The organism is Noviherbaspirillum sp., from assembly GCF_035944575.1.
Classification (GTDB): domain Bacteria; phylum Pseudomonadota; class Gammaproteobacteria; order Burkholderiales; family Burkholderiaceae_D; genus Noviherbaspirillum.
This window is the reverse complement of the sequence record NZ_DASZBA010000180.1, coordinates 1-55,974: the sequence shown is the minus strand read 5'-3', so window position 1 is coordinate 55,974 and position 55,974 is coordinate 1. Positions and strand designations below refer to the sequence as shown.

The following is a 55,974-nucleotide window of genomic DNA, read 5'->3' as shown; positions in this document are numbered from 1 at the left end:
GATGCCGGTTTCGGATTTGATGGCTGCCGACATGGCATCGCTCAGGTTGCCGCGCGGCGTGAGGAAGGGCAGGCCGCCGACAGTCCATTTCAGCGAGTACTCCAGCCCATGCCTGTCGAGGATCGCATGAACCCGCTTCTGCAGGCCGTCAACCGTGCTGGCAGTGGAAAATCGGAAATTGAAGTCGATGACGACTTCGCCGGGAATCACGTTCGATGCGCCGGTGCCGCCATGGATATTCGACATCTGCCAGGAGGTCGGCAGATAGTAGTCGTTGCCTTCGTCCCATTTTTCCGCCGCCAGTGCAGTCAGTGCCGGTACCGCGAGATGGATCGGATTTTTAGCCAGTTGCGGATAGGCGATATGGCCCTGAATACCCTTGACAGTCAACCTGCCCGACATGGTGCCGCGGCGGCCGTTCTTGATCATGTCCCCCAGGGTCTCTGCAGAGGTCGGCTCGCCGACGATGCAATAGTCGAGCCGCTCGCCGCGTTCCTTGAGCTTGTTGCAGACCACTACCGTCCCGTCGGTTGCCGGTCCTTCCTCGTCACTGGTGATGAGGAAGCCGATCGAGCCCTTATGGTCGGGATGGGCAGCGACGAACTCCTCCGTGGCAACCACCATTGCCGCGATGGAGGTTTTCATGTCGGCGGCGCCGCGGCCGTAGAGTTTGCCATCGCGGTGGGTCGGCTGGAAGGGATCGGATTGCCATTGCTCGCGCGGGCCGGTCGGCACGACGTCGGTATGGCCGGCGAAAACAACCAGCGGCTGTGCATTGCCTCTGCGTGCCCACAGGTTGGTAACGTCGCCGGACGCGATGATTTCACAATGAAAGCCGAGCGGTGCAAGCAGTTCGGCAAGACGTTGCTGGCAGCCCTTGTCGTCGGGTGTGACGGACGACAGGGAGATCAATTCTTCGGTGAGCGCGAGGGTTTTGCTCATGGATCACTTCTTGAAAATCTGTTGATACAGCGGTTCCGAAAAACCGACATGGATTGTGCCGTCGATATCCAGCACAGGCCGTTTGATGACCGACGGCGATTCGAGCATCAGGGCAGCGGCGCTGCGCGCGTCGACAATGGTTGCCTTGCGCTCGTCAGCCAGTCCGCGCCAGGTGGTGCCTTTGCGGTTGACGAGAACTTCCCAAGACATATGATCGAGCCAGGCATCGACGCTGTCCACGTTCAGTCCGGCTTTTTTGAAATCGTGGAAGGCATGTTCGATTCCGTGAGCGTTCAGCCAGGTACGGGCCTTCTTTACCGTGTCGCAGTTGGGAATGCCATACAGCGTGATGGTCATCGGTTCAGACATTCAGTGTAAATTCGGTGAAGGTCGGGCCGTCGTCCTTCTTTTCCTCCGCCTCCGGCTGCGCCTGCTGGCCGGTCTGCGCATTATTGAGCAGCCAGTACAGATTGGTCGCCGAGTCGGCATTCGCAAGCGCTTCTTCCTGGCTGACGACGCCTTCCTGGATCAGGTTCATCAGCGCCTGTTCGAAGGTCTGCGACCCGGGCGACATGCTCTTTTCGATCGCTTCCTTGATCTGGCTGATCTCGCCTTGCTCAATCAGTTCGGCAATGTGCCGGGTGTTGAGCAGCACTTCCACCGCCGCGCGGCGCTTCTGGTCCTTGGTCAGCACCAGCCGCTGGGAAATCACGGCCTTGATGGTGACAGAGAGGTCCGACAGCAGCGACGGCCGGTTTTCGAGCGGATAGAAATTGATGATGCGGTTCAGGGCCTGGTAGCTGTTGTTGGCATGCAGTGTCGCCACGACCAGGTGGCCGGATTGCGCGTAGGCGAGGGCGGCGCCCATGGTCTCCTTGTCGCGGATCTCGCCGATCAGGATGCAGTCCGGCGCCTGCCGCAGCGCGTTCTTCAATGCGACCTTCAGGCTTTCGGCATCGGTGCCGATCTCGCGCTGATTGACGATGGATTTCTTGTTGGTGAACAGGAATTCGATCGGGTCTTCCAGGGTCAGGATGTGGCCGGTCTTCAGGATGTTGCGATGGTCGAGCATCGCGGCGATCGTGGTGGATTTGCCTGAGCCGGTTGCGCCGACCACCAGTACCAATCCACGCTTTTCCATCACGATGTCCGCAAGGACGGGCGGCACATGCAGGTCGGCGAGCTTCGGGATATTCCCGGGAATGAATCGGAACACTGCGGAGATGGTGCCGCGCTGGCGGAAGGCGGACAGGCGGAAGCTGCCGACGCCCGGCACTGGAATGCCGAGGTTGAGCTCGTTATTCTTTTCCAGTTCCTGCAACTGCTCGGCGGTCACGACTTCCGCCAGGAGCGACCGGATCGTCTGGTTGTCCATCTTCTGCTGGTTCACCGGCAGAAGATGGCCATTGAGCTTGATATGGATCGGCGAGTTGACCGCCATGAACATGTCGGAAGCGCTTTTTTCCTTCATTAGCTGGAACAGACGATCCATTGCCATCATGTACTCCTTGTGAATTGCGGAAGTTACGTTCCGGCCTGGATCAGGCTTCGCGCAGCAGCTCGTTGATGCCGGTCTTGGCACGGGTTTTTGCATCCACCCGCTTGACGATCACCGCGCAGTACAGGCTGTATTTGCCATCCGCGGACGGCAGGTTGCCGGACACCACCACGGAACCCGCGGGGATGCGGCCATAGCTGACTTCGCCGGTGGCCCGGTCGTAGATCTTGGTCGATTGGCCGATGTAGACACCCATCGAAATCACGGAGTTTTCTTCGACGATCACGCCTTCCACCACTTCCGAACGGGCGCCGATGAAGCAGTTGTCCTCGATGATCGTGGGATTGGCCTGCATCGGTTCCAGCACGCCGCCGATGCCGACGCCGCCCGACAGGTGGACGTTCTTGCCGATCTGCGCGCAGGAGCCGACCGTTGCCCATGTGTCGACCATCGTGCCTTCGTCCACATAGGCGCCGATATTGACGTAGGAGGGCATCAGCACGACATTCTTTCCAATGAAGCTGCCACGGCGGGCAACCGCCGGCGGCACCACGCGGAAGCCGCCCTTGGCGAAGTCTTCGGCGGTGTAGTTGGCGAACTTGGTCGGCACCTTGTCATAGAACTGCATCGAGTTCGCGCCGTTCATGCCGGCCTGCATCGGCAGGTTGTCTTCCAGACGGAAGGACAGCAGGACCGCTTTCTTCACCCACTGGTTGACGACCCAGCTGCCGCTGTCCTTCTGCGCGACCCGCAGGCTACCCTGGTCGAGCTCGCGCAGCACATGCGCGACGGCATCACGGACTTCGGCGGGTGCCGACTTGGGGGAGAAATTCGCGCGGTCTTCCCACGCCTGGTCAATGATCTGCTGAAGTTGTTGGCTCATCTGGAATGTGTAGTGAGTGATTGAATCGGGTTGAATCAGGATGCGGCGAGTTTTCTGGTGAATTCGACGATGCGGCCGGCGGCTTCGAGGCACTCATCGACTTCCGCCACCAGTGCCATGCGGACGCGGTTGCGGCCGGGGTTGACGCCATGCGCTTCCCGGGCAAGATAGCTTCCCGGCAACACGGTGACATTATATTCGGCATACAGGCGCCTGGCGAAGTCGATATCCGAGATTGCAGCCCGTTTGTCGACGCCAGCCCACAGGTAAAAGCCGGCGTCCGGCAGTTCCACGTCCAGCACTTCCCGCAGCATGGGCGTAATCTGGTTGAACTTGGCCATGTATTTTGCGCGGTTTTCCTGGACATGCGTCTCATCGTTCCAGGCCGCAATCGATGCGCTCTGGATGGATGGACTCATCGCGCTGCCGTGATATGTCCGGTACAGGAGGAATTTCTTCAGGATATCGGCATCGCCGGCGACGAATCCGGACCGCATGCCGGGGACGTTCGACCGCTTCGACAGGCTGGAAAAGCTGACCAGCCGCGGGAAGTCATGGCGGCCGAGCTTGTGGGCGGCTTCCAGTCCACCCAAAGGCGGCTCGGGCTTGAAATAGATTTCCGAATAACATTCGTCGGCGGCAATCACGAACCCGTAACGGTCCGACAGGTCGAACAACTCTTTCCAGTCTGACAGGGTCAGGACCGCGCCGGTCGGATTGCCAGGCGAGCACACATATAACAATTGAACATGGCGCCATACCTCCTCCGACACGCTGCGGTAGTCAGGAGCGAAATTGCGGGACGGGTCGGAGTTGGCGAAGTAAGGCTGGGCACCGGTCAGGTAGGCAGCGCCTTCATAGATCTGGTAGAACGGGTTCGGGCACATCACCAGCGCGCCCGGCACCGGGTCGATCACGGTATGCGCCAGGGCAAACAGTGCTTCCCGCGAACCATTGACCGGCAACACCTGGGTCGCCGGGTCGAGGGCAGGCAAGCCGTAGCGCCGTTCGATCCAGCCTGCGATCGCCTTGCGCAATTCATCGGAACCGGCGGTGGTCGGATAGCTTGCCAGGCCGGGCAAATGGTCGGCAAGCGCCTGGCAGATGAAAGCCGGAGTAGGATGCTTGGGTTCGCCGATGCCGAGACTGATTGCCTTATAGGCACTATTAGGCGTAACGCCGGCAAATAACTCGCGCAGCTTTTCGAATGGATAAGGTTGCAGTTTGTCGAGGAGCGGGTTCACGGCGCTGTATGCAATAGGATGGACAGGGTGGAAAGTGCTAAAGAACTGGAAAAAACTGGAAAAGGTCATCAGCCTCCATGATGCGCCGGGACCGGAGGCGGCATTATACCGCCGCGGGCAGCGCGCTGTGCCGGGATCGGCCCGCGGAAATAATGTCCGGCAAGCCTGGAATGATATGATTAGCGCCTTTCAAGGCGGCCTCTTTCCGCTCCGTTCTTTCCCTGGTCGAGCCGCACCTGCGAGGCTCACATCGAAGTACTTTCTGAATAGTCAATAACGTGCGTTTAACTTCCATCAAACTATCCGGATTCAAATCCTTCGTCGAACCGACCAATTTCCAGGTGCCAGGGCAATTGGTTGGCGTGGTTGGCCCCAACGGTTGCGGCAAGTCGAACATCATCGACGCGGTGCGCTGGGTGCTGGGTGAATCGAAAGCATCGGAGCTGCGCGGCGAGTCGATGCAGGACGTGATCTTCAACGGCTCCACCAATCGCAAGCCGTCCGGGCGGGCATCGGTCGAGCTGGTGTTCGACAATGCCGACGGCCGCGCGGCGGGGCAGTGGAGCCAGTACGCCGAAATCGCCGTCAAGCGCACGCTTACCCGCGACGGCACCTCCAGTTATTACATCAACAACCAGGCGGTGCGGCGGCGGGACATTCAGGACATCTTCCTCGGCACCGGCCTTGGACCGCGAGCTTACGCCATCATCGGGCAAGGCATGATTTCGCGCATTATCGAAGCGCGGCCGGAGGAACTGCGGATTTTCCTCGAAGAAGCGGCCGGCGTATCGAAATACAAGGAACGCCGACGGGAAACCGAAAACCGTCTGCAGGACACGCGCGAAAACCTGGTCCGGGTAGAAGACATCCTGCGCGAGCTGAATACCAATCTCGAAAAGCTCCAGGGGCAGGCAGCCGTCGCGCAGAAATTTCGTGAACTGCAGTCTGATCAGGAGGAAAAGCAGAGGCTGCTCTGGCTGTTGCGCAAGAACGAGGCGAAGGCCGAACAGGAAAAATACTTTCGCGACATCGAAAAGGCGCAGCTCGAACTCGAAGAAAACACCGCCAAGCTGCGGCATGTGGAAACCGAGTTGGAACATATGCGCCAGGCACATTACGCCGCAGGCGACAGGATGCATACCGCGCAAGGACATCTCTACCAGACCAATTCCGAAATCGGCAGCCTGGAAGCGCAGATTAAGTTCGTCATCGAATCGCGAAGCCGGCTGCAATCCCAATTAAATTCCCTCACGACCCAGCGCGACCAGTGGCAGCGCCAGGGACAGCAACAGCAGGAAGAGCTGGCCGAAGCGGAAATGCATCTCGAAGAGCGGGCGGCACGCGTCGAGCAGGCGCAGCATGCTGCCCAGCAGCAGCACGATGCGTTGCCGGCGATGGAGCAGGCATGGCGTGAAGCGCAGTTGAAGACGACCGAGTCGCGCGGCAAGATCATGCAGATTCAGCAGCAGATCGAACTGGAATCGGCGCACCAGCGCAATGCGTCGAACATCCTCTCAGGCCTGACGGTGCGGCGCGAGCGGTTGACGCAGGAGAAGAGCGGACTCAACCTGCCGGACACTGCCCACCTGTCGAATCTGAAAATACAGCTTGAAGAAAAGCAGGCATTGCTGGAGGAGGCGAAGGAGCAACTGGAGGCTGCGCAGGAACAGCAGCCGAAGCTGGATGCGGAACGGCGCACGGCGCAGGAACAGCTCAACGCGGAGACAGCCAGCAATGCGCAACTGGAAGCTCGCCTTGCTGCGTTGAAGCAACTGCAGGAACGCGTGCAGTCGCAAGGAAAGGTACAGCCGTGGCTGAACAAGCATGAGCTTGGCGAACTGCCGCGGTTATGGCAGAAGCTGCACGTTGATCAGGGCTGGGAGACCGCGCTCGAATCAGTATTGCGCGAGCGTACTTCCGCGCTGGAGGTGTCGAATCTCGACTGGGCCAAGGCTTTCTTCACCGATGCGCCGCCTGCCAAGCTGGCCTTGTTCTCGTCCGCCGCGGCAACGCCGGGCGCGATCGCCGATGCGCCCGCCGGACTCAAGCCGTTCATGCAATTGCTGCAGTTGAACGACCCTGGCCTGCGCGCACTGATGCAGGACTGGCTGCACAACGTGTTTGCCGCCGAGGACAGCAACGCCGCATTTGTCGATCGTGCCAAGCTGCCGGCGGGCGGCTGCTTTGTCACCAGGCAAGGGCATGTGATCGGCAAGTCCAGCGTGCGTTTTTACGCATCCGATTCCGAGCAGGACGGCATGCTGGCCCGCCAGCAGGAGATCGACAACATCACCAAGCAATTGCGCGCCCAGCAAATGCTGGCCGACGAGGCAAAAACACGTGCCGTCCGGGCCGAAGCGGCACTGTCACAGGCGACGCAACGTCTGCAGGAGCTGCGCCAGCGCGTTGGCACCCTGACCCAGGGAGTGCATGGTCTGCAGATCGATGTGATGAAACTGTCGGAAGTGCAGGAACGCTTCAACCAGCGCAGCACGCAAATCGAAGCGGATCTCGCGGAAATTGCCGCGCAGGAAGCCGAGCAGCAGCAGATCAAGGTGGAATCGGAAGCAAAATTCGAGCAGCTCGATGCAGAGCTGGCCGAGCTTCAGGAAGCACATGAAGACAGCCAGACCGACTATCTCGACAAGGAACAGAAACTGAACGACGCCCGCGCGAGGCTGCGCGAACTGGAACGGGCAGCGCAGGAAGCGGAGTTCGCGGAAAAATCCCATCGCAGCAAGATCGATGAACTCAAGCGCAATATCGCCACCGCGCAGGAACAGGCAGCGCAGCTGTTCGCCAGCATGCAGCAGGGCCATCTTGAGCTCGAAAGCCTGGACGACCAGGCTGCTCAGGCCGGCTTGCAATCGCTGCTGGACAAGCGCAGCGACCAGGAGCGCGCGCTGGCGGACGCGCGGCATGAGCTCGATCAGCTGACGCAAAAGCTGCGACACCACGAAGAAGCCCGCACGCAGGGGGAGCGAAGCCTGCAACCGCTGCGGGACCGCATCATGGAGCTGCAGCTGAAAGAACAGGCCGCCCGTCTCAACCAGGAACAATACGCGCAACAACTCGTGGAGGCCCAGGCCGACGAGGCGGCCCTGGCGGAAAAACTCGATCCGGATACCCGACCCTCCTATCTACAGGGTGAAGTAACGCGACTGACCAATGCGATTGCAGCCCTCGGCGCAGTCAACCTGGCGGCGCTGGAAGAGCTGGCGCAGGCGTCCGAGCGCAAGAATTTCCTTGATGCGCAGAATGCCGATTTGACCGAGGCAATCAACACCTTGCAGGACGCCATCAACAAGATCGACAAGGAAACCCGCGAACTGTTGCAGGATACCTTCGACAAGGTGAATCAGCAGTTCGGGGAGCTTTTTCCGATCCTGTTCGGTGGCGGCAACGCAAAGCTGGTGATGACGGGCGAGGAAATCCTCGATTCAGGCGTCCAGGTCATGGCGCAGCCGCCGGGCAAGAAAAATGCGACGATCCATCTGCTGTCCGGCGGAGAGAAGGCATTGACCGCGACCGCACTGGTGTTCTCGATGTTCCAGTTGAATCCCGCGCCATTCTGTTTGCTGGACGAGGTCGATGCGCCGCTGGACGACGCCAATACCGAGCGTTTCTGCAATATGGTCAAGCGGATGTCTTCGCAAACCCAGTTTCTGTTCATCTCGCATAACAAGATCGCGATGGAGATGGCGCAGCAATTGATCGGCGTCACCATGCAGGAGCAGGGGGTGTCGAGAATCGTTGCGGTGGATATGGAGTCGGCTACGAATTTTGCCTCGGAAGCGCAAGCTGCCTGAAGCAATCCGTTGAACTTGCCCGACGCCCTGGAGAATAAAGCCGGCGTCAGGCGATGAGGATGTGCATGGAGTCGGGCGTATCAGATACGCGCGGAACGGGCCATGGCGGCACGTTTTTGATAGTAGGCAACATTCATCTGTGCTTCACGTGCTCGCTGAAGTTCTACATCGGCGCAGATCAGGAAATGGCGTTCCGCCCGATGCAGCCACCAGCGCTGGACTGAACGGATGATCGGGTTGATCGACATCATCGCCAGTTCCTGCAATTTGAAGTCGCCTGAGCCCTGTGTTGATACGGCACCCACCCGGCGAAGCGAATCAGTTTTGGGCATCATGGTGGCGTTGGGGGTAGCCAGTTGTTCTTTAAATTTTCGTTGCATGCGAATCTCCAAATCAAAAAGAAATGTTGCGCACCAGAAAAATCATTGCATCTAAAAACCGAAATTTCTTGCCTTGTGGATCAGTGGAAACTTTTTCAGGCAGGCGTTGCATTGCCGATGAGTTGGAATTCTATTGGGCATTATTCAAAATGCATTGATGAAGCTCAACCGACGAACCGCAACCTTTCCGTTAGAGAATTTTTCGCAATTTACTTGCGAAAAATCATCTTTTTCAGGAACGAATCCACTGTTTTTGCTCATTTGGCGCGGCTTGACAAGTTTACGGGCGGACACTACCCTGACTGCCTTCATGCGCCAGCGGCGCGTATCCCAAAACGCCCATATTGATTGCTTATAACTTCGCTTTTATTGAAGCGGAAAATCTTGACTTACCGGACTTCGGCCATGAATCGATCTGAAATTTTGCTGGTTTCGAGCGCGCTGCGCGATGAACCTGAAGGCAATGCAGCGACCTGCCTGCACTCGAAGGAGTTGCCGCAATGACGGATCTTCAGACCAGCCTGATGGCGATCGGCGGCACCATTGTCATCGGCGTGATCAGCTATAACAAATGGCAGGAATACAAGGCCAGAAAGACGGTAGAACGGGCATTCTCCTCCGACCAGGATGATGTGCTGATGAAGTCCCCGGCATCCGCCGGCGAAACAATCGACCGTCACGAGCCCGTTCTCGTGGATGACGATGTATTGCAACCGGCCTCCACTGCGCCGGCCTCCACGCAACCCTTCGCCGAAGCGCCGTCCCAGACGGATACGGCGGCCGTTGCTCCCCCTGCTGCGCAACCTGCTGTCCAGAGGGATTTGCCTGTAGATGACCTGATCGATTGCGTCATACCGATTACGCCCGAAGGCCCGTTGCGCGGCGAAAAAATCCTGCCTACCCTGCAGACGTTGCGGCACGTCGGCGGCAAGCCGGTGCATTTCATCGGCCAACGAGACGATGGCCTGTGGGAAGCGATTGCCCACGGCGGTATTTACTATGCATTGCGAGCCGGAGTGCAGCTCGCGAACCGCAGCGGTCCTCTCAATGAGATCGAGTTTTCCGAACTCGTCACACGCCTGCTCCAGATTGCCGACGATCTCGATGCGGAGCCCGATATGCCGGACATGATTCATGTAATGCCGGGTGCCCGCGGCCTGCACCAGTTCGTTACCGAGTACGATGCACAGCTCAGCGTCAACGTGCAGTCGAACGGCTCGCCATGGGTCATCAACACACTCCTGGCAGCGCTTGAGAGGCAAGGATTCGATTTGCGTCCGGATGGCCGACTGGTCATGCCGGATGGGGACGGCGGCGTTCTTTTCTCGCTTTCCACCAATGTCACCCTGGCGGCCGAGAGCACCTCGCGCCTGACGCTGTTGCTGGACGTGCCGCGTGTCGCGCAGGCGCGCGACGGTTTCGGCGCGATGATTTCCTGCGCCCGCATGCTGGCGTCGCGCCTTGACGGCACAGTGGTCGATGATGGCAACCAGCCGCTGTCGAATGCCGCACTGGAGGAGATCGCCGGACAGGTCCGCGATTTCTACGGTCACATGGAAGCGGCCGATATTCCCGCCGGCTCCGTCCGCGCGCAACGGTTGTTCAGCTAATGCGGCAGGATACAGCGGCGGTACAGCCGAACAATGAACCGGATCCATCCAATTGGCAGGCGCGCGCCGCTTGGCTGAAAAGCGAGCTCAACCGTCACAGCCACGCCTATTACGTACTCGATAATCCCACCATCCCGGATGCGGAATACGACAAGCTGTTCCGTGAACTGGTTGAACTGGAAGTCGAGCATCCCGATCTGCTGACATCCGATTCCCCGACGCAGCGCGTGGGCGGCAAACCCTTGCCGCAGTTCGAGCAGGTACGGCACGCATTGCCGATGCTGTCGCTCAACAATGCCTTCGACGAAGACGACATCGCTTCCTTCGATCGCCGCGTGCAGGAAGGCTTGCAGACCGAGGCGGCGGTTGAATATTCGACGGAACTCAAATTCGACGGACTGGCGATCAGCCTGCGTTACGAGGACGGCATGCTGGTGCAGGCAGCCACTCGGGGAGACGGCGCCACCGGCGAGAATGTCACCGCGAATGTGCGCACCGTGAAGGCAATTCCCCTGCGCCTGCATACCGACACGCCGCCGAAGGTCCTCGAAGTGCGCGGCGAGATCCTGATGTACAAGAGCGACTTCGCCAAGCTCAACGCGCGGCAGCGCGATGCCGGACAAAAGGAATTTGCCAATCCCCGCAATGCGGCGGCCGGCAGCCTCCGCCAGCTCGATCCCCGCATCACCGCGCAGCGCACCCTGCGTTTCTTTGCCTACGGCATCGGCGTTCTGGAAGGCGCGGGCATGCCGCCGTCGCATGAAGCGGTGCTCGGCTGGTATGCATCGCTGGGATTGCCGGTATGCAGGGAACGGGCTGTTGTGCAGGGTGCGCGCGGCATGCTGGATTTTTTTCATGGCATCGCGGAGAAGCGCAAGAATCTTCCCTACGAAATCGACGGTGTCGTCTACAAGGTAAATCGGCTTGAGCAGCAGCAGAAGCTCGGGTTCGTGTCCCGCGCACCGCGTTTCGCCATTGCCCACAAATTCCCGGCGGAAGAGGCGATGACAGTGGTGCAGGACATCGGCATCCAGGTCGGCCGCACCGGCGCGATTACACCAGTCGCCCGTCTGGCGCCTGTTTCGGTGGGCGGCGTGACCGTCACCAACGCGACGTTGCATAACGAAGATGAAGTCAGGCGCAAGGACATACGGATCGGCGATACAGCCATCGTCCGGCGTGCGGGCGATGTGATACCGGAAGTGGTGGCCTTCGTGCCGGAACTGCGGCCCGACAATGCGCGCGAGTTCGTCATGCCGGCGACCTGCCCGATCTGCGGCTCGCCGATCGTCCGCCCGGAAGAAGAAGCAGTGGCCCGCTGCTCGGGAGGGTGGATCAAGTGCCCGGCCCAGCGCAAGGGCGGCCTGCTGCATTTCGTCTCGCGCCGCGCCATGGATATCGAGGGCCTTGGGGAGCAACTGGTCGACCAGCTGGTGGAGCGGCAGGTGATCACCACCGCGGCGGACCTTTACAAGCTCGGTTTGACGGCACTCTCCGAGCTCGACAGAATGGCCGACAAATCGGCGCGGAATGTGCTCGACGCATTGCAAAAATCAAAGTCGACCACCCTGGCGCGTTTCATCTATGCCCTCGGCATACGCCATGTCGGCGAGGCGACGGCCAAGGAGCTGGCGACCCATTTCGGCAATCTTGATGGACTGTTGCAGGCGACGGAGGAACAGTTGCTGGACGTACCGGACATCGGTCCGGTCGTGGCGCGTTCCATCCTGACTTTCCTCGGCGACCCGTTGAACCGGGAGCTGATCGAACAATTGCGCGCCGCCGGCATACACTGGACGGAGAGCGCCGGCGCCGAAAGGGCACCGAAACCGTTTCAAGGCAAGACTTTCGTGTTGACCGGCACGCTGCCAACATTGACCCGTGATGAAGCGGCCGCGCGGATCGAGACGGCGGGCGGCAAGGTCGCCGGATCGGTATCCAAGAAAACGACCTATGTGGTGGCGGGGGAAGAGGCCGGAAGCAAGCTTGCCAAGGCGCAGGAACTGGGTATCACCATCTTGGATGAAGCCGGATTGTTGCAACTACTGGAAAAGCCATGAAAAACAACAATAGCGTGGTCCGTAAAGCCGTTTTTCCGGTTGCCGGTCTCGGCAGCCGTTTCCTGCCGGCCACCAAGGCCCAGCCCAAGGAAATGCTGCCCATCGTCGATAAGCCGCTGATCCAGTATGCGGTCGAAGAAGCCGTCGCAGCCGGCATCACCGACATGGTGTTCATCACCGGTCGCAACAAACGGGCGATAGAAGATCATTTCGATACCGCTTACGAGCTCGAATCCGAGCTGGAGGCGGGCGGCAAGACCGCCTTGCTCGATCTGGTCCGCAATGCAATCCCGAAAAACGTCAACTGCATCTACATCCGCCAGTCGGCGCCGCTAGGGCTAGGACATGCGGTCCTGTGCGCGCGGCCGGTGATCGGCGACGAACCGTTCGCCGTACTGCTGGCGGACGACTTCATGGACGTCGACGGCGGCACGAAGCCTGTGCTGGCGCAGATGACGGACGTTTTCGCCCGCGAGGCCTGCAGCCTGCTGGCGGTGCAGGACGTGCCTCGCAGTCATACCCGGCAGTACGGCATCGTCAGCGTTGATCCGCATGAAAAGAACCTGGCGCGAGTCAACAGCATCGTCGAGAAGCCGGCGCCCGAGGTCGCGCCGTCGACACTGGCAGTGGTAGGGCGCTATGTGCTGACGCCGACCATCTTCAATTACCTTGAAGGCCTCGGCCAGGGAGCCGGCGGCGAAATCCAATTGACTGACGGCATTGCCGCCCTGATGCAGGCCGAGCAGGTGCTGGCGTACCGATATGCCGGTATGCGCTACGATTGCGGTTCCAAACTCGGCTACCTGAAAGCCACGGTGGCGATGGGGCTGAAGCATCCGGCCATGGGGCAGGACTTCGCGGAATACCTGGAACAGATCAGATGACAGTCAGAGAAATCCTGCGGATGGGCGATCCGCGCCTTCTGCGGACGGCCGAGCCGGTCACCGGTTTCGACACTGCTGAACTGCATGGATTGATCGCCGACATGTTCGATACCATGCACGCCGCGAACGGCGCCGGGCTCGCAGCACCGCAAATCGGCGTCAACCTGCAACTCGTGATCTTCGGCTTCAAGCAGAATGCGCGCTATCCCGACGCGCCCCCGGTGCCGGAAACCGTACTGATCAACCCTGTGCTGACGCCGTTGTCGGACGAAATCGAGGACGGCTGGGAAGGCTGCCTTTCCGTGCCAGGGCTCCGCGGCACCGTGCCGCGCTGGCGCAGGCTCCATTACGAAGGCTTCGACCAGTACGGCCAGCCGATCAGCCGCGACGCCGACGGTTTCCACGCCCGGGTCGTCCAGCATGAATGCGACCATCTGGCCGGCATCCTGTATCCGATGCGCATCAAGGATTTTTCCCGTTTCGGTTTCACCGACATCCTGTTTCCGGGGCTGGACGCGAGCGACGATGACTGAGCCGGGCCCTCGCATCGTGGTGGTGTATGCCCATCCGACGCATCGGCTTTCCCGGGTGAACCGGCGCCTGATCGAGGCGGCGATGACGGTGCCTCGTGTGCAGGTAAGCAACCTGTACGAAACCTATCCGGATTTCTATATAGACGTGGCCCACGAACAGGCCCTGCTGGCGCAAGCCGACCTGATCGTCTTCCAGCATCCGATACAGTGGTACAGCATGCCCTCGCTGATGAAGGAATGGATCGACCTCGTGCTGGAATACGGCTGGGCCTATGGCCGGGGCGGCAATGCCTTGCAGGGCAAGGATTGCTGGCTGGTCGCGACGACTGGCAGCCGGGAGGATTCGTACCGGGCGGGGGGCGTTCATGGCCACGCCTTCGATGCATTTCTTCCACCGTTCCGTCAGACGGCTGCCTTATGCGGGATGCGCTGGCTGCCTCCTTTGATTTTGCATGGCGCGCACAAGGTCGACGACCCCGTCATCGACGCGCACATCGAGACCTACCGAAACCGGCTCGTTTCCTATCCCGACATCGAACCGGACTGAACCCAACCGAAACCGACTGACAGGATCGCCATGGAAAACAGCCTGCTCGCCAACGCGATGGTCTATCTGGCCGCTGCCGTGATCGCGGTGCCGATCGCGAAACGGCTGGGACTCGGCTCGGTGCTCGGCTATCTGATGGCCGGAATAGCCATCGGACCGTGGGGATTGGGCCTGATTTCGGAAGTCGAGCATATCCTCCACTTCTCCGAATTCGGCGTGGTGCTGCTGTTATTCATCATCGGGCTGGAACTGGATCCGAAACGGCTCTGGTCGTTGCGCCGGTCGATTTTCGGCTGGGGTGGAGCGCAGGTCGGCTTCGTCGCCGCCGGTCTCTTTGCTGCGGCTCTTGTTTTCGGCGCCGACTGGAAAGTCTGTCTCGTTGCCGCACTGGGACTGTCGTTGTCGTCGACCGCTATTGCCCTGGCAACACTGCAGGAACGCAACCTAATGGCCACACCCGCCGGTTCCGCGGGATTCTCGATCCTGCTGTTCCAGGACATCGCGGCCATTCCCATGATTGCCATCGTTCCCCTGATGGGGGCTGCCGCCGTTGAAGGCGCCGGCGGCGGTTGGACCGACGCGTTGAAGGTCGTCGGGGTAATCGCCACCCTGGTGGTGGCGGGGCGCTACCTGATGCGGCCCGTCATGCGCATCATCGCCAAGACCGACATGCGCGAGATTTTTACGGCATTTGCGCTGCTGCTGGTGATTTCGATCGGACTGCTGATGCAGTCGGTCGGTATGTCGATGGCGCTCGGCACCTTCCTCGCGGGCGTATTGCTGGCCGACTCCGAATACCGGCATGCGCTGGAAAGTGACCTGGAGCCGTTCAAGGGCCTGCTGCTTGGATTGTTCTTCATTGCTGTCGGCATGTCGGTGGACTTTGGCGTGTTTGTCACGCAACCGGGTGTGGTCATCGGCCTGCTGGCCGCGTTTCTGTCCATCAAGATCGGCGTATTGTATTTGTTGAGCAAGCCATTCGACATCCCGCCAAGCCAGCGGCTTTATTTTGCTTTCCTGCTCTCGCAGGGAGGCGAGTTCGCATTCGTGGTCTTCGGTGCCGCGGCGACCGCCGGCATCTTTTCCGCGCCGGTGTCGTCGCTGCTGGTCGCGGTGGTCGCCCTCTCCATGGTCACGACCCCGTTATTGCTGGTGCTGCACGACAAATTCATCGCGCCGCGTTTCATCGCGATGCAACAGCGGCCGGACGATGAGATCGAGGCACAGGATAACCCGGTCATCATCGCCGGGTTCGGCCGCTTCGGACAGATCATCGGCCGTCTGCTGCGTGCGAACCAGATCGGGATCACGGTGCTGGATCATGACCCCGACCAGATCGACCTGCTGCGCAAATTCGGCTTTAAGGTGTTCTATGGCAATGCAACCCGGATCGACCTGATGCATGCCGCCGGCGCGGCGAAAGCGAAGGCGCTGGTGGTCGCGATCGACGACATCGAGGACAGCATCGCCCTGGTGGACGCAGTGCGGCGCGAGTTTCCCGATCTGCCTATCCTGGCGCGGGCGAGGAACATTACGCATTACTACGACCTGATGGATCGCGGAGTGACGGTGATCGAGCGGGAAACCTTCGAAGGAGCGCTGCAACTGGGCAGAAGCGTGTTACGCCAGCTCGGCTTCGGCGCCTTCCGCGCCCGCCAGGCAGCGATGAAGTTCCGCGCGCACAACATCAAGACCGTCCACGCGGTCTACCCGTATTACAAGGACCAGCAACAGATGATTTCGCTGGCCGCACAGGCGAGGGAAGAGCTGGAGGCCATGTTTGCGCGCGATGCGGAAGCCATGCGGACAAATCGCCGTGGCGGCTGGGACTGACGCTCCCTGCGGCAAAGCCGTCGTCAGAATCGTTCATCCGGTCCCAGATATCGCCACTGGCCCGGCGGAAGATCGCCCAGCATCACCCGGCCGATGCGCACCCGCTTCAGTCCCAGCACCGTCAAGCCGACGGCCTCGCACATGCGACGGATCTGCCGTTTCTTGCCTTCGCGCAGGACGAAGGTCAACTGGTCCTCGTTCTGCCAGCGTACCTTGGCGGGCAGGAGCTTTTTCCCGTCAAGCGACAGGCCGTGATTGAGGCGCTTGAGCTCGCTATCCGGCAACCGCCCCGGTTTCGAGTATTGCACCCGCACCAGGTATTCCTTTTCGATCGACGTGTCTTCCCCGATCAGTTGCTTCGCGATCCGGCCATCCTGCGTCAGGACAAGCAGACCGACCGAATCGATGTCCAGCCGTCCGGCAGGAACCAGGCTGCGCAGCTGGCTCGGATGAAACTCCAGCGGTGCGCGGTCTTCCTTCCATCGAGTGTCGGCGGTAATGAGCGTGACCGCGGGACGATATCCATCCTCCGCCTGGCCGCTTACGAATCCGACCGGCTTGTTCAACAGCACGGTTACCCGGCGGGCCTGCTGCGCCGCAGCCTGGCGTTCCACCGTGATGCGCTGGTGCGGCAACACCTTGCTGCCGAGTTCGGACACCACCTTGCCGTCGACACGCACCCATCCGCGTTCTATCCATTCATCGGCTTCGCGGCGTGAACACAGGCCAAGTTCGGACATGCGTTTGGATAGGCGGACGAGTTCTGTCATGGAGGCGGAGCAGGTAGATGAATGAAATTGAATTGGCAAAAGTCTTAGATACGCAGTGCTTCGAGCAGATCGGTTTCCAGCTGGATCTGGCTGCGGGCATTGTTCAGCGTCGGCCCGTCGACCAGAAAAACGTCTTCCACCCGCTCGCCCAGCGTCATGATCTTGGCGGTATGCAGATTGACCCGGTATTTGGCCAGCACATTCGCGATCGAGTACAGCAAACCGTTGCGGTCATTGGCGGAGACGGAAAGCAGGTAATACTGGCCGCGCTCGTCCGGACGCAAATCGACAGTCGGCGTAATCGGAAACGTGCGCGACAGGCGTGATAGCCGGCCCTTGCTGGGCGCGGACAGCGGCTCCTGCAATTTCAGCAGTTCCGTCAATTGATGCTCGATCAGGCTGATGATGTCCCGGTAGTTGTTGGCAAACGCCGGCTCGGTGACCAGGAATGTGTCGAGCGCGTAGCCATGCCGGGTGGTATGGATTTTCGCGTCGAGAATGCTGAAGTTCTTCTTGTCGAAATAACCGCAGATGCGGGCAAACAGATCGGGCTGGTCCTTTACGTAGACTGCTACCTGCACGCCTTCGCCGATCGGCGCGAGCCGGCACCGGACCACCGGCGTCGGACTGTCGATCCTGTTGTACAGGGAGCGCGTCTGCCAAGCGATATCCGATGCCTCATGGCGGAGGAAGTAGGCAACGTCCAGTTGCTGCCACAGCCGCTGGTGGGCGTTTTCCGGCAAACCGTACAGGCGCAACGTCTTCAATGCCTGTTCTTGCCGGTTCTTCAGCTCGTGTTCCGCCGACGGATCCTCTCCGCCCAGGACGCGAAGCGTTATCCGGTACAGGTCTTCCAGCAGCTTGCCTTTCCAGGCGTTCCACACCTTGGGGCTGGTGCCCCGAATATCGGCCACCGTCAAAAGATACAAGGCGGTCAGATGGCGTTCATCCTTCATTACCGCGGCAAAATTGCGGATAACATCCGGATCCGATAAATCCTGCTTCTGCGCGACCTGCGACATGGTCAAGTGGTGTTCGACCAGGAACACCACCAGTTCCGTATCTTCCTTCGACAGTGAATGGTCGCGGCAGAAGCGGCGCGCATCTTCCATGCCGAGCAGCGAATGGTCGCCGCCGCGTCCCTTGGCGATGTCGTGGAAGAGGGCGGCGATGTAGAGCAGCCAGGGCCGGGAAAAATTGGCCATCAGCTGGCTGCAGAACGGATACTCATGCGCATGCTCGGACATCGTGAAGCGGCGCACATTGCGCACTACCATCAGGATATGCTGATCCACCGTGTAGACATGAAACAGGTCATGTTGCATCTGGCCGATGATGCGGCGGAAATTGGGCAGATACCTGCCGAGGATGCTCGTCTGGTTCATGCCGCGCAGCGCATGCGTGATGCCCTGCGGGGCCTGGATGATTTCGAGGAACAGCGCACGATTCTCGGGTGCGCTGCGGAATTTGCCGTTGATCTTGAACCGCGCGTGCCACAAGGCCCGCAGTGTGCGGGCGGTCATGCCTTTCAATTCCGCATGCCGGGCGATCAGCAGGAAGACCTCCAGCATCGTCGATGGCGTGGTTTCGAAGGTATCGTCGTCGACAATGTCGACCAGACCATTGATCTGGTTGAATCGCTTGTTGATCGGCTGCGGCGAGCCCTGCTGCGGGAACAGCTGCGCTTCGATGTTCTGCAGCAGGATGGTATTGAGCTGGGTAACCGCCTTGGCCGCCCAGTAATAGCGTTGCATCAGATATTCGCTCGCGCGCCGGGTATCGGTGGTCTTGAAGCCGAAGGACTCAGCGATCGGCGTTTGCACGTCGAAGACCAGCCTGTCCTCGCGCCGCCCGGTATGGATGTGCAGGCGAATGCGGATATCCTTGAATGCCCGTTCCTTCTGGGTCAATTGGCGGGCTTCCTGCGACGTCAGCAGACCGCGTTCGGCCAGTTTTCGCCATGAGTCGCCCAGGCCGGCCGCCTTTGCCACCCACAGAATGACCTGCAAATCCCGCAGGCCGCCGGGACTTTCCTTGCAATTGGGTTCCAGGCTGTAGGGTGTGTCTTCATACTTGGCGTGGCGTTGGCGCATCTCCAAGGTTTTGGCCTGAAAAAATGCCTGCGGATCCATTGCCGCCTTGCAGCGATCCTGCAGGAAGACAAAGAGTTTCCGGTTGCCGGTGACCAGCCGTGCTTCCAGTAGGCTTGTCTGCACCGTGATGTCCGCAGCCGATTCAGTCAAGCACTCATCGATGGTGCGGATGCTGTGGCCGATTTCCAGGCCGATGTCCCAGAATAACTGGACAAGTTCTTCCAGCTTTCCCTTCAACGCGGCATCGGGCTGGGATTCAAGGAGAATCAGCACATCGACGTCGGAATGCGGAAATAATTCACCACGGCCATACCCGCCCACTGCGACAAGTGCGGCGCTGGAAGGAAAGCCGAGAGCTCGCCAGGCGTCGATCAGAGCCGCGTCGACGCCTGCGCATAGCTTGCTCAGAAGTCGCTCGGGTTTGCCGTCTGCCCGGAACGCCTCGATAACAGCCTGGCGCTCCGACTTGATGCGCTCCTTGAGTGTCAGCGCAAGCGAGGCCATGGCTGTCAGGCGGTGATCGACTGGGGAGCCGTGTTCTGGATGATTGCCGGCGGGGGCGGCATGCCGGCGGAAACGGTCAGCACTTCATAACCGGTCTCGGTCACCAGCACCGTGTGTTCCCATTGGGCCGACAAGCTGCGGTCCTTCGTCTTGATGGTCCATCCATCGCCCATTTCCCGGATATCGCGCTTGCCGGCGTTGATCATCGGCTCGACCGTAAAAATCATGCCGGCCTGCAGCTTTTCCAGTGTGCCGGGACGGCCGTAATGAAGGACTTGGGGCTCTTCATGGAAAACCTTGCCGATGCCATGGCCGCAGAACTCCCTGACCACGCTATAACCGGCTTTCTCGGCGTGCTGCTGAATCACGAAGCCAATATCGCCCAAATGGGCGCCCGGCCTGATTCTCGAAATGCCAAGCCACATGCACTCGAAAGTAATATCGGTCAGGCGCCTTGCCAAGATGGACGGTTCGCCGACAAAGAACATCCGGCTGGTGTCGCCGTGATAGCCATCCTTGATCACCGTGATGTCGATATTGACGACATCGCCGTTTTTCAGCACCTTATCGCCCGGGATGCCGTGGCAGACTACATCATTGACGGACGTGCAGATCGCCTTCGGGAAAGGCGTATAGCCCGGAGGGCAGTAATTAAGCGGTGCCGGAATGGTGCCCTGCACGTTCTTCATGTAGTCATGGCAGAGACGATCCAGTTCGGCAGTCGTAACGCCCGGCTTAACATGCGGTTGAATGAAATCGAGCACCTCGGCGGCAAGCCTTCCGGCTATCCGCATGCCCTTGATGTCGTCTTCGGTTTTAATGGAAATGGAAGCCATAGCACGCCAGAATGCGCAAAAGCGCAGGAGTAAATCAATATGAAATTATAGTCGAGCCGGCGGTGCAACACCGGTGATTCGGAAAACCGGGCGCCTTCGCGCCTAGGCGGATGAGCCAGGGATGACCAGGTGCCCTGCACTGGTGCATAAGTGAGGGCGGATTCTATTTGCCTCCTGCAAACGGAGCCCGAGCTTGATGCTGTTGGCGGTCTTCGAGTACAATCTCGGGTTAGCTTGAAGCGCTTTCAAGTGAATCCCGTAGTTGCTAAATTGTAAATCGCGAATCTGCCCGACAAGGGTGCCTCAGGCTAGACACGCCGGGGTGACTGGGTGGATTCAAGACCTAACCCTGGAGAATGCAATGTCCGTTACCATGCGTGAAATGCTGGAAGCCGGTATCCATTTTGGACACCAAACCCGCTTCTGGAACCCAAAGATGGCCCCTTATATCTTCGGTCATCGCAACAAAATTCACATCGTCAACCTGGAAAAGACCCTGAGCATGTATCAGGAGGCGATGAAATACATCCGTCAACTCGCATCCAACCGCGGCACTATCCTGTTTGTCGGCACCAAGCGCCAGGCACGCGACATCATTTCTGCCGAAGCGCAACGCGCCGGCATGCCATATGTTGACCAGCGCTGGCTCGGCGGCATGCTCACCAATTTCAAAACCATCAAGACATCGATCAAGCGCCTGAAGGACATGGAAGCTTCGCTGGAAGACGGCTCGGTCGAGAAGCTGTCGAAGAAGGAAGTGCTGATGTTCCGTCGCGAGATCGAGAAGCTCCAAAAATCGATCGGCGGCATCAAGGACATGGGCGGTATTCCTGACGCGATCTTCGTCATCGACGTCGGCTACCACAAGGGCGCCATCACCGAAGCAGCCAAGCTGGGTATCCCGGTCATCGGCGTTGTCGATACCAACCATTCTCCGGAAGGCGTGACTTACGTCATTCCCGGCAATGACGATTCCTCCAAGGCAATCATGCTGTACGCCCGTGGCGTCGCCGATGCAATCTTGGAAGGCCGTGCAAATGCCACCAACGACCTGGTCGAAGCCGTCAAAGGCGATGCCGACGAGTTCGTCGAGGTCAACGAGCAAGCTTAAGTCCGGCGCCTGACGGGTTCAAGGAAGGGGCAACAGTGGTTAGCCCCTTTTTTACGGGCAGGCACGAATATATTGTGATTGGGGCGCCGATTGGCGCCTATTGATTTAGGAGAATGACATGGCGGCAATTACCGCAGCGATGGTAGGCGAACTCCGCGCGAAAACCGACGCGCCGATGATGGAATGCAAAAAGGCATTGACCGAAGCCGAAGGCGATCTGGCAAGGGCGGAAGAGATTCTGCGTGTAAAACTGGGCAGCAAGGCATCGAAGGCCGCTTCCCGGATCACCGCTGAAGGCGTGGTGGCGGCATACATTTCCGGCAACGTGGGTGCTCTGGTCGAAGTCAACTGCGAAACCGACTTCGTTACCAAGAACGACGACTTTCTTACTCTGGCAAGCACGGCTGCCAGACTGGTGGCGGAAAACAATCCGGTTGATGTCGCGGCATTGTCGGCTTTGCCGCTCGACGGAAAGACAGTCGAGGAAGTGCGCGCGGCGCTGGTCGGTAAAATCGGTGAAAACATGTCGATTCGCCGTTTCAAGCGCTACGAAACAAATGCCAAGCTGACTTCTTACCTGCACGGCACGCGCATCGGCGTCATCGTCGAGTTCGACGGCGCCGACGAGCAGGTCGGCAAGGATGTGGCAATGCACGTTGCGGCAATGAAGCCGGTGGCACTGTCCTCCAGCGACGTGCCGGCCGAGCTGATCGAAAAGGAGCGCTCGGTTGCATCGCTGAAGGCAGCTGAAGACGCTGCCAAGGCCCAGGCCGAAGGCAAGGCGCCACAGTCGGCCGAAATCGTCGCCAAGCGCGTTGACGGTGCGGTGCAGAAGTATCTGAAGGAAGTTTCCTTGCTCAATCAATCCTTCGTCAAGAATGACAAGCAGACTGTTGAACAGATGCTGAAGGCGACCAACACCACGGTGAAGTCGTTCACCATGTTTGTTGTCGGCGAAGGCATTGAAAAGAAGCAGGATGACTTTGCTGCCGAAGTTGCGGCGCAAGTCGCCGCCGCCAAGCAGGCGTAAGCAGGACAAAGCGGGCCGGAAGGCCCGTTTTTATAGGCGAGGAGTATTTGTCGCCATTAAAGGCATGAGAGTCTGTAACATGTTTTCGGCGGGTGGCCTGGCAATACGGCCGCTCGTCATTGCGACTGTAAAGTTGCAAAAGAGATATTGCAAACAGACATCGTTTTACGTTTCATCAATACCATTCAATACCACGCAAACCGGAATTCCACTAATCTTTAGCCTCGAGATGGCCTATCGATAGCGGACCGGGAATGCAGACATCATTTAAACCGGATACCAAGGAGCCCAGCCCGATGACAACACCAGCCTACAAGCGCGTTCTCCTCAAGCTTTCAGGCGAAGCATTGATGGGCGACGATTCGTATGGGATCAACCGTGCGACCATCGAACGAATGGTGGCAGACGTAGCGGAAGTGGCAAAGTTGGGCGTGGAGCTGGCAATCGTGATCGGCGGCGGCAATATTTTCCGCGGCGTGGCGCCTGGTGCGCAAGGCATGGATCGTGCAACCGCCGACTACATGGGAATGCTTGCCACGGTGATGAATTCGCTCGCGCTGGCTGATGCAATGCGCCAGATCGGACTCACCGCACGTGTCATGTCCGCTATCGCCATAGAACAGGTCGTCGAGCCGTATGTTCGTCCCAAAGCGCTGCAGTATCTTGAAGAGGGAAAAGTCGTGGTCTTCGCCGCTGGTACTGGTAATCCGTTTTTTACGACTGATACCGCCGCAGCGCTTCGCGGATCGGAGATCGGCGCGGAGATCGTACTGAAAGCGACCAAGGTCGACGGCGTCTACAGTGCCGACCCTAATAAGGACCGGAATGCAACCCGCTATTCGACGATCACGTTCGACGAGGCGATTTCGAAGCACCTGCAAGTGATGGATGCAACCGCGTTCGCGTTGTGCCGGGATCAGAAGCTGCCGATCAAGGTGTTTTCGATCGTCAAGCCGGGAGCGCTCAAGCGCCTTATCCTCGGCGAGGACGAGGGTACGCTGGTTCACGTATAAACTTCAGGCTTAGTGCCGCTGCAACAGAGGAGAAGAACATGACTGTCGCTGACGTCAGAAAAAACGCCGAACAGAAGATGCAAAAGTCGATCGAGACATTAAAAACCGGATTGGCCAAGGTGCGTACCGGTCGTGCGCATCCCGGCATCCTCGACCATATCCAGGTCGATTATTACGGCTCGCCGACCCAGATCTCGCAGGTCGCCAACGTCACCCTGATTGATGCCCGAACCATCGGCGTGCAGCCATGGGAAAAAAAGATGGTGTCGGTGATCGAGAAGGCAATCAGGGAGTCGGATCTCGGTTTGAACCCTTCCACGCAGGGTGACATGATCCGCGTTCCGACGCCGCCTCTGACGGAGGAGCGGCGCAAGGAAATCGTCAAGCTCGTCAAAGGCGAGGGCGAGGATTCCAAAGTCGCGATTCGCAATATTCGCCGTGATTCCAACGAGGCGCTGAAGAAGCTGCTCAAGGACAAGGCATGCTCTGAAGACGACGAGCGTCGTGCACAGGATGATGTGCAAAAGTTGACCGATAAGTTCGTTGCCGAGGTCGACAAGCTGATCGCCGAAAAAGAAAAAGAATTGCTCACCGTCTGATCGCCGCACTCCGCAATTTCCTTACGCCTTTGGCCTTCAAATGACCCATTCAAGCTCAACGCAAGCGGTACCGAACATTTCACCGGTGCCGCGTCACATTGCCATCATCATGGACGGCAACGGCCGCTGGGCGACCAAGCGTTTCCTGCCACGGGTTGCTGGCCACGGCAAGGGCGTTGAAGCGGTGCGGACGGTGATCGAGACCTGCGTAGAGCGTGGTGTCGAATACCTTACCCTGTTCGCTTTCAGTTCCGAAAACTGGCGCCGGCCGGCAGAGGAGGTGTCCTTGCTGATGCGTCTTTTCGTCACGGCGCTGGAGCGCGAGGTGGCGAAGATGCATGCCAACGGCATTCGGCTCAAGGTAGTGGGCGATCTCAGCCGGTTCGACGCCAGACTGCAGGAGCTGATCGCCGCAGCGGAACGCCGCACCGCGAACAATCAGCGCCTTACAGTCACCATCTGCGCCAACTACGGCGGTCGATGGGACATCATGCAGGCTGTCGGCAAGATGATCGCCGCCTCGCCCGGCGCGACCGAATTCGGCGAGGAGCAACTCTCGCCATATCTCGCCATGGCATACGCTCCCGAACCCGATCTGTTCATTCGTACCGGCGGCGAAGAGCGGATCTCGAATTTCCTGCTGTGGCAACTCGCCTACACCGAACTGTATTTCACCGATACGTTCTGGCCGGACTTCGATGCAAATGCGTTGGATACCGCAATCGAATCGTACCGCCAGCGTGAACGCCGTTTCGGGCGCACGAGCGAGCAATTGGTCGAAAAGAAAAAGGCATCCTGAGATGCTTAAAACACGTGTGGCTACTGCGGTGGTACTGCTTGCAGTGCTCGTTGCGGTGGCGTATTCGCAGTCCTTTCTCTTCTTTGCCCTGGTAGCCGGCGCGTTTTTCGCGGCGGCGGCATGGGAGAGCTTCCGCATCTTCAAAAGCCCGTACCCGCTGGCAGGCGCGCTGATATGGACGGGAGTATTCGCTTTCATGTTGTGGCGCGGCGATTTTCAAGCTGCGACCTTGTTGTTCGGATTATGTACGGCCATTTGGGCGATCCGGCTTGCGCCCGCACTTGCGCTAGGCCTGCCGTCGCTAGACGGAATCGGAAACCGACTGCTTAGCGGTATCTACGGCATCACGCTGCTTGGCTGTTTTGTTGCAATCATCGTGCTGTTCCGCCAATCCCCGCTCTACCTGCTGTCGGTCATGGCGATCGTATGGGTGGCGGATATTGGGGCCTACTTTGCAGGGAAGACATTCGGAAAGCGGAAGCTGGCGCCCTCGATTTCACCCGGCAAGTCATGGGAAGGGGCGATCGGCGGCTGGATTGCGGTGCTTTTCTTTGCCGCGGCAGTGACCGCGACGCCCGCGCTGGCCGACACATTCATGCCGCGCGTCCACGAGCGTTCCGGCTGGATCGGTCTGCTGCTGGTGATGACCGTACTGACCATTGCCAGCGTTATCGGCGATTTGTTCGAATCACAACTCAAGCGCCGCGCCGGAATCAAGGACAGCAGCAACCTGCTGCCAGGACACGGCGGGGTGCTGGACAGGATAGACGCATTGATACCGACATTGCCGCTGGCTGTCCTGATCGATGCGTGGCTTTAAGACAGAAACAGGCAGGGGCAGCATGCAAACCATCACGATACTCGGCGCCACCGGTTCAATCGGCGCTTCCACGCTGGATGTGCTGGCGCGCCACCCCGACCGGTATCGTGTCTACGCACTCACCGCGCACAGCAGAGTGGAAGAGCTGGCATTGCAGTGCGAACGCTTTCGGCCAGAGGTGGCAGTCGTTGGCACTGCTTCGTCAGCCAAGGTGCTTGTCGGGCTGCTCCGGGAAAAAGGTCTCAACATTCAGGTCGAGTACGGCGAGGCCGCCTTGTGCGCGGTTGCCAGTGCGCCGGGCTGCGATGCGGTCATGGCAGCCATTGTCGGCGCCGCTGGCCTGGCGCCGACAATGGCTGCGGCACGTGCGGGCAAGAAGGTGATGCTGGCAAATAAGGAAGCGCTTGTCATGTCCGGACGCCTGTTCATGAACGCGATTGCCGAAAGCAACGCGACCTTATTGCCGATCGACAGCGAGCACAATGCGATATTTCAATGCCTGCCGCGCAACTACGGCCGGTCGATGGCGGAGCACGGGATTGCTAAAGTCTTGCTGACCGCATCCGGCGGCCCGTTCCGTAACCGTGCAATCGAAACGCTGGACGCTGTGACGCCGGAGGAAGCGGTCGCCCATCCGAACTGGGTAATGGGGCGGAAGATTTCGGTGGACTCGGCGACCATGATGAACAAGGGGTTGGAAGTCATCGAAGCGCATTGGCTGTTCGGCGCGCCGGCAGCCGATATCGAGGTCGTCATCCATCCCCAAAGCGTGATTCATTCCATGGTGTCGTATGTCGACGGGTCCGTGCTGGCCCAACTGGGTAATCCGGACATGCGCACGCCGATTGCGCATGCGCTGGCCTTCCCGGAAAGAATCGCGTCCGGCGTGGCGCCGGTGGATCTGGCGCTCATCGGCCAGCTTGCCTTCGAGCGCCCCGATCTGACCCGTTTCCCGTGCCTGAAACTCGCGTATGACGCATTATTGGCGGGTGGCAGCGCCCCGGCTATACTGAATGCGGCGAACGAAGTGGCGGTGGAGGCCTTCCTCGACCGCCGGATCGGCTTCCGCATGATTGATCAGCTTATTGCGCGGGTGATGGACCGGCTTCCAGGCACTGAAGTTGCCGGTATCGAAGATCTTCTGGTACAGGACCGTCGTGCGCGGGACATGGCACACTCCTTCATTCAACAAGGAACATCATGACCTTTATTCAGACATTGATCGCGTTTTTCGTTGCGCTGGGTGTACTGATAGTGGTGCACGAACTTGGACATTACTGGGTGGCGCGCTGGTGCGGCGTCAAAGTACTGCGTTTTTCGGTCGGCATGGGGAAGGTCGTGTTTTCCCGTCGCATCGGACCGGACCAGACCGAATGGGCGTTGTCCGCATTGCCGTTCGGCGGTTATGTGAAGATGCTCGACGCCCGGGAGCAGGATTTGAAGGGTTTGCCTCCCGAAGATCTAAAGCGGGAATTTACCCGTCAATCGGTGTGGAAGCGGTTTGCCATCGTCGCCGCCGGGCCGCTGGCCAATTTTCTGTTGGCGATTATCGTTTTTGCGGGTCTTTACAGCTATGGTATTCCGGAGCCAAGCTCCCGCTTGCGCACCGTGGCCGAAAATACGGCTGCTTACCAGGTCGGTCTGCGCGGCGGCGAACTCGTCACTGCAGTCAATGGGGAATCCGTTCGCCTGTGGACCGATCTTCGGTGGAAGTTGCTCGAGCTGGCAATCGAAAGGCAGCCGGCCAGTCTCGAAGTGGAACGTCCGAATCCGTCGCAGCCGGGCTCCACCGTGCGGGACACGGTAACGCTACGACTGGACGGTTTGAATACCTCCGATCTGGAAAGCGACTTCCTCGGCAAGCTCGGCATCGATCTGGCACGGCCGCGGGCTGTGCTGGGAAAAATCGTCGACGACGGACCGGCAATGCGCGCGGGGCTGAAGGAAGGCGACGAAATCCTGCAGGTGAACGGTAAACCGGTCATCGACGGCCTGGCGTTCGTCGAGACGGTACGCTCGTCGCCGGGCAAACCACTGGAAATTGCCGGTCTGCGCAGCGGACGAGAATTCGTCCTGACCGTCACACCCGAAGTGCAAACCAAGAATGATCGCAATTTCGGCATGATCAAGGCCGAAGTCCCGATGACGCCCGAAATGATCACCGCGAGCGAAGCGCCATTGGCTGCGGTCGGCAAGGCAGTGAAGAAGACTTGGGACAGCAGTGTCCTGACGGTCAAGATGCTTGGTAAAATGCTCATCGGCGAAGTTTCCTGGAAGAACATCACGGGGCCGATTACCATTGCGGATTATGCAGGCCAGACTGCCCGCATTGGCATCATCAGCTACCTGACGTTCATCGCATTCATCAGCATCAGTCTCGGTGTCATGAACCTTCTCCCCATCCCTGTTTTGGATGGTGGCCATTTACTGTATTATTCGCTGGAAGTTTTGACTGGACGGCCCGTATCTGAGCGGGTCGGCGAGATCGCCCAGCGTGCGGGCGTGGGCATCCTGATGACGTTGATGGCGGTCGCCGTCTTTAACGACATCATGCGGCTCATGACTTGAGTTTTTGCGGCCGGTCTGACGGCCGCAAAAACATTGAAAACAAAATAACCGATGAAATTCTATTCCGAGCGTATTTCCCCGCCTTTTTCTCCCCGCCGTCTCATCGCCATCGCCGTATTTGCCATGTGTGCCGGGCATGCTCTGGCGGTGGATCCGTTTACCGTAAAGGACATTCGCGTCGAAGGCATTCAACGGACGGAGGCCGGAACGGTATTCAGCTATTTGCCGGTGCGCGTAGGTGAGACTTACACCGATGAAAAAGGCGCAGCCGCCATCAAGGCGCTGTACGCGACGGGTTTCTTCAAGGACGTTCGCATTGAAGTCGAAGGCGATGTACTGGTGGTGATGGTCGAAGAACGTCCGGCGATCGCATCAGTTGATTTTTCCGGTGTTAAGGAATTCGAGAAAGACCAGTTGACCAAGTCCCTGAAGGATATCGGACTCGGCGAGTCCCGGATCTTCGATCGCGCTCTGGTTGACCGCGCCGAACAGGAACTCAAGCGCCAGTACCTGTCACGTGGCTTGTACGGCGTGGAAGTCACGACCACCGTGACGCCGATCGAACGCAATCGTGTGGCAATCAGTTTTGCGGTTGATGAAGGCGAAGTGTCCCGTATCAGGCAGATTACCTTCGTCGGCAACAAGTCGTTCAGCGATAGCGAATTGCGTGGTTTGCTCAGTTTGCGCACGCCGGGCTGGTTTACCTGGTACACCAAGGCCGACCAGTATTCGAAGCAGAAATTGACCGGCGACATCGAGGCGCTGCGATCCTACTACCTGAACCGTGGCTACCTGGAGATGCAGGTCGAATCCACTCAGGTTTCGATCACGCCGGACAAAAAGGATATCTACATCACCATCAACATCAATGAGGGTGATAAATACACGGTGTCCGGCGTACAGCTGGAAGGGGAAATGTTCGGCCGTCAGGAAGAATTGCGTTCACTCGTGCAGCTCAAGCCCGGGGATGTGTATTCGGGCGAGAAACTGGCTGAAAGCATCAAGAGCATTTCCGAGCGCATGGGCAATTTCGGTTACGCATTCGCGAACATCAATGCCAATCCCGAGATCGACCGGGAAAAGAAGCAGGTGAATTTCACGGTGCTGATCGATCCGGGCAAACGGGTCTACGTCCGGCGCGTCAATATCGGCGGCAATACCAGGACGCGGGATGAAGTCATCCGCCGAGAATTCAGGCAATTCGAAGACTCTTGGTATGACGGGCAGAAGATTCGCCTGTCACGTGATCGGGTCGACCGCCTTGGCTACTTCACGGAAGTCGGCATCGAAACCCCGGAAGTGCCGGGGACAACTGACCAAGTCGATGTCAACATGACGGTTGTCGAAAAACCCACCGGGAATATCCTGCTCGGCGCTGGTTTCTCCAGCAGCGAGAAGCTGACCCTGACCGGCTCGATCCAGCAGGCGAATGCATTCGGCAGCGGGAACACGCTGGGTATCGACGTCAATACCAGCAAGCGCAACCGCACCATCGCCCTATCGCAGACGAACCCCTATTTCACCGACGACGGCATCAGCCGCAGCTATGAATTGTTCCTGCGTACGACGCGTCCGCCGGAAGTCAATACCGGCGATTACGTCATCAAGACGACAGGCGGCAATGTCAAATTCGGTGTGCCTTTCTCGGAAGTCGACACGGTATTCTTTGGTCTGGGCATCGAACGTACCGAAGTCGAAACCTATACCGGCGTGCCGGGCTATAACGATAGCCCCGAGCTGTACAAGCGGTATGTGACCGACTTCGGAAATGGCGTCACGGCCACCACCACCAGCTTCCCGCTGACCGCCGCTTGGCAACGGGATAGCCGGGACAGCGCCCTGGTGCCGACGACGGGCCGCTACCAGCGCGTCAACTTCGAAGTGGCGCCGGCGGGTTCGCTTAAATACTATCGCGCGGTTTATCAGGATCAATATTTCCAGCCCCTGTTCCGGAACGTTACCTTGGCGCTGAACGGGGAAATCGGCTATGGCCGGGGCCTTGGCGACAAACGCTTTCCAATCTTCAAGAATTTTTACGCGGGCGGTATTGGCTCGGTCCGGGGCTATGAGGGCTCGTCGCTCGGTCCACGTGCTGCGAACGGCGATCCGCTTGGTGGCGCATCACGTATCGTGGCAAACGCGGAACTGCAGTTTCCATTCCCCGGTTCGGGAAATGACCGGACGTTGCGGTGGTTTACTTTCTTCGACGCAGGTAATGTATTCGCAGAAGGCGATCGGTTCCGGACTTCCGAACTGCGCTACGGCGCCGGTATCGGCATAAGCTGGGTCTCCCCGATCGGCCCGTTGAAGCTGAGCTACGGTCAGCCGTTGAATGCAAAAGAAGGCGATCGGAAGCAAACCTTCCAGTTCCAGCTCGGTACCGGATTCTAAGCGCCGGAACATTGGAATTCGACCCCCGTGATTGACCGCAAATGCGTTCCGGAAAATAGCGCACGGCACACGATGGCATAATAGGGCGGATTGGGGTGGATTCCTGGGGCGGCATCATCTGGTAATGCCGCAACGAGCCCGGATAATTTGAATTGCGGAGAATGATCTTGAAGTATTTAACCAATGCCTTGACAAGCTCTAAGCGTGCGGTCTTGCTCGCTGCAATCCTGCTGCCGATGATGAATGTTCACGCGCAGGAATCCAGGATAGGTTTTGTCAATACCGAGCGGATTTTCCGCGAGGCCGCGCCGGCAAAGACCGCGCAGGCAAAAATAGAGCAGGAATTTTCCAAGCGTGACAAGGATCTCCAGGAGATGGCCGCTCGCCTGAAAACCATGTCGGACAGGCTCGACAAGGATGCTTCGATATTGTCGGAATCGGATCGCGTGAAACGGCAGCGTGAACTCGCCGATCTGGACAAGGATTTCCAGCGCAAGCAGCGCGAGTTTCGCGAAGACCTGAACCAGCGCCGCAATGAAGAATTGGCCATCGTGCTGGAGCGCACAAACAAAGTCATCAAGCAGATCGCGGAAACCGAGAAGTACGATATCGTGTTTCAGGAAGCCGTCTATGCCAGTCCGCGTATCGACATCACCGACAAAGTGTTGAAGGCACTGAACGGCAACAATAGTAAATAAACCCATATGTAGGCCAACATGAGCACTCGACTGCAGACATTGGTCGAACGCTTGGGGGGCCATCTGATCGGCGATCCGGACATCGAGGTTACCGGCATCGCCCCGTTGGACGGCGCCGACGCGTCCCAAATCACGTTTCTTTCCAATCCCAAGCTGCGCCAGCAGGCGACGCAAACCCGTGCTGCGGCACTGATCCTGTCGGAGGCGGACGACCCGTTCATAAGCGGTGCCTATGCCGGCGCGCGCATCGTTACTCCCAATCCTTACGCATACTTCGCGCGTGCAGCCCAATACTTTGTGGACTTGCATGCGGTTCCCGTTCCCGCCGGCGTACATCCCAGCGCCAGCGTCGACCCGTCTGCGCATATCGCGCCGACCGCGGTCGTGGGGGCGCATGTCACGGTGGAGGCGGGTGCAATAATTGGGGATGGCGCCGTCATCGACCCGGGATGCTTCATTGGCCGCAACGCAAAGATAGGCGCGTCAACCCATCTGTTTGCCAACGTCGTATTCCAGGCCGGATGTGAAATCGGCGCCCACGGCATTGTCCATTCCGGCGCAGTGATCGGCTCCGACGGTTTCGGCTTTGCGAAGGACCAGGGCAAATGGATCAAAATTCCGCAAACCGGGCGTGTCGTCATCGGTGATGAGGTCGAAATAGGCGCGAATACATCGATAGACCGTGGAGCGCTGTCGGACACCGTCATCGAAGACGGCGTCAAGCTCGACAACCAGATCCAGATCGGCCATAACTGCCATATCGGTGCCCACACGGCGATGGCCGGATGCGTTGGTGTGGCGGGCAGCGCCAGGATCGGCAAGTACTGTACGTTTGGCGGCGCGGCGATGGTGCTCGGGCACCTGACCATTGCGGACAATGTACATATTTCATCCGGCAGTCTGGTGTCGCGTTCAATACACGAGCCCGGGCAGTACACCGGTTTCTATCCGCTGGCAAAGAACGCCGATTGGGAAAAATCCGCAGTGATCGTACGCAATTTGAACGCGATGCGTGAGAAAATCCGCGAGCTCGAAAAAACAATTAAATCGCTTACCGGAAATAGCAATGAATAGTCTCGACATCACCCAGATCAAACAATATCTCCCGCACCGCTATCCACTCCTGCTGGTCGACCGTGTGCTCGACTGGGAATCCGGCAAGTCCATTACCGCCATCAAGAACGTGACCGTCAACGAAGAGTTTTTCAATGGGCACTTTCCGCACAAACCGGTAATGCCGGGTGTTTTGATGATCGAGGCACTGGCGCAGACAGCCGCATTGTTGTCGTTTTTAACCATGAATCAGAAACCTGACGACAACAGCGTGGTCTATTTCGTGGGAATCGATGGCGCACGCTTCAAGCGGCCGGTGGAGCCGGGTGATCAACTCAAGATGCAGGTGGATATCTTGCGGGTTGCGCGCGGCATCTGGAAATACAAGGCGCAAGGCAGTGTCGACGGGCAAACCGCCGTGGAGGCGGAGCTCATGTGCACCATGCGCAGCGCCGTCGACGCCAGCCAGCCTGCGGGGCAGTAATGACAAGAATCCATCCGACAGCGATTGTCGATCCGAAAGCCGACCTCGACAGTTCCGTCGAGATCGGCGCCTATTCGATCATTGGTCCCAATGTGAAGATTGGTGCGCGCACCAGGGTCGGCCCGCATGTCGTGATCGATGGACATACGACGATCGGCTGCGATAACACCTTCTTTCAGTTTTCATCGATCGGAGGGCCGCCCCAGGACAAGAAGTATGCCGGTGAACCCACGCAGCTCCGGATCGGCGACCGTAACACGGTCCGCGAGTTCTGCACGTTCAACCTCGGCACCGCACAGGACGAGGGCATCACAAGCCTGGGCAACGACAATCTGATGCTTGCCTATGTTCACCTTGCACATGACTGCCGGGTAGGAAACAACACCATTTTTTCGAACAATGCTGCGCTTGCCGGGCATGTTCATGTCGGCGACTGGGTCATTCTCAGCGGTTTCGCGGCGGTGCACCAGTTCTGCAAGATCGGCGACCATGCGTTTGTCGGCATGAATACCAGCCTGACGCAGGACGTGCCTCCTTTCGTTCTGGTGTCCGGCAATCCGGCTGCCGCTCATGGCGTAAACCTGGAAGGAATCAAGCGCCGCGGTTTCACCCGCGAACAGATGAATGCGATCCGTAACGCCTACAAGCTCATCTACAAATCCGGCCTGACTCTGGAAGAAGCGAAAAGCGCGCTCGCCGCTGCAGAAGCGGACACGCCCGATACGGCGGCGCAGGTTAAGCTGATGCGTGATTTTCTTGATGTGACCAGCCGTGGCATTGTCCGATAAACCGTCGATCGCGATGGTTGCCGGCGAACCGTCCGGTGATTTGCTTGCCAGCCGCCTGCTGGCCGGGCTGCGTCCCCATCTGCCGGAAGCGCGTTTTCATGGGATCGGCGGCCCAAGGATGGCCGAACACGGATTCGTCAGCGATTTCCCGATGGAGAAGCTTTCGGTGCGTGGGTTGTTCGAAGTTCTCGCGCATTACCGCGAAATCAAGGGCATCCAGAATCGCCTGCGAGATCAACTGCTCGAAGAACGTCCCGCTGTCTTCATCGGGGTTGATGCGCCGGACTTCAACTTCGGGCTTGAAATGCAGTTGAAACAAGCCGGTATTCCCACCATGCACTTCATCAGTCCGTCGATCTGGGCGTGGCGCGGTGGCCGCATCAAAAAAATCGCACGTGCCGTGTCCCACATGCTGGTGGTATTTCCCTTCGAGGAAGAAATCTATCGCAAGGCCGGCATTCCGGTTTCGTATGTCGGCTATCCGCTGGCGGAAGTCATTCCGCTGGAACCCGATGTCGCCGCCGCACGTGCCGCGCTTGACTTGCCTGCGAGCGTCCCGGTGGTTGCCGTTCTGCCGGGCAGTCGCATGTCGGAGCTGAAGTACAATTCCGTCGCTTTCATCCAGGCGGCCAGACGCCTGTCGCAACGGGATCCGGCAATACGGTTCATCGTTCCCATGGCAGGGGAGCGGCAATCTGCGTATTTTCATCAGTTGCTCGCTGCGGCAGGTCTAAGTGACGTGCCTCTGCAGATTCTCGATGGCCGCTCACATACCGCGATTGCCGCGGCCGATGCGGTGCTGGTTGCGTCCGGCACAGCGACGCTGGAGGTTGCGCTGTTCAAGAAGCCGATGGTGATTGCATACAAAATGATGCGAGCGTCCTGGGAGATCATGCGGCACATGGGTTACCAGCCCTGGATCGGACTGCCGAATATCCTGGCTCGTGAATTTGTCGTGCCCGAACTCCTCCAGGACGCGGCGACACCGGAGGCGCTTTCGGATGCGTTGTGGGAGCAGCTCAGTAATCAGCAGCATCGCGCCCGGTTGAAGCAACGCTTCGTCGACATGCATCACACCTTGCTGCGGGATAGCGCAAACGAGAGCGCGCAGGCGGTAATGCGTTTGATTGGCCGGATGCCTGTCGAGGCTGGCGCATGAACCACAACCTGACTTTATTCGGACACACCGGCGATGTCGTCTGCGGCGTGGACGAGGCTGGTCGCGGGCCACTTGCAGGACCGGTGTTCGCCGCCGCCGTAATTCTCGATCCAGCCAAGCCGATCACCGGATTGCGCGATTCCAAGAAACTGAGCGAAGCCCGGCGCGATGCGCTCGCGATCCTGATCAAGCGAGATGCGCTTGCCTGGTCGATTGCGGAATGCTCCGAACAGGAAATCGATACGTTGAATATTCTGCAGGCGACCATGCTGGCCATGCGCCGCGCGGTGGAAGGACTGAAGATCGTCCCTAGTCTGGCGCTGATCGACGGCAATCGCTGCCCGGTGATGGCAGTCCGGTCCGAAGCCATCATCAAAGGCGACGACAAGGTGGCAGAGATCTCCGCGGCCTCGATTCTGGCGAAGACGGCGCGTGACAGCGCGCTGATGACCCTGCATGAGCAATATCCGCATTACGCATTCGATCGCCATAAAGGCTATCCCACCGCGTTGCACCTGGAACGCTTGCGTTTGCATGGCGTTTCGCCGGCACATCGGAAATCCTATCAGCCGGTGCGCGCCTTGCTGGGGGGAGCTGATACCGATGGCGTTACGAAGGAATCAGCGAATCCGATGACCGCGCAGGGAAGGGTGCCGGCATGAAATTGATCTCCTCGCGCGACAACCCTCTCTTCAAGGAACTAAAGCATCTTGCGACAAGTTCGCAGGCACGCCGAAAGGCCGGACGAACCTTGCTCGATGGTGTGCACTTGTGCGAGACCTTTCTGCATCATGCCGGAATGCCTGCCTATTGCGTCGTCAGCGAGGAGTCTGCGTCGCACCCGGAAGTGGCGGACATCGTCGCCCGTTGCCAGGCTGGGCGCGCGCAATGCATCATGCTGCCAAATTCGTTGTACGCCACATTAAGCCAGGTCGAAAACGGAATCGGGTTGCTCTTCGTCGTGGCGACGCCGCACACTGTTTTGCCGGACCGGCTTTCGGGTTCGGCAGTCCTGCTCGACAATCTTCAGGACCCCGGCAATCTCGGATCCATCCTGAGAAGTGCCGCTGCCGCGGGCATCAAGCGGGTGTTTTGCAGTATCGGCACCTGTTTCGCGTGGTCGCCGAAAGTGTTGCGTGCCGGCATGGGGGCGCACTTCATCCTGGAAATCTACGAAAACTGTGATCTCGCCCAGTTGCTTGCGGCAGCCGATGTTCCGGTATTTGCGACAAGTTCACATGCACAGCAATCCGTTTTCGATGCGGACCTCACCCGACCCTGTGCTTGGCTGTTCGGGCACGAAGGGCAGGGCGTATCGGATGAATTAATGAACCTCGCCACGCATCGCGTGATGATTCCGCATCTGGGTGCCGTCGAATCGCTGAACGTCGCCGCCAGCGCAGCGGTATGTATCTTCGAGCAATTGCGCCAGAGCAGCCGGTCGTTCAACCTCAGGTAGCCATTTCCGTTTCCTGGCCAAGCTCCACGCAACAGGGTATGTACACCAATCCCGGCGCAAGGCAGCGCTCTTCGCTTTCAAAATGCACCTTTTTCGGATCAGGGCAGACCCTGTCGAACTGGTAGGGTTGACCATCGATTACTGCGTAACGATGAATGGGTGTCCCGCCGTAGCTGCCGATCGGCTCCCGCAATGATTCCGCCTGGGCGAAAGTTTCCCGGATTCCGGTTTCTCGTGCCGCACCTCTTGCATTCAGCAACCCGGCCGATTCAATTTCGGATTCCACGCTCCCCAATCCGTCTTTGAGCGCCCAGAAAAAGAACAGCAATCCGCCCCACAGCACCAGTTCAATCAATATGATATCCATCGCACGCCTCCGCATTATTTCGTACTGAATAAGCGGTTTGTAAGGAATCTGTAAGCTTAGTTCACCGGTTTTTTGCGGGCGCTTCAATCCAGATCAATAGCGGCAATCATCATGTGTTTTGGGGCGGCAGTTCAATACCCTCGCTTGTCGGCCTTGATTTCCTGGAGAATCATGGCGGCGATTTCTTCGATGGATTTTACGGTCGAGGACATCCAGCGGATGCCTTCCCGCCGCATCATTTTTTCCGCTTCATTGACCTCGTAGCGACAATTTTCCAATGCCGCATACTTGCTGCCGGGCCGGCGTTCGTTACGCACTTCCGAGAGGCGATCCGGTGCAATGGACAGGCCGAAGATCTTTTTCTTGTACGGCAAAAGTCCGCTTGGGAGTTTGCCGCGTTCAAAATCTTCCGGGATCAGCGGATAGTTGGCGGATTTGATGCCGTATTGCATCGCCAGATAAAGACTGGTCGGCGTCTTGCCGGAGCGGGAAACGCCGACCAGGATGATGTCGGCCGAGTCCAGGTTCTGGTGCGACTGGCCGTCGTCATGGGCAAGCGAGAAATTGATCGCTTCGATACGGTTTTTATAGTCGTCCGAATCAGCGATATTGTGACTGCGTCCGATCGTATGGGTAGACTTAACCCCGAGTTCCTGCTCTAGCGGTTCGACAAAGGTTTGAATCAAATCCATATGCATTCCCTTGGAATGCCGTATAACCGTAGACAGTTCGGATTTCACCAAAGTCGAGAAAACGATAGGCCGCTTCCCGTCCATGTCGAACGCCTCGTTGATTTCCTTGACCGCTTCATGCGCCTTGTCCAGCGTATCAACGAAAGGAAGGCGTACCTGCTTGAAACGCAGTTCAAATTGCGTCAGGACAGAGTGACCGAAGGTTTCGGCGGTAATGCCGGTGCCATCGGAAACAAAGAACACTGTACGGTCGGCGGGAGGAAGGAGATGCGAAGGAAGGTCTGGCATAATTTTGATTATATGTAAAGCAATAAAAATGGCGTTGTAAGGGGCAAAATGCCATTGCGCACTGTAAAATGCAGCTAACAGAGAACGGGAGCGTTATCGATGTTGATACTTCTGCAATCCACCGTCAGCGAACCCGCCACGATTCTGCCCCTGCCCTGGGCGACGCATTTTCAAGCACCAACAAGACACGCACCAAGAAGAGACGCATCTCGATACGCGTATGTTTGCATGCCAACCTCCAAGAAGAATAACAAAAAAGCATAGCACCGCGAGAGCGCTCATGAAGATTTCTTATCATCAAACCAGAGGTTGTTATGTCCAACGCAGCATTAGCAGGGGTTACCCCGGGGGCCACTTACGTCGCTTCCTTTGAGCAATTGAGAATGACGGACGTCGAGTCCGTGGGTGGAAAGAATGCGTCACTCGGCGAAATGATCAGTCAACTCGCCAATGCCGGCGTGCGTGTGCCCGGCGGATTCGCGACCACGGCGCAGGCGTTTCGCGATTTTCTTGCGTATAGCGCTGACGGCGGTCCGACGCTGGCCCAGCGCATCGCCGACCGCCTGAGTTCGCTGAACATCGACGATGTCCGCGCCCTGGCCGAAGCCGGTAGCGAAATTCGCCGGTGGATCGTCGAGACACCGTTCCAGCCAAGGTTGCAGGCGGAGATTCAGGAGTTCTATCAGAAGCTGGTTGCCGGGTCTGCCAGCGAAATGTCTTTCGCGGTGCGTTCGTCGGCCACCGCCGAGGACCTTCCGGATGCATCCTTCGCGGGACAGCAGGAAACCTTCCTGAACGTGGTTGGCATCGAAAACGTACTCGAGGCGATCAAGCATGTGTTTGCCTCGCTGTACAACGACCGAGCCATTTCCTATCGCGTCCACAAAGGCTTCGCCCACGCGGACGTGGCCCTGTCGGCCGGCGTGCAGCGCATGGTGCGCTCCGACGTCGGATCGGCCGGCGTCATGTTCACGCTGGATACCGAATCCGGATTCCAGGACGTGGTGTTCATTACTTCCAGCTACGGTCTCGGTGAAACAGTGGTGCAGGGTGCGGTCAATCCGGACGAGTTCTATGTTCACAAACCGATGCTGGAAAAAGGCATGATGCCCATCATCCGCCGCAATATCGGTTCGAAGCTGATCAAAATGGAATTCACCGAGGAGGCGAAGGCCGGCAAGTCCGTAAAAACGGTGGATGTTCCGATCGAACTGCGCAACCGCTATTCGCTGAACGACAAAGAGATTGTCGAACTGGCGAAATACGCGATCATCATCGAAAAGCATTACGGTCGCCCGATGGACATCGAATGGGGCAAGGATGGCCGCGACGGCAAGCTGTATATCCTGCAGGCCCGTCCTGAAACCGTGAAATCCCAGCAGAAACCGACCGATGCCCAGCAGCGCTTCAAATTGAAAGGCAGCGGCACGACGCTTGCATCCGGTCGCGCAATCGGGCAAAAGATCGGCGCCGGTCCGGTGCGCGTAATCCGCGACCCGTCGGAAATGGAGCGGGTTCAGCCCGGCGACGTGCTGGTGGCCGACATGACCGACCCCAACTGGGAGCCGGTGATGAAACGTGCAGCGGCAATCGTCACCAACCGGGGCGGTCGTACCTGCCACGCGGCGATCATTGCGCGCGAACTGGGTGTTCCGGCAGTGGTTGGTTGCGGCAACGCCACCGACATGTTGAAGGACGGTACGCTGGTCACTGTCTCCTGTGCGGAAGGTGATGAAGGCAAGATTTACGACGGCCTGCTGGAAACGGAAGTGACGGAAGTATTGCGAGGTGAACTGCCAACCATTCCTCTGAAAATCATGATGAATGTCGGCAATCCCCAGCTCGCATTCGATTTCCAGTCGATTCCTAATGCCGGCGTCGGATTGGCACGATTGGAGTTCATCATCAACAACAACATCGGTGTTCACCCGAAGGCCATTCTCGAATACCCGAATATCGACTCCGACCTGAAAAAGGCAGTCGAATCGGTGGCTCGCGGGCATGCTTCGCCGAAAGCCTTTTATGTCGACAAGCTGGCCGAGGGGGTTGCGACCATCGCGGCCGCGTTCTGGCCGAAGCCTGTGATTGTGCGTCTGTCCGACTTCAAGTCGAATGAGTACAAGAAACTGATCGGTGGGTCCCGTTACGAGCCCGATGAAGAGAATCCGATGCTCGGTTTCCGAGGCGCAGCACGTTACCTTGCGCCCGATTTCGCGGAATCCTTCGAAATGGAATGCCTGGCGATGAAGCGGGTGCGCAACGATATGGGACTGACGAATGTCGAAATCATGGTGCCATTCGTACGGACTCTGGGACAGGCTGAGAAAGTGGTCGAGCTTCTCGCGAAAAACGGCCTCAAGCGTGGTGACAACGGGCTGCGCCTGATCATGATGTGCGAAGTGCCGTCCAATGCGATTCTGGCCGACCGGTTCCTCGAATATTTCGACGGCTTCTCGATTGGTTCCAACGACCTGACACAGCTTACGCTCGGCCTGGACCGCGACTCCGGCATGGAATTGCTGGCCGCAGATTTCGACGAAAGGGATCCTGCAGTGCAGGCCTTGCTTTCTCAGGCGATCGCCGCGTGCCGCGCCAAGGGAAAATATATCGGTATCTGCGGACAAGGGCCGTCGGATCATCCGGATTTTGCCGAATGGTTGATGAAGGAAGGAATTGGTTCGATCTCGCTAAATCCTGACACCGTAATCGACACCTGGCAGCAGCTGGCATTAATAAAATAAAGCCCGTATTGCCGAAAAACGCGAGCCAAGTGCTCGCGTTTTCGTTTCTTTGGCAACTGTTGCAACTTCGCCCAATCAGCGATAAAAGCGTTTGAACCACTGGGATTTTCGATTAGACTAGGCGCACTTGATGACGGACAACAACCAACAAAAACAGCTTCACATTGTTGCATTAAACCCTCGCTGCATAACGCCGCGGGGGTTTTTCTTTTGGTCGGCGGATCCGTGTGTACGAGCGTTCGGAGAACGGAATGAGTAACTGGATAGCCTGGATGATTGCCGCAGGTTTGCTGGTGGTGGTGGAAATGTTCGTCGGTACCTTCTACCTGCTCATGATCGGCGTCGGTCTTGCTGCAGCAGGGCTGGTAGCGCTTGCCGGCGCGAGCGGCTCCATTCAGATTCTCACCGCCGCAGTCGTGGGTGTAATCGCAACGTATTTATTGCGCCGAAGCCGGTTCGGCAGGAAGTCGCGTACCGACGCGGCGCGCGATCCCAATGTGATCATGGATATCGGAGAATCTGTCCGGATCGATGTATGGGATGAAGCTGGCGATGGAACATATACAACTCGGGCAAAATATCGCGGGACCGATTGGGATGTCCAATTGTTGCAGGGCGTGGAGCCCCATCCGGGCACATTTGTCATTCGCGAAGTAAGGGGCAACCGGCTGATCGTTTCAGATCACAGGCAGTAGAACAAACTTCGGGAGGAAGGGCATCATGGAAATTACATTTGGCAGCCTCAGTCTGATTCTTTTCATCGTCGCCGCAGTTTTCATTTTCAAAACCATCAATGTCGTTCCCCAGCAGCATGCATGGGTAGTGGAGCGGCTGGGCAAGTACCATGCAACACTTGGTCCCGGTCTTAACATCGTTCTGCCCTTTATCGACCGGGTCGCTTACAAGCATTCGCTGAAGGAAATTCCGCTCGATGTGCCCAGCCAGGTGTGCATCACCAAGGACAATACGCAGCTGCAAGTGGACGGCATACTCTATTTCCAGGTTACCGATGCGATGAGAGCGTCCTACGGCTCGTCGAATTACATCGCCGCGATTACTCAACTGGCCCAGACCACCCTGCGCTCGGTCATTGGCAAAATGGAGCTCGACAAGACCTTCGAAGAGCGTGACCACATTAACAAAAGCATCGTCAATGCAATCGACGAATCGGCCGCCAACTGGGGTGTGAAAGTCTTGCGCTATGAAATCAAGGATCTGACGCCGCCGAAAGAAATTCTGCATGCAATGCAGGCCCAGATTACCGCCGAGCGGGAGAAGCGGGCACTGATCGCCGCGTCGGAAGGACGCCGCCAGGAGCAGATCAACATCGCGAGCGGCGAGCGGGAAGCGGCGATCGCCAGATCCGAGGGGGAGAAGCAGGCAGCGATCAACCGCGCGCAAGGCGAGGCTGCTGCGATCATGTCGATAGCCGAAGCGAGTGCCGAGGCTATACGCAAGACGGCTGCCGCCATTCGGGAGCCTGGCGGCTCCGATGCGGTGAACCTGAAAGTGGCCGAGCAGTATGTCGATGCGTTCGCGAACCTGGCAAAGACCAATAACTCGATCATCGTCCCGGCGAACATGAGCGATATCAGCGGTTTGATCGCCGGCGCGATGCACGTGGTGAAGTCGCAGCAGAAGATGTGACGGACTGCGGCGTGTGCTGAACGTGGATCCGGTCCCGGTCGTCCGGTCGGATCTCAGCGATAGTTCTGTTTCAGAATCGTTTGTTTTTCCCGCTGCCAGTCACGCTGCTTTTCGCTCTCCCGCTTGTCATGCTGCTTCTTGCCCTTCGCCAGCCCGATCTCGCATTTGATGCGGCCTTTGGTGTAATGCATGTTCAGCGGCACCAACGTGTAACCGGCCCGCTCCACCTTGCCGATCAATCGCTTGATTTCATCGGCATTGAGAAGAAGCTTGCGTGTGCGGACAGGATCCGGCGTCACATGGGTCGAGGCGGTTGGCAACGGGCTGATATGGGAGCCGAACAGGAAAACCTCGCCGTTACGGATAATCACATACGCTTCTTTCAATTGCACGCGCGCAGCCCGTATCGACTTGACTTCCCACCCATGTAGCACCATGCCTGCCTCATAGCGTTCCTCGATGAAGTAATCATGGAAAGCTTTTTTATTGTCAACAATGGTCATGGATAAGGCAACTTGGGACGGGTCGGTTAGAATTTCAGCTTCGCATTTTATCAAACGGTTCACATTCGATGGCAGTCGTCCATAAATCGGTCCTCCTGCATTACAGCGCGGAGCAAATGTTTTCGCTGGTGGATCGGGTGGAGGACTACCCGAAGTTTCTCCCTTGGTGTGGCGGCGTGGACGTACGGCAACGTGAAGAAAACAAGCTTGTCGCTACCTTGCAGATCAATTACCACGGCATCAAGCAGACCTTTACTACCGAAAATCGCAATAATCCGCCGACCCGCATGGAAATGGTGCTGGTTGAAGGGCCATTCAAGCATCTGCATGGGACCTGGAACTTCAAGCCCTTGCGGGAAGATGCATGCAAGATCGAATTTGATCTGCACTACGAGTTTTCCAGCCGAGTGCTGGAACAGATCATCGGGCCGGTATTCAACATGATCGCCAACAGTTTCGTGGATTCATTCTGCAAGCGGGCGGAAGCGGTGTATGGCTGACGTGCGGGAAATTTCGGTGCAAGTCTGTTACGCGACGCCGGACCGGCAATTCCTGCGTGGATTGACGGTCGCCGATGGCACGACGCTGCATGAGGTCATACGACAGAGCGGCGTTCTCGACGAGATTCCCGAGATTGATCTATCCGTGCTGCAGGTTGGGGTTTTCGGCAAACGCAGGAGCCTGGAAGATGTGGCGCGGAATGGTGATCGGGTGGAAATCTACCGGCCGCTGATCGCCGATCCGAAAGATTCCAGGCGCAGACGGGCGGACAAGAAGGCTGCCCGCTGACGTTGTGGTTGATGTCGCCAGGCTACGATTTACATTCCTGCAAAATCGTCCTAGTGTCGCGCAGTTCACGCGCACGTTCCTCGTCGCTTACGAATGTGCGTTCTCCATCCCTGTCGCTGCGCGTGATGCGCACGCCGGACTCCAGCGTGCGCTGATACTCGCGTGCACGCTCGCAGCTCTTCGCCTTGTCCGCTGCCAGCTTTTCCTGTTCGGCCGCCTTCTTTTCCTTTTCAGCCTGTTCGGCGCGCCGCTTCTGAAATTCGACATTCTTTTCCGCGGTCGTCATCGGTTGCTTGTCTGCGTTGATCGCCGGCGTTTTTTCCTTGTTGTCCGAAGCGGACGCATCCGCCGGGGCTGCGGCCCGTGCTTCTTTGCTTAAGCCTTTAAGGATGCGCGATTTCGGCACGGAGGCGGGGGGAGGCATGTCGGAATACTGTTTTACGCCTTTCTCGTCCAGCCAGACAAACTGGGCCGATGCGGCGCCTGCGGCAAAAAGGGTGACGAATGCGGCGGAAATGAAGCCGATTTTTTTCATTGTGATTCCTGACAATAAGGCATAACTTGATTTCGCCACGCTTTAATGGGGATGTCAATCTGCAAGCATCGCAAATCGAGGATTTTCATTGACGGATCATGCCGGAAAGCGACGTATTGAACGGATTTCTGTATAATTCCGTTTTGCGCCTATAGGAATCACTATGCGTCTCCTTCAAAAAGCACTCACATTCGATGACGTGCTGCTCGTGCCGGCTCACTCGGACATTCTTCCCAAAGATACTTCCCTGAAAACGCGTCTTACGCGCAATATCAGCCTCAATATTCCACTGCTTTCGGCAGCGATGGATACGGTCACGGAAGCCCGCCTTGCGATTGCAATGGCTCAGGAGGGAGGTATCGGCATTATCCACAAGAACCTGACGCCGAAAGAACAGGCTCGCGAAGTCGCTAAGGTAAAGCGCTTCGAGTCCGGCGTCGTGCGGGATCCGATCACGATCCCGCCGACCATGCGGATCCGCGATGTCATGGCGTTGTCGCAACAGCATGGGATCAGCGGTTTTCCGGTTGTCGAAGGCCGTCAGGTAGTCGGCATCATCACCAACCGTGACTTGCGTTTCGAAGAGGAACTGGACGCGGAAGTGCGCGCGAAGATGACACCGCGCGAGAAATTGGTGTACGTGAAGGACGGCGCGGATCTCACCGAGGCCAAGCGCCTGATGAACAAACACAGGCTGGAGCGGGTGATCGTGGTGAACGATACGTTCGAGCTTCGCGGCCTCATCACCGTCAAGGATATCCAGAAAGCGACCGAGCATCCGAACGCATCCAAGGACGACCAAGGCAAACTGCGCGTCGGCGCGGCGGTCGGCGTCGGCGCGGACAACGACGAACGTATCGATTTGCTGGTGAAGGCAGGCGTTGACGTCATTGTGGTCGACACCGCGCACGGCCATTCCAAGGGTGTGCTCGATCGTGTCAGATGGGTGAAGACAAATTATCCGCAGGTTGATGTCATCGGCGGCAATATCGCGACCGCCGCGGCGGCGCTGGCACTGGTCGAGCATGGCGCCGACGGCGTCAAGGTGGGCATCGGCCCCGGCTCGATTTGCACCACGCGCATCGTCGCGGGCGTCGGCGTTCCGCAGATCACCGCGATTTCCAACGTTGCCGAAGCACTCAAAGGCAGCGGCGTACCCTGCATTGCCGACGGCGGCATCCGCTTCTCGGGCGATATCTCCAAGGCGCTTGCAGCCGGCGCATCGAGCGTCATGATGGGCAGCATGTTCGCAGGTACCGAAGAGGCGCCTGGCGAAGTCATCCTGTTCCAGGGACGCAGCTATAAATCGTATCGCGGCATGGGAAGTCTGGGTGCGATGTCGGACGGGTCCGCCGACCGGTATTTCCAAGACTCCGCCAACAACACCGACAAGCTGGTGCCGGAAGGTATCGAGGGACGCGTACCCTACAAGGGGAGCGTACTGGCGATTCTCTATCAACTCGTTGGCGGCGTGCGTTCCTCCATGGGCTACTGCGGTTGCGCCACCATCGACGAATTGCGGGAGAAGGCGGCTTTCGTCGAGATCACCTCAGCCGGCATGCGTGAGTCGCACGTGCATGATGTTCAGATCACCAAAGAAGCACCGAATTACCGTGCCGACTGAGCGTGCCGCGCGCTGCGCCTGAAGGCCTGCCGATATGACAGACCGCCCCCGACCGTCACGGTTGCAGGTGCAATCGCAGCCGTTCTCGCTGCCGGAGTACATCAACGCTGTCGACTGCCGAGGCGATCCGCAGCTTCAGCGTATCCGGCGCATCGGTGAGCGTCTGTTCGATGTGGCGAACTGCGTCATCCGGCTGGGAAATACGTTGCCGTCGCCGGGTACGGAAGGCGGTCTATTGTCGGAAATTACGACATCCTTCTGCTACAGCATGCCCTTGTCGGAAAATCCGGTTGCGGTGCCGGATTTGCGAACTGATCCGGTATTGTCCGGGCACGCTTTCGTGGCAAACACACCGTATTTTCAGTTTTATGCGGCATCGCCGATTCATTGCAAGGAAGGTGGAGTGGTCGGTGCAATTGCCTTGCTGGATTATTCGCCCCGCACCTTCAGCGACGGGGACCGGCAGGCGCTGGCCGATCTGGCCGGACTGGTTGAGCGGGAATTGCTGTTCCGGTCGGTCAACGCAACGCAGCTCGAGCTGGAGAGGAAAAACAAGAATCTCCGCCGCAAATCGTTGATCGATCCGTTGATCGGTACGTGGAATCGGGGCGCGATCATGCGCATTCTTGCGATCGAGGCGACTCGCTGCGACAAGGCTGGCGCACCGCTTTCGCTGATTGTTGCCGATCTGGATCATTTCAAGAAGATCAATGACACCTTCGGTCATCCTGCAGGTGACGCAGTGCTGGTCAAGGTGGCGAGCAGGCTGCGGTCCTGCATCCGTCCGCAGGAGGCATTGGGGCGCTATGGCGGTGAAGAATTTCTGATCGTATTGCCCGGATCCGATGCCGTTGCTGCCATGGCGGTCGCCGAGCGGATGCGCGAGACGATCTCGGCGCAGCCGGAAGTGATCGGCGGCGTGACGCTCAAGCTCACCATCAGCGCCGGCGTTGCCTCGACGATTACGTTCCCGAATGCCACCACCGAGGAATTGATCAGCCGCGCCGACGTCGCGTTGTATGCGGCCAAGGATCGCGGCCGCAACTGCGCCGTGCAGGCGCAACAAAAAGTTTAATGTCTTAATCGAACCTTTCCATGCATTCAAAAATTCTTATCCTTGATTTCGGCTCCCAAGTCACTCAACTGATCGCACGCCGCGTTCGGGAAGCAGGCGTATTTTCCGAAGTCTATCCGTATGACGTCGATGACGATTTCATTCGCAATTACGGCGCGGCCGGCATCATTTTGTCGGGCGGTCCGAATTCCGTCACCGAGGGGGATACGCCGCGCGCGCCGAAGGCGGTGTTCGATATCGGCGTGCCGGTGCTGGGCATCTGCTACGGCATGCAGACCATGGCCGAGCAGTTGGGCGGCAAGGTCGAAAACGGCAAGGTGCGCGAGTTCGGCTATGCGGAAGTACGCGCGCGCGGACACACCGCGCTGCTGAATGGCATCAGCGATTTCGTCACCTCCGAAGGCCACGGCATGCTGAAGGTCTGGATGAGTCATGGCGACAAGATCATCGAACTGCCACCGGGCTTCAAGCTGATGGCTTCGACGGACAATTGCCCGATCGCCGGCATGGCCGATGAAGAGCGCCGGATGTACGCGGTGCAATTCCATCCGGAAGTCACGCATACGCTGCAGGGCAAGGTGATTCTCAGCCGGTTCGTGCATGAGATCTGCGGTTGCAAGTCGGACTGGAACATGCCTGACTACATCAGCGAAGCGGTCGAGGCGATCCGCAAGCAGGTAGGCGACGATGAAGTCATTCTCGGCCTGTCGGGCGGAGTCGACAGCAGCGTTGCCGCAGCCCTGATCCATCGGGCGATCGGCAGCCAGCTCACCTGCGTGTTCGTCGATCATGGCCTGTTGCGGCTCGATGAAGGCACGATGGTGATGAACATGTTTGGCAAGAATCTCGGCGTGAAGGTCATCCATGTCGATGCGACCGAGCAGTTCATGGGGCATCTGGCCGGCGTCACCGATCCGGAGGCGAAGCGCAAGATCATCGGACGCGAGTTCGTCGAAGTGTTCCAGGCCGAGGCCGGCAAGCTGAAGAACGCCCGCTGGCTGGCGCAGGGCACGATTTATCCGGATGTGATCGAAAGCGCGGGCAAGGGCAAGAAGACCGCGCATACGATCAAGAGCCATCATAACGTCGGCGGACTGCCCGAAACCCTGAACCTGAAGCTGCTGGAGCCGCTGCGCGAACTGTTCAAGGACGAAGTCCGCGAACTTGGCGTCGCGCTCGGTCTGCCGCACGACATGGTGTACCGCCATCCATTCCCCGGCCCCGGCCTCGGCGTGCGCATTCTCGGCGAAGTGAAGAAAGACTATGCCGATCTCCTGCGCCGCGCCGATGCGATCTTCATCGAAGAACTCCGCGCCGCACGCGATGATGAAGGCAAGTCGTGGTACGACAAGACCAGTCAGGCATTCGCAGTGTTCCTGCCGGTCAAATCCGTCGGCGTCATGGGCGATGGCCGGACGTATGAATACGTGGTGGCATTGCGTGCCGTGCAGACCCAGGATTTCATGACCGCGCACTGGGCCCACCTGCCGCACGATTTGCTGGGGAAAGTATCCAACCGCATCATCAACGAGGTGCGTGGCATCAACCGCGTGGTGTACGACATCTCCGGCAAACCGCCTGCGACCATCGAGTGGGAATAAGTCCTGTCCAGACAGCATGCCCGGGCGGATCCGGGCATGGGCAATACATTCAGCCAGATTGGCAAGAAACAACGTGACATACAGCGTCAAAGAAATCTTCTATACCTTGCAGGGCGAGGGCACGCATGCCGGACGTCCGGCAGTGTTTTGCCGTTTTTCAGGCTGCAACCTCTGGTCGGGCCGGGAAAGTGACCGGGCATCCGCGGTCTGCAAGTTTTGCGATACCGACTTTGTCGGCACCGACGGCGAACTGGGCGGCAAATACCCGGACAGCAGTACCTTGGCAAAGCAGATCGATTCCCTCTGGCCGGCCAGCTACGCCGGCAGCAAGTTTGTGGTTTTTACCGGCGGCGAACCGCTGCTTCAACTGGATCGGCCGCTGATCGACAGCATGCATGCCTGCGGCTTCGAAATCGCAATCGAGACAAATGGCACGCTGGATGTGCCGGCGGGTATTGACTGGGTATGCGTTAGTCCGAAGGCGGGATCCTTCCTGCGCGTCACCAGCGGCAATGAGCTGAAGGTCGTCATTCCACAGCAGGGCCAGGTGCTTGCGAGCTATGAAGACCTGGCGTTCGATCATCTTTATCTCCAGCCCATGGACGGCCCGCAGCTGGAAGCCAATACACGGCTGGCAATCGAACTCTGCAAGAAGAACCCGCGGTGGAAACTGAGCCTGCAAACGCACAAACTGCTGCACATTCCCTGAAAAATATGCTCACCATCACCCGTAAACTGGAATTCGATGCCGGCCATCGGATTCCCGATCATAAAAGTCAATGCCGCAACCTGCATGGACACCGTTACACGCTCGAAATCACACTGGTCGGGGCGGTCATCAGCGAGGAGGGCAGCTCCGACAACGGCATGATCATGGACTTCTCCGACGTCAAGGCGCTGGCGAAACAGCATCTGGTCGATGTCTGGGACCATGCTTTCCTCGCCTATGAGAAAGATTCCGCCGTACTGGAGTTTCTCGCCAGCATTCCCGGCCACAAGACGGTCATCATTTCTTCCATTCCGACAGTGGAAAACCTTGCACAGACCGCTTTCAATATCTTGAAAGCCGCCTACCAGGACAGATACGGCACCGGTCTGCGCCTGCATAAACTGGTGCTGCACGAAACACCCAACTGCTGGGCCGAAATAACCGATGCATGAGCCGATGCATGAGGCCTTCATGCGGCAGGCGCTGGACCAGGCACGTAATGCCTGGGCGCTTGGCGAAGTTCCGGTAGGTGCGGTTGTCGTCAAGGATGGCGAAGTCATCGCGACAGGGTTCAATCAGCCGATCGGAACGCATGATCCGACCGCCCATGCGGAAGTCGTGGCGTTGCGGGCAGCGGCGACGCTGCTGGGCAACTACCGGCTTCCCGGCTGCGTGCTCTACGTGACGCTGGAACCCTGCGCAATGTGCTCCGGAGCAATGATGCATGCGCGCCTGGCGCAGGTGGTTTACGGCGCCGCCGATCCGAAGACCGGTGTCTGCGGATCCGTGCTCAACCTCTTTGAGCAGGAAAAGCTGAATCACCATACCGAAGTGGTCGGCGGCGTGCTGGAAGATGAATGCAGCGCATTGCTGAAGTCCTTTTTCACGGAACGCCGGCGTCAGGCACTGCGTCGGGGTGTCGTTGCTCCGGAAGAAAAGTAAGCGCCGCTGGCATATGCCTTGCGTGGATGGACGGACATCACGGCACGGCCGCTGGAACAGCCTTGAGCCAGCCGTGAAACGAGCAGAAATGCACTGGCTCGTGTAAAGTCTTCCCGCTGCGCGCCCCTGCATGGCAGTTTCGTGGCGAGACGGAAATGTGCAGGCGCTCCAACACAGACATCGAATGCCCAGATCAAGCTCATCGTTCTCCACAACCGCATCAGCGTCTTCGTCCCCATCGTCGTCAAGCAAGCAGTCTGCGGCAGAAAACATCAGATCACCTGACTGGTGGCTGCTGGCTCTGGAAGGCCGTGCCCCGTGGGAACTCGGCGCCTCACTGCTCGCGGCGCCCATCCTGAGATCAGCGCCGAAAGGCGACGGCCATCCTGTGGTGGTGTTTCCCGGTTTGATAACCGGCGATCTCGCAACCATGGTGCTGCGCGGTTTCCTGGTGGAGCGCAGCTATGCCTGTTATGCATGGGAACAGGGGCTTAATCTCGGTCCGCGTCCCGGCGTCATCGAAGCATGCATCGAACGGGTTGAAAAATTGCGCCGCGAACATGGTCGCACCGTCAGTCTGGTCGGCTGGAGCCTGGGTGGTTTGTATGCGCGTGAAATCGCGAAACTGATACCGGGCGACGTGCGCCAGGTGATCACGCTGGGTACGCCCTTCGCCGGCGACCCGAAAGCGACGAACGCCTGCTGGCTGTATGAACTGGCCAGCGGCCTGCGCATCGAGGAAGATGCGCGGATCAGTACGCTGAAGGATCCGCCGCCAGTGCCGACTACGTCGATTTTCAGCCGGACCGATGGCGTGGTGGCATGGCAATGCAGCATGGAGCGGGAGACTGACCGGACCGAAAATATCGAGGTTCATGCCAGCCATATGGGCATCGGCGTCAATCCCTTGTCCCTATACGCCATCGCGGACAGGCTGGCGCAGCCCGAACAGCACTGGCAGCGGTTCGACAGAAACCGCTACGGCATCCTCGGGAAAATGTTGTACCGCGATCCGCATCGGAACGCTTCTAACTGAATCAAAGGGGAATGGTTTTGCCTGTCATTGAAAGTAACGGAATCCGGCTGGCGTACGATACGCTGGGGAACCGCAAGCATGAGCCGGTACTGCTGATCGCGGGACTCGGCCTGCAATTGATCTCATGGCCGGAGGAGTTTTGCAGAACACTTGCCGCGCAGGGATTCTATGTTATCCGCTTCGATAACCGGGACAGCGGGCTGTCGACCAAGATGGATCAGCTCGGCAAGCCCGACCTGGCGATGGCGTTCATGAAGTCGATGTTTCACATGCCGATCCTGTCCGGCTACACGCTGTACGACATGGCAAAGGATGCGACCGGTCTTCTGGATGCGCTCGAAATTCCGAAAGCCCACATCGTCGGCGCATCCATGGGCGGCATGATCGCGCAGATCATTGCCGGCACCGCGCCGCATCGTACGCTGACCCTGACCTCCATCATGTCGACCAGCGGCCGTCCGGGATTGCCCGGACCAACGATGGCGGCCAACAGCGCACTGCTGTCGCGGCCGAGCAATCCGCGTGACATCAACAGCGTGATCGACCATTTCGTACGCACGTTCCGCGTGCTTGGCAGCCCGGGCTATCCGACACCGGAGCCGGTATTGCGCAGGCAGGTCGAAGCCAGCATACGGCGCAATATCTGCCCCGCCGGCACCGCCCGGCAATTGCTGGCGATAGCCGCATCCGGCGACCGCGTTGCGATGCTGGACACCATCAGGGCGCGGACGCTGGTGATCCACGGCACGGACGATCCGCTGGTGCCGATTGCCTGCGGACGGGACACTGCGCGGCTGGTACGTGGTGCGATCCTGCATGAGATCAAAGGCATGGGGCATGATATTCCGCCGGCGCTGGAAGCAGGGCTCGCCCAGCTGATCGGCGCCCATCTGAAGGGTGAATTGATCGAGCATGCAGGCAACGCATAGAATTTCAGGCGTCCCCATCTTCGGTACGCCGTTTCCTGCCCCATGATCACGGCCAGTTATCCGCCCGCGGGCACCTGCGTGGCAATCGTTGCGCCCGGCGGCTACGCGGCGGACGGCAAGGCGCTTCCGCGTGCCGTCGCAGTACTGCAATCCTTCGGTTGCTTCGTCAAGCTCTGCCACGACCCGGCGGAACGCCATTTGCGTTTCGGCGGCGACGACGAGACGCGCCTCGCGCGTCTGCATGCCGCGGCGGCGGACCCGGAGGTCGATATTGTCCTGGCGCTGCGGGGCGGATATGGCATGTCCCGCCTGTTGGACAGGATCGATTTTACGGCGCTGGCGGCGAGTGGCAAGCTGTTCGTCGGCCATAGCGATTTCACCGCGCTTCATCTCGGAATGCTGTCCCGTACCGGCACCGTCAGCTTTGCAGGTCCGATGATCTGCGACGATTTCTCGCGCGAGGAGCTGAGCGGCTTCACGCTCCAGCAGTTCTGGCAATGCGTATCGGCGCCAACATGCACAATCGAGTTCAGTTCCCCCGGAAGCCCGCCGGCCGATCTGACGGGTACCCTGTGGGGAGGCAATCTCACCATGGTGACGCATCTGCTCGGCACGCCTTATTTTCCCGTTGTGGATGGGGGCATCCTGTTTCTCGAAGACGTGAACGAGCATCCTTACCGGGTCGAGCGCATGCTGCTGCAGATGTGGCATGCCGGTGTGCTGGCGCGGCAGAAAGCGATTGTGCTGGGAGATTTTTCGGCTTACCGGTTGAGCGATTACGACAATGGGTACGACTTCGATGCAATGCTGCGGTATCTCAGGGGGACGCTGGGGTTGCCGGTGTGGACCGGGTTGCCGTTCGGGCATACGCGGGACAAGGTGACCTTGCCTGTGGGTGGGGTGGGGCGGCTGGTGTCGGATGGCGAGGGGTGCAGACTGGAGCTTGGGGGGTATCCGTCTTTAGGCGGAAAGGGGAGTGTCATGCGCCGCTAGAAGTCGGGCGACGGGCGTACCTGTGGGGCTTGCAACGTAAAACCAGAGTTCTTTCCCCTCTTGCAAGGGGAAAGAAATTTTTCATGTGTTAACCGACGCTGCTGTTTCCAACCGCAGCCACCGTTATCCTCACCTTCAAACTCATGCTTTCCCCCTCCGCCAGCACCTTCAACCCCGGCCATCCCTCCATGTGAAACGCATCGATCGGCTGGGTGATCGGCTCATAACAAAAATACGGCAGATCCGGCGGGCGGTACATCAGGCTGTAGCCGGGCGAATCTTCCATCGTCATCGTCACCGACAAGCCGCGGTCGGGATAAGTGATCACCGCCTGTCCATCCCAACCATTGAAGCAGTTGTCGATCATCGGCCCGTTAAGCGGCGCAGGATTGTTGTAATCCCATGTCGGCGGAAACTCGGTGGCATAGGCAATCGGAATCGGGTCCTTGCCGGATAGCCATACGCCGGTCGTTCGCGCCTGCAGCAGCGTATCGGCATTGCGGACGAAATAGGGATGCAGCCCGAGTCCATAGGGCAGCGGCTGCTTGCCGAGATGGGTCACGGTCAGTTCGATCGCCAGTCCGTCCGGCAGAAAGGTAAAGGTCTCGACGCTTGCATGGTCATACGGATTGCCGTCGAAGCGATGCGACTCCAGCGCGAGGCGGATATGGCCGGCGGAGCGGTCCGCCACCCGCCATGGCTGCAGCCAGCCATCCCCGTGAATGGGATAGTCTTCGCCGTCGCGGTTGAGCTTGATCGGATGGAAGACCCCATCCTGCTCGAAGCCGCCGCCGGTGATGCGGTTCGACCATGGCGTCAGCGGAAAGCAGGCAACGGTATACATATCCGCCTTCGCGCCGTCCCAGGGCCGAAACAACGGCGTCCAGCCGTCGGCCGTTTTCCAGTCCCAGCCGGCGACGGCCCCGCCCAGTTCCGGTACGAGCCGCAGCCGTTGCGTATCGGATTGCAAGGTATAGATTTCAGCGTTCATGCGGGTCATCCTCGGAAGCGGTTTGCAGGTACGCCGGGAACATCGATATCGACGGCGAACAGTCCGCCTGCCAGCGGTTCGCGCTCAAGCTGCTCTTCCGACAGGCCGTTGCGGGCGCTGGTGATGTAAAGGGTGGTGAAGTTCGGACCACCGAACGCACAGCTGGTGATCTGGCTGCAGGGCAGGTCGATGGTTTTCATCACCTTGCCGCTGGCATCGTGGCGGGTCACCTTGCTTGTACCCCAATGCGCGATCCAGAGCCCGCCTTCGGCATCGGTCGCCATGCCGTCCGGCGACCCGTCTTCCTCATTGAATTGCAGGAACAGCCGCTTGTTCGAGATGTCACCGGAGTCGGGATCGAAGTCGAAGGCATAGACCCGACCGCGCGCGCTGTCGTTGTGGTACATCGTCCTGTAATCGGCCGACCAGGTGGGACCGTTGGTGACGATATAACCGGAATCCATTTTCTTGCATTCACCGCCCGGCGAAAGCCGGTAGAGCGAGCCCGCTTCCAATGTGCAGTTGAACTCGACCGTGCCTGCCCAGAAACGACCCTGTCCGTCGCATTTGCCGTCATTGAAGCGATTTTCAGGCAGATGCGCTTCCGGCTCAGCCACAGGGGTCAGTTCTTCGGTGGCCGGATTGAAGAATGCGAAGCCGTGCCGCAGGGTCATCACGAGGCCGTCGGCCGATTCGCGTTCGGCCACGGCGGAAATCTCCTGGTCGAACTGCCACGTCCGCTGTTCCTGCCACGGCGAGTAGCGGTGCAGGCGGCGATTGAGAATATCCACCCAGTACAGCGCCTGTTCCTTCACCGACCATAGCGGTCCTTCGCCAAGTTTCGCCTTGGCGTCCCATACACACTCGGGTGTTTTCATTGAATTCATCTCCCTTGCTACTGCTTGTTCAGCATGTCGTTAATGTGATTCGCGCGGCACCGGTGCGCCGCTGCTGCCGACCAGAAAATCCAGGTCGGCGCCGAGATGGGCCTGCTGCACATGCTCGACGTACATCTTCGCGTAGCCGCGATCCGGGCGTGGCGGCGGTGTCCACTCCGCCCTGCGCCTGGCGAGTTCGTCGTCACTGACTTCGAGATGCAGCGTGCGCTTGGAAACGTCCATCTGGATGATGTCGCCGTTGCGCACCAGCGCCAGCGGGCCGCCGACCGCCGCTTCCGGCGAGGTATGCAATACGACGGTGCCGTAAGCGGTGCCGCTCATGCGCGCATCCGAGATGCGCACCATGTCGGTAATGCCCTTTTGCAGGACCTTGGTCGGCAGCGGCATGTTGCCGACTTCAGCCATGCCGGGATAGCCGCAGGGACCGCAGTTCTTCAGCACCATGATGCAGTTTTCATCGATGTCCAGATTCGGGTCGTCCAGCTTCTCCCGCAATTCCTCGATCGATTCGAAGACCACCGCGCGGCCGCGGTGCGTCAGCAGATGCGGCGATGCGGCGGAAGGTTTGATGACTGCGCCGTTCGGCGCCAGATTGCCCTTGAGGATGGCGATGCCGGCACGTTCCTTGAACGGTTCTTCCAGCGGTTTGATCACCTCGCGGTTATAGCAGGGCGCCCCTTCGATGTTTTCCGCCAGGCGTCTGCCATTGGCGGTGAGTGCATTGCCGTGCAGTAGATGCTTGATCTCGGCCATCAGTGCCGGCAAGCCGCCGGCGTAATAGAAATCTTCCATCAGAAACTGGCCCGAGGGCTGCAGATTCAGCAAGCAGGGCATTTCGCGCCCGATGCGGTCCCAGTCTTCCAGTTTGAGATCGACGCCGATGCGTCCGGCGATCGCCAGCAGGTGCACCACGGCATTGGTCGAGCCGCCGATCGCGGCATTGACCCGAATTGCGTTTTCGAATGCTTCACGGGTGAGGATCTTGTCCATCGTCAGATTTTCCTCGACCATCTGCACAATGCGGCGGCCGCTGAGCTGGGCGAGACGGTTGCGCCGCGAATCGGATGCAGGAATGGCGGCGTTGCCAGGCAGGGACATGCCGAGCGCTTCCACCATGCAAGCCATGCTGGATGCCGTGCCCATCGTCATGCAATGGCCCGCCGACCTGTTCATGCAGGCTTCCGCCTCGGAAAATTCTTCCTGTGACATGGTGCC

Annotated in this window: 53 protein-coding genes; 37 read left to right on the top strand and 16 right to left on the bottom strand. The window is 58.7% G+C overall.

Translation table 11 applies throughout. The annotated features are described in order from the left end of the window. The 5 genes from dapE to dapC all read right to left on the bottom strand — a co-directional run. Nucleotides 1-942 (bottom strand): succinyl-diaminopimelate desuccinylase (dapE, locus tag VGU61_RS13560; protein ID WP_326859674.1); only part of this gene is annotated, 942 nt, incomplete at its 3' end. Between the two features lie 3 nt (nucleotides 943-945). Continuing rightward, nucleotides 946-1,299 (bottom strand): ArsC family reductase, encoded by a 354-nt coding sequence (locus tag VGU61_RS13555; protein ID WP_326859676.1) that lies wholly within the window; start codon nucleotides 1,297-1,299, stop codon nucleotides 946-948. 4 nt (nucleotides 1,300-1,303) lie between these two features. After that, a complete protein-coding gene (locus VGU61_RS13550; protein ID WP_326859673.1) occupies nucleotides 1,304-2,440 on the bottom strand; it encodes a PilT/PilU family type 4a pilus ATPase in 1,137 nt (378 codons plus the stop codon). A gap of 43 nt (nucleotides 2,441-2,483) precedes the next feature. Then, nucleotides 2,484-3,323, bottom strand: a complete 840-nt coding sequence (gene dapD / locus VGU61_RS13545; RefSeq protein WP_326859672.1) for a 2,3,4,5-tetrahydropyridine-2,6-dicarboxylate N-succinyltransferase — start codon at nucleotides 3,321-3,323, stop codon at nucleotides 2,484-2,486. 35 nt (nucleotides 3,324-3,358) lie between these two features. Next, complete coding sequence (dapC, locus tag VGU61_RS13540; protein ID WP_326859671.1) at nucleotides 3,359-4,567, bottom strand: succinyldiaminopimelate transaminase; 1,209 nt, start codon at nucleotides 4,565-4,567, stop codon at nucleotides 3,359-3,361. Between the two features lie 278 nt (nucleotides 4,568-4,845). Here dapC and smc point away from each other — a divergent pair, with 278 nt between their 5' ends. Beyond that, nucleotides 4,846-8,376 carry a chromosome segregation protein SMC gene (gene smc / locus VGU61_RS13535; RefSeq protein ID WP_326859670.1) on the top strand — a complete coding sequence of 1,177 codons (3,531 nt, stop codon included), beginning with the start codon at nucleotides 4,846-4,848 and terminating at the stop codon, nucleotides 8,374-8,376. An 80-nt stretch (nucleotides 8,377-8,456) separates the two neighbouring features. On the opposite strand, the gene VGU61_RS13530 is transcribed toward smc, so the two are convergent. Beyond that, the gene (locus VGU61_RS13530) at nucleotides 8,457-8,756 is read right to left on the bottom strand and encodes a hypothetical protein (RefSeq protein WP_326859669.1); all 300 of its coding nucleotides are present in this window, start codon (nucleotides 8,754-8,756) and stop codon (nucleotides 8,457-8,459) included. Nucleotides 8,757-9,256: 500 nt separating this feature from the next. Here VGU61_RS13530 and VGU61_RS13525 point away from each other — a divergent pair, with 500 nt between their 5' ends. Genes VGU61_RS13525 through kefC form a run of 6 tightly spaced genes read left to right on the top strand, consistent with a single transcriptional unit; the run spans nucleotide 9,257 to nucleotide 16,223 of the window. Beyond that, complete coding sequence (locus VGU61_RS13525; RefSeq protein WP_326859668.1) at nucleotides 9,257-10,366, top strand: cell division protein ZipA C-terminal FtsZ-binding domain-containing protein; 1,110 nt, start codon at nucleotides 9,257-9,259, stop codon at nucleotides 10,364-10,366. Further along, nucleotides 10,366-12,426 carry an NAD-dependent DNA ligase LigA gene (ligA, locus tag VGU61_RS13520; protein ID WP_326859667.1) on the top strand — a complete coding sequence of 687 codons (2,061 nt, stop codon included), beginning with the start codon at nucleotides 10,366-10,368 and terminating at the stop codon, nucleotides 12,424-12,426. The genes VGU61_RS13525 and ligA overlap by 1 nt, the downstream gene beginning before the upstream one ends. Continuing rightward, a complete protein-coding gene (gene galU / locus VGU61_RS13515; RefSeq protein WP_326859666.1) occupies nucleotides 12,423-13,310 on the top strand; it encodes a UTP--glucose-1-phosphate uridylyltransferase GalU in 888 nt (295 codons plus the stop codon). The genes ligA and galU overlap by 4 nt, the downstream gene beginning before the upstream one ends. Further along, nucleotides 13,307-13,843, top strand: a complete 537-nt coding sequence (gene def / locus VGU61_RS13510; RefSeq protein WP_326859665.1) for a peptide deformylase — start codon at nucleotides 13,307-13,309, stop codon at nucleotides 13,841-13,843. Before galU ends, def begins: the two co-directional genes overlap by 4 nt. Next, entirely contained in the window at nucleotides 13,836-14,390 is a 555-nt protein-coding gene (locus VGU61_RS13505; protein WP_326859664.1) for an NAD(P)H-dependent oxidoreductase, read from the top strand. The genes def and VGU61_RS13505 overlap by 8 nt, the downstream gene beginning before the upstream one ends. A gap of 30 nt (nucleotides 14,391-14,420) precedes the next feature. Continuing rightward, the gene (kefC, locus tag VGU61_RS13500; RefSeq protein WP_326859663.1) at nucleotides 14,421-16,223 is read left to right on the top strand and encodes a glutathione-regulated potassium-efflux system protein KefC; all 1,803 of its coding nucleotides are present in this window, start codon (nucleotides 14,421-14,423) and stop codon (nucleotides 16,221-16,223) included. A 23-nt stretch (nucleotides 16,224-16,246) separates the two neighbouring features. Here the strand turns inward: kefC and VGU61_RS13495 are convergent, their stop codons facing one another. Genes VGU61_RS13495 through map form a run of 3 tightly spaced genes read right to left on the bottom strand, consistent with a single transcriptional unit; the run spans nucleotide 16,247 to nucleotide 20,426 of the window. Then, nucleotides 16,247-16,993 carry a pseudouridine synthase gene (locus tag VGU61_RS13495; protein ID WP_326859662.1) on the bottom strand — a complete coding sequence of 249 codons (747 nt, stop codon included), beginning with the start codon at nucleotides 16,991-16,993 and terminating at the stop codon, nucleotides 16,247-16,249. Nucleotides 16,994-17,037: 44 nt separating this feature from the next. Further along, nucleotides 17,038-19,590, bottom strand: coding sequence for a [protein-PII] uridylyltransferase (locus VGU61_RS13490; protein ID WP_326859661.1), 2,553 nt, complete (start codon nucleotides 19,588-19,590; stop codon nucleotides 17,038-17,040). Nucleotides 19,591-19,595: 5 nt separating this feature from the next. After that, the gene (gene map, locus VGU61_RS13485) at nucleotides 19,596-20,426 is read right to left on the bottom strand and encodes a type I methionyl aminopeptidase (RefSeq protein WP_326859660.1); all 831 of its coding nucleotides are present in this window, start codon (nucleotides 20,424-20,426) and stop codon (nucleotides 19,596-19,598) included. A gap of 361 nt (nucleotides 20,427-20,787) precedes the next feature. Here map and rpsB point away from each other — a divergent pair, with 361 nt between their 5' ends. The 16 genes from rpsB to VGU61_RS13405 all read left to right on the top strand — a co-directional run bounded on the left by rpsB (nucleotide 20,788) and on the right by VGU61_RS13405 (nucleotide 36,398). Next, on the top strand, nucleotides 20,788-21,537 hold the full coding sequence (rpsB, locus tag VGU61_RS13480) for a 30S ribosomal protein S2 (protein WP_326859659.1): 750 nt from the start codon (nucleotides 20,788-20,790) through the stop codon (nucleotides 21,535-21,537). 118 nt (nucleotides 21,538-21,655) lie between these two features. After that, nucleotides 21,656-22,567, top strand: a complete 912-nt coding sequence (gene tsf, locus VGU61_RS13475; protein ID WP_326859658.1) for a translation elongation factor Ts — start codon at nucleotides 21,656-21,658, stop codon at nucleotides 22,565-22,567. A gap of 296 nt (nucleotides 22,568-22,863) precedes the next feature. Continuing rightward, nucleotides 22,864-23,580, top strand: coding sequence for a UMP kinase (gene pyrH / locus VGU61_RS13470; protein ID WP_326859657.1), 717 nt, complete (start codon nucleotides 22,864-22,866; stop codon nucleotides 23,578-23,580). Nucleotides 23,581-23,618: 38 nt separating this feature from the next. Further along, on the top strand, nucleotides 23,619-24,179 hold the full coding sequence (gene frr, locus VGU61_RS13465; protein WP_326859656.1) for a ribosome recycling factor: 561 nt from the start codon (nucleotides 23,619-23,621) through the stop codon (nucleotides 24,177-24,179). Between the two features lie 40 nt (nucleotides 24,180-24,219). After that, complete coding sequence (uppS, locus tag VGU61_RS13460; RefSeq protein WP_326859655.1) at nucleotides 24,220-24,978, top strand: polyprenyl diphosphate synthase; 759 nt, start codon at nucleotides 24,220-24,222, stop codon at nucleotides 24,976-24,978. A 1-nt stretch (nucleotide 24,979) separates the two neighbouring features. Continuing rightward, on the top strand, nucleotides 24,980-25,798 hold the full coding sequence (locus VGU61_RS13455; RefSeq protein ID WP_326859654.1) for a phosphatidate cytidylyltransferase: 819 nt from the start codon (nucleotides 24,980-24,982) through the stop codon (nucleotides 25,796-25,798). A gap of 22 nt (nucleotides 25,799-25,820) precedes the next feature. After that, the gene (gene ispC / locus VGU61_RS13450; RefSeq protein WP_326859652.1) at nucleotides 25,821-27,002 is read left to right on the top strand and encodes a 1-deoxy-D-xylulose-5-phosphate reductoisomerase; all 1,182 of its coding nucleotides are present in this window, start codon (nucleotides 25,821-25,823) and stop codon (nucleotides 27,000-27,002) included. Beyond that, complete coding sequence (rseP, locus tag VGU61_RS13445; protein ID WP_326859651.1) at nucleotides 26,999-28,366, top strand: RIP metalloprotease RseP; 1,368 nt, start codon at nucleotides 26,999-27,001, stop codon at nucleotides 28,364-28,366. The genes ispC and rseP overlap by 4 nt, the downstream gene beginning before the upstream one ends. Nucleotides 28,367-28,417: 51 nt before the next feature. Beyond that, nucleotides 28,418-30,757: an outer membrane protein assembly factor BamA gene (gene bamA, locus VGU61_RS13440; protein ID WP_326859649.1), complete on the top strand. Its 2,340-nt coding sequence runs from the start codon at nucleotides 28,418-28,420 to the stop codon at nucleotides 30,755-30,757. A 236-nt stretch (nucleotides 30,758-30,993) separates the two neighbouring features. Next, complete coding sequence (locus VGU61_RS13435) at nucleotides 30,994-31,455, top strand: OmpH family outer membrane protein (RefSeq protein ID WP_326859675.1); 462 nt, start codon at nucleotides 30,994-30,996, stop codon at nucleotides 31,453-31,455. An 18-nt stretch (nucleotides 31,456-31,473) separates the two neighbouring features. Continuing rightward, entirely contained in the window at nucleotides 31,474-32,529 is a 1,056-nt protein-coding gene (gene lpxD, locus VGU61_RS13430) for a UDP-3-O-(3-hydroxymyristoyl)glucosamine N-acyltransferase (protein ID WP_326859648.1), read from the top strand. Beyond that, on the top strand, nucleotides 32,522-32,992 hold the full coding sequence (fabZ, locus tag VGU61_RS13425; protein WP_326859647.1) for a 3-hydroxyacyl-ACP dehydratase FabZ: 471 nt from the start codon (nucleotides 32,522-32,524) through the stop codon (nucleotides 32,990-32,992). The genes lpxD and fabZ overlap by 8 nt, the downstream gene beginning before the upstream one ends. Then, nucleotides 32,992-33,780, top strand: a complete 789-nt coding sequence (gene lpxA, locus VGU61_RS13420) for an acyl-ACP--UDP-N-acetylglucosamine O-acyltransferase (protein WP_326859645.1) — start codon at nucleotides 32,992-32,994, stop codon at nucleotides 33,778-33,780. Before fabZ ends, lpxA begins: the two co-directional genes overlap by 1 nt. Further along, the gene (lpxB, locus tag VGU61_RS13415) at nucleotides 33,764-34,939 is read left to right on the top strand and encodes a lipid-A-disaccharide synthase (RefSeq protein ID WP_326859644.1); all 1,176 of its coding nucleotides are present in this window, start codon (nucleotides 33,764-33,766) and stop codon (nucleotides 34,937-34,939) included. The genes lpxA and lpxB overlap by 17 nt, the downstream gene beginning before the upstream one ends. Next, the gene (gene rnhB / locus VGU61_RS13410) at nucleotides 34,936-35,601 is read left to right on the top strand and encodes a ribonuclease HII (protein ID WP_326859643.1); all 666 of its coding nucleotides are present in this window, start codon (nucleotides 34,936-34,938) and stop codon (nucleotides 35,599-35,601) included. Before lpxB ends, rnhB begins: the two co-directional genes overlap by 4 nt. After that, a complete protein-coding gene (locus VGU61_RS13405; protein ID WP_326859642.1) occupies nucleotides 35,598-36,398 on the top strand; it encodes an RNA methyltransferase in 801 nt (266 codons plus the stop codon). The genes rnhB and VGU61_RS13405 overlap by 4 nt, the downstream gene beginning before the upstream one ends. On the opposite strand, the gene VGU61_RS13400 is transcribed toward VGU61_RS13405, so the two are convergent. After that, nucleotides 36,391-36,765 (bottom strand): hypothetical protein, encoded by a 375-nt coding sequence (locus VGU61_RS13400; protein ID WP_326859640.1) that lies wholly within the window; start codon nucleotides 36,763-36,765, stop codon nucleotides 36,391-36,393. The two genes, VGU61_RS13405 and VGU61_RS13400, sit on opposite strands and share 8 nt — an antisense overlap. Before the next feature lie 131 nt (nucleotides 36,766-36,896). Then, nucleotides 36,897-37,745 carry a posphoenolpyruvate synthetase regulatory kinase/phosphorylase PpsR gene (gene ppsR, locus VGU61_RS13395; RefSeq protein ID WP_326859638.1) on the bottom strand — a complete coding sequence of 283 codons (849 nt, stop codon included), beginning with the start codon at nucleotides 37,743-37,745 and terminating at the stop codon, nucleotides 36,897-36,899. A 314-nt stretch (nucleotides 37,746-38,059) separates the two neighbouring features. Between ppsR and ppsA the strand changes: the two genes are divergently transcribed. From ppsA to VGU61_RS13380, 3 genes are all read left to right on the top strand, one after another. After that, nucleotides 38,060-40,486, top strand: coding sequence for a phosphoenolpyruvate synthase (ppsA, locus tag VGU61_RS13390; RefSeq protein ID WP_326859636.1), 2,427 nt, complete (start codon nucleotides 38,060-38,062; stop codon nucleotides 40,484-40,486). A 251-nt stretch (nucleotides 40,487-40,737) separates the two neighbouring features. Further along, complete coding sequence (locus tag VGU61_RS13385) at nucleotides 40,738-41,181, top strand: NfeD family protein (protein ID WP_326859635.1); 444 nt, start codon at nucleotides 40,738-40,740, stop codon at nucleotides 41,179-41,181. Nucleotides 41,182-41,206: 25 nt separating this feature from the next. Then, entirely contained in the window at nucleotides 41,207-42,133 is a 927-nt protein-coding gene (locus VGU61_RS13380) for an SPFH domain-containing protein (protein ID WP_326859634.1), read from the top strand. 53 nt (nucleotides 42,134-42,186) lie between these two features. Here the strand turns inward: VGU61_RS13380 and smpB are convergent, their stop codons facing one another. Continuing rightward, a complete protein-coding gene (gene smpB, locus VGU61_RS13375) occupies nucleotides 42,187-42,636 on the bottom strand; it encodes an SsrA-binding protein SmpB (protein ID WP_326859633.1) in 450 nt (149 codons plus the stop codon). Nucleotides 42,637-42,704: 68 nt separating this feature from the next. On the opposite strand from smpB, the gene VGU61_RS13370 reads away from it, so the two are divergent. Together VGU61_RS13370 and VGU61_RS13365 are read left to right on the top strand one after the other, a co-directional pair. Beyond that, on the top strand, nucleotides 42,705-43,136 hold the full coding sequence (locus tag VGU61_RS13370; protein WP_326859632.1) for a type II toxin-antitoxin system RatA family toxin: 432 nt from the start codon (nucleotides 42,705-42,707) through the stop codon (nucleotides 43,134-43,136). After that, nucleotides 43,129-43,425: an RnfH family protein gene (locus VGU61_RS13365; RefSeq protein WP_326859631.1), complete on the top strand. Its 297-nt coding sequence runs from the start codon at nucleotides 43,129-43,131 to the stop codon at nucleotides 43,423-43,425. Before VGU61_RS13370 ends, VGU61_RS13365 begins: the two co-directional genes overlap by 8 nt. Nucleotides 43,426-43,447: 22 nt before the next feature. Here the strand turns inward: VGU61_RS13365 and VGU61_RS13360 are convergent, their stop codons facing one another. Then, on the bottom strand, nucleotides 43,448-43,960 hold the full coding sequence (locus VGU61_RS13360) for a DUF4124 domain-containing protein (protein WP_326859630.1): 513 nt from the start codon (nucleotides 43,958-43,960) through the stop codon (nucleotides 43,448-43,450). A gap of 163 nt (nucleotides 43,961-44,123) precedes the next feature. On the opposite strand from VGU61_RS13360, the gene guaB reads away from it, so the two are divergent. From guaB to ldcA, 9 genes are all read left to right on the top strand, one after another. Then, entirely contained in the window at nucleotides 44,124-45,584 is a 1,461-nt protein-coding gene (gene guaB, locus VGU61_RS13355; RefSeq protein WP_326859629.1) for an IMP dehydrogenase, read from the top strand. A 34-nt stretch (nucleotides 45,585-45,618) separates the two neighbouring features. Next, nucleotides 45,619-46,659 carry a sensor domain-containing diguanylate cyclase gene (locus VGU61_RS13350; protein WP_326859628.1) on the top strand — a complete coding sequence of 347 codons (1,041 nt, stop codon included), beginning with the start codon at nucleotides 45,619-45,621 and terminating at the stop codon, nucleotides 46,657-46,659. Between the two features lie 20 nt (nucleotides 46,660-46,679). Further along, nucleotides 46,680-48,260: a glutamine-hydrolyzing GMP synthase gene (gene guaA, locus VGU61_RS13345; RefSeq protein ID WP_326859626.1), complete on the top strand. Its 1,581-nt coding sequence runs from the start codon at nucleotides 46,680-46,682 to the stop codon at nucleotides 48,258-48,260. A gap of 73 nt (nucleotides 48,261-48,333) precedes the next feature. Further along, complete coding sequence (gene queE, locus VGU61_RS13340; RefSeq protein ID WP_326859625.1) at nucleotides 48,334-48,969, top strand: 7-carboxy-7-deazaguanine synthase; 636 nt, start codon at nucleotides 48,334-48,336, stop codon at nucleotides 48,967-48,969. Nucleotides 48,970-48,974: 5 nt separating this feature from the next. Continuing rightward, nucleotides 48,975-49,421, top strand: a complete 447-nt coding sequence (queD, locus tag VGU61_RS13335) for a 6-carboxytetrahydropterin synthase QueD (protein ID WP_326859624.1) — start codon at nucleotides 48,975-48,977, stop codon at nucleotides 49,419-49,421. Further along, nucleotides 49,414-49,911: a tRNA adenosine(34) deaminase TadA gene (gene tadA / locus VGU61_RS13330; RefSeq protein ID WP_326859623.1), complete on the top strand. Its 498-nt coding sequence runs from the start codon at nucleotides 49,414-49,416 to the stop codon at nucleotides 49,909-49,911. Before queD ends, tadA begins: the two co-directional genes overlap by 8 nt. Before the next feature lie 184 nt (nucleotides 49,912-50,095). Next, on the top strand, nucleotides 50,096-50,947 hold the full coding sequence (locus VGU61_RS13325) for an alpha/beta hydrolase (RefSeq protein ID WP_326859622.1): 852 nt from the start codon (nucleotides 50,096-50,098) through the stop codon (nucleotides 50,945-50,947). A 17-nt stretch (nucleotides 50,948-50,964) separates the two neighbouring features. Continuing rightward, nucleotides 50,965-51,876 (top strand): alpha/beta hydrolase, encoded by a 912-nt coding sequence (locus tag VGU61_RS13320; RefSeq protein ID WP_326859621.1) that lies wholly within the window; start codon nucleotides 50,965-50,967, stop codon nucleotides 51,874-51,876. 42 nt (nucleotides 51,877-51,918) lie between these two features. Beyond that, the gene (gene ldcA, locus VGU61_RS13315) at nucleotides 51,919-52,869 is read left to right on the top strand and encodes a muramoyltetrapeptide carboxypeptidase (RefSeq protein ID WP_326859620.1); all 951 of its coding nucleotides are present in this window, start codon (nucleotides 51,919-51,921) and stop codon (nucleotides 52,867-52,869) included. An 88-nt stretch (nucleotides 52,870-52,957) separates the two neighbouring features. Here the strand turns inward: ldcA and VGU61_RS13310 are convergent, their stop codons facing one another. The 3 genes from VGU61_RS13310 to VGU61_RS13300 all read right to left on the bottom strand — a co-directional run. Beyond that, nucleotides 52,958-53,860: an aldose 1-epimerase gene (locus tag VGU61_RS13310; RefSeq protein WP_326859619.1), complete on the bottom strand. Its 903-nt coding sequence runs from the start codon at nucleotides 53,858-53,860 to the stop codon at nucleotides 52,958-52,960. A 5-nt stretch (nucleotides 53,861-53,865) separates the two neighbouring features. Next, on the bottom strand, nucleotides 53,866-54,738 hold the full coding sequence (locus VGU61_RS13305; protein WP_326859618.1) for an SMP-30/gluconolactonase/LRE family protein: 873 nt from the start codon (nucleotides 54,736-54,738) through the stop codon (nucleotides 53,866-53,868). Nucleotides 54,739-54,777: 39 nt separating this feature from the next. Then, nucleotides 54,778-55,974 (bottom strand): dihydroxy-acid dehydratase (locus tag VGU61_RS13300; RefSeq protein WP_326859617.1); only part of this gene is annotated, 1,197 nt, incomplete at its 5' end.

Excerpts from the sequence above, each read along its gene's own strand:
- VGU61_RS13555 (WP_326859676.1), bottom strand. The coding sequence starts at position 1,299 with ATGACCATCACGCTGTATGGCATTCCCAACTGCGACACGGTAAAGAAG.
- VGU61_RS13550 (WP_326859673.1), bottom strand. The coding sequence starts at position 2,440 with ATGGCAATGGATCGTCTGTTCCAGCTAATGAAGGAAAAAAGCGCTTCC.
- dapD (WP_326859672.1), bottom strand. The coding sequence starts at position 3,323 with ATGAGCCAACAACTTCAGCAGATCATTGACCAGGCGTGGGAAGACCGC.
- VGU61_RS13530 (WP_326859669.1), bottom strand. The coding sequence starts at position 8,756 with ATGCAACGAAAATTTAAAGAACAACTGGCTACCCCCAACGCCACCATG.
- VGU61_RS13525 (WP_326859668.1), top strand. The coding sequence starts at position 9,257 with ATGACGGATCTTCAGACCAGCCTGATGGCGATCGGCGGCACCATTGTC.
- ligA (WP_326859667.1), top strand. The coding sequence starts at position 10,366 with ATGCGGCAGGATACAGCGGCGGTACAGCCGAACAATGAACCGGATCCA.
- galU (WP_326859666.1), top strand. The coding sequence starts at position 12,423 with ATGAAAAACAACAATAGCGTGGTCCGTAAAGCCGTTTTTCCGGTTGCC.
- def (WP_326859665.1), top strand. The coding sequence starts at position 13,307 with ATGACAGTCAGAGAAATCCTGCGGATGGGCGATCCGCGCCTTCTGCGG.
- VGU61_RS13505 (WP_326859664.1), top strand. The coding sequence starts at position 13,836 with ATGACTGAGCCGGGCCCTCGCATCGTGGTGGTGTATGCCCATCCGACG.
- kefC (WP_326859663.1), top strand. The coding sequence starts at position 14,421 with ATGGAAAACAGCCTGCTCGCCAACGCGATGGTCTATCTGGCCGCTGCC.
- VGU61_RS13495 (WP_326859662.1), bottom strand. The coding sequence starts at position 16,993 with ATGACAGAACTCGTCCGCCTATCCAAACGCATGTCCGAACTTGGCCTG.
- VGU61_RS13490 (WP_326859661.1), bottom strand. The coding sequence starts at position 19,590 with ATGGCCTCGCTTGCGCTGACACTCAAGGAGCGCATCAAGTCGGAGCGC.
- map (WP_326859660.1), bottom strand. The coding sequence starts at position 20,426 with ATGGCTTCCATTTCCATTAAAACCGAAGACGACATCAAGGGCATGCGG.
- rpsB (WP_326859659.1), top strand. The coding sequence starts at position 20,788 with ATGTCCGTTACCATGCGTGAAATGCTGGAAGCCGGTATCCATTTTGGA.
- tsf (WP_326859658.1), top strand. The coding sequence starts at position 21,656 with ATGGCGGCAATTACCGCAGCGATGGTAGGCGAACTCCGCGCGAAAACC.
- pyrH (WP_326859657.1), top strand. The coding sequence starts at position 22,864 with ATGACAACACCAGCCTACAAGCGCGTTCTCCTCAAGCTTTCAGGCGAA.
- frr (WP_326859656.1), top strand. The coding sequence starts at position 23,619 with ATGACTGTCGCTGACGTCAGAAAAAACGCCGAACAGAAGATGCAAAAG.
- uppS (WP_326859655.1), top strand. The coding sequence starts at position 24,220 with ATGACCCATTCAAGCTCAACGCAAGCGGTACCGAACATTTCACCGGTG.
- VGU61_RS13455 (WP_326859654.1), top strand. The coding sequence starts at position 24,980 with ATGCTTAAAACACGTGTGGCTACTGCGGTGGTACTGCTTGCAGTGCTC.
- ispC (WP_326859652.1), top strand. The coding sequence starts at position 25,821 with ATGCAAACCATCACGATACTCGGCGCCACCGGTTCAATCGGCGCTTCC.
- rseP (WP_326859651.1), top strand. The coding sequence starts at position 26,999 with ATGACCTTTATTCAGACATTGATCGCGTTTTTCGTTGCGCTGGGTGTA.
- bamA (WP_326859649.1), top strand. The coding sequence starts at position 28,418 with ATGAAATTCTATTCCGAGCGTATTTCCCCGCCTTTTTCTCCCCGCCGT.
- VGU61_RS13435 (WP_326859675.1), top strand. The coding sequence starts at position 30,994 with ATGATGAATGTTCACGCGCAGGAATCCAGGATAGGTTTTGTCAATACC.
- lpxD (WP_326859648.1), top strand. The coding sequence starts at position 31,474 with ATGAGCACTCGACTGCAGACATTGGTCGAACGCTTGGGGGGCCATCTG.
- fabZ (WP_326859647.1), top strand. The coding sequence starts at position 32,522 with ATGAATAGTCTCGACATCACCCAGATCAAACAATATCTCCCGCACCGC.
- lpxA (WP_326859645.1), top strand. The coding sequence starts at position 32,992 with ATGACAAGAATCCATCCGACAGCGATTGTCGATCCGAAAGCCGACCTC.
- rnhB (WP_326859643.1), top strand. The coding sequence starts at position 34,936 with ATGAACCACAACCTGACTTTATTCGGACACACCGGCGATGTCGTCTGC.
- VGU61_RS13405 (WP_326859642.1), top strand. The coding sequence starts at position 35,598 with ATGAAATTGATCTCCTCGCGCGACAACCCTCTCTTCAAGGAACTAAAG.
- VGU61_RS13400 (WP_326859640.1), bottom strand. The coding sequence starts at position 36,765 with ATGGATATCATATTGATTGAACTGGTGCTGTGGGGCGGATTGCTGTTC.
- ppsR (WP_326859638.1), bottom strand. The coding sequence starts at position 37,745 with ATGCCAGACCTTCCTTCGCATCTCCTTCCTCCCGCCGACCGTACAGTG.
- ppsA (WP_326859636.1), top strand. The coding sequence starts at position 38,060 with ATGTCCAACGCAGCATTAGCAGGGGTTACCCCGGGGGCCACTTACGTC.
- VGU61_RS13385 (WP_326859635.1), top strand. The coding sequence starts at position 40,738 with ATGAGTAACTGGATAGCCTGGATGATTGCCGCAGGTTTGCTGGTGGTG.
- VGU61_RS13380 (WP_326859634.1), top strand. The coding sequence starts at position 41,207 with ATGGAAATTACATTTGGCAGCCTCAGTCTGATTCTTTTCATCGTCGCC.
- smpB (WP_326859633.1), bottom strand. The coding sequence starts at position 42,636 with ATGACCATTGTTGACAATAAAAAAGCTTTCCATGATTACTTCATCGAG.
- VGU61_RS13370 (WP_326859632.1), top strand. The coding sequence starts at position 42,705 with ATGGCAGTCGTCCATAAATCGGTCCTCCTGCATTACAGCGCGGAGCAA.
- VGU61_RS13365 (WP_326859631.1), top strand. The coding sequence starts at position 43,129 with ATGGCTGACGTGCGGGAAATTTCGGTGCAAGTCTGTTACGCGACGCCG.
- VGU61_RS13360 (WP_326859630.1), bottom strand. The coding sequence starts at position 43,960 with ATGAAAAAAATCGGCTTCATTTCCGCCGCATTCGTCACCCTTTTTGCC.
- guaB (WP_326859629.1), top strand. The coding sequence starts at position 44,124 with ATGCGTCTCCTTCAAAAAGCACTCACATTCGATGACGTGCTGCTCGTG.
- VGU61_RS13350 (WP_326859628.1), top strand. The coding sequence starts at position 45,619 with ATGACAGACCGCCCCCGACCGTCACGGTTGCAGGTGCAATCGCAGCCG.
- guaA (WP_326859626.1), top strand. The coding sequence starts at position 46,680 with ATGCATTCAAAAATTCTTATCCTTGATTTCGGCTCCCAAGTCACTCAA.
- queD (WP_326859624.1), top strand. The coding sequence starts at position 48,975 with ATGCTCACCATCACCCGTAAACTGGAATTCGATGCCGGCCATCGGATT.
- tadA (WP_326859623.1), top strand. The coding sequence starts at position 49,414 with ATGCATGAGCCGATGCATGAGGCCTTCATGCGGCAGGCGCTGGACCAG.
- VGU61_RS13325 (WP_326859622.1), top strand. The coding sequence starts at position 50,096 with ATGCCCAGATCAAGCTCATCGTTCTCCACAACCGCATCAGCGTCTTCG.
- ldcA (WP_326859620.1), top strand. The coding sequence starts at position 51,919 with ATGATCACGGCCAGTTATCCGCCCGCGGGCACCTGCGTGGCAATCGTT.
- VGU61_RS13310 (WP_326859619.1), bottom strand. The coding sequence starts at position 53,860 with ATGAACGCTGAAATCTATACCTTGCAATCCGATACGCAACGGCTGCGG.
- VGU61_RS13305 (WP_326859618.1), bottom strand. The coding sequence starts at position 54,738 with ATGAAAACACCCGAGTGTGTATGGGACGCCAAGGCGAAACTTGGCGAA.